We start from the raw sequence: 55,944 nt of genomic DNA on the forward strand, positions 1-55,944 counted from the left end.
GAAGTACGCGAGGCCGTCTGCGGCCGGCTGGGCCTGCTCGGCATCGAGCCTCCCGTCATGGGCAACCGCCACGACGACGGCCCGGTCAGCGCGTACGGCGCGGCCGTCCCCGTCATGGTGGTCCAGGTCCGGGAGGAGCTGCAGCTGGCCCGCGAATGCCTGCGGATGCTCGCGGAGGAGGACGAATGACGGTTCTCGACGAGGTACGCCGGTCGGCCCTGCCGCTGACCGGCCCGGGGGACCTCGACCCGCTGCTGGAGCGCGTGGGCGAGGCCAGATTCGTGCTGATCGGCGAGGCCAGCCACGGCACGCACGACTTCTACGCCTGGCGGGCCGAGCTGACCCGCCGCCTGATCGCCGAGAAGGGATTCGGTTTCGTCGGGGTCGAGGGCGACTGGCCCGACTGCGAACGGGTGCATCGGGCCGTGACCGGCGACACCGATCCCTTCGAGGCGCTCTACGCCTTCCAGCGCTGGCCCACGTTCATGTGGGCCAACCACGAGGTCGTGGAGTTCTGCCGGTGGCTGCGGCGCTGGAACGCCGGCTTCCCGCCGGACCAGCGCTGCGGCTTCCACGGCCTGGACGTCTACAGCCTGTGGGAGTCGCTGCGCTCCGTGCGCCGCTACGCCGCCGCCCACCTGCCGGACGAGATGGACTCGGTCATGGGCGCGCTCTACTGCTTCGAGGCCTACGGCCACGACCCGCAGCAGTACGGCCTGGCCACCCGCCTGATCCCGGAGACCTGCGAGGACGAGGTGGTGAGCCTGCTCAAGTCCGTGATCCGCGCGGCTCCCGAGGACGAGCGGGGCTTCAGCGCCCGGCAGAACGCCGAGACCGTGGCCGGGGCCGAGCGCTACTACCGGGCCATGGTGGGAGGCGGCCCCGAGTCCTGGAACATCAGGGACGTCCACATGGCCGACACCATGGACCGGCTCACGGATTTCCACGGCACCAAGGGCGTGGTGTGGGCGCACAACACGCACATCGGCGACGCCCGCGCCACCGACATGGCCGCCGCGGGCATGACCAACCTCGGGCAGCTCGCCCGGGAGCGGCACGGCGGGGAGGCCGTGCTGGTGGGGTTCGGCAGCCATCACGGGTCCGTGGTGGCCGCCGACCGGTGGGGCGCCCAGCACCACGTCATGCGGGTGCCGCCCGCGCGGCCCGCGTCCCTGGAGGCGCTGCTGCACGAGGCCGTCGCCGGGCCGGAGGCCCTGTTCGTGGTCCCGCCCGAGGGCTCCGGGGCGGGCTCCAGGGCGGCCTTCTACGACGAGCCGATGGGGCACCGGGCGATCGGCGTCGTGTACCACCCGGAGCGGGAGCGCTGGGGCAACTACGTGCCCACGGTCATGGGGCGCCGCTACGACGCGTTCATCTGGCTGGACGCGACCAAGGCGCTGCATCCCCTGCACGGCGAGCCGTGGCACGACGCCGAGCCGGAGGCCTACGGTGGGGCGCGTCCAGCGGCCCATCGCATGTAGCGGGAACCGCACCTACGGTGGGGCGCGTCCAGCGGCCCATCGCATGTAGCGGGAACCGCACATACCCGACTGCCAGGTGACCGTTTGTCGGTGGCGGGTGGTTGGATCTCTCGTGTGGAGGCGTCGGTCGAGCAGCTCGTCTACGTCCGGGAGGACGAATACACCGTCGCGCGCATGAGCGCCGACGGCGAGCCCGACTTCGTGGCCACCGGGCGGGCGCTGGCGGGGGTGCAGCCGGGCGAGACGCTGCGGCTGTTCGGCGAGTGGGGCAGGCATCCGCGGCACGGCCGCCGGTTCTCGGTGAGCGGATGCGAGCGGGTCTCGCCCTCGTCGGTGCGGGCCATCCGGATCTACCTGGGGTCGGGGCTGATCAGGGGAATCGGGCCGCGGCTGGCGTACGCGATCGTCGACCACTTCGGCGAGGCCACGCTCAAGGTGATCGACAGCGAGCCCGAGCGGCTCACCGAGGTCGTCAACATCGGGCCGCAGCGGCAGGGCCAGATCGTCCAGGCGTGGCAGGAGCAGAAGGCGATCGCCGCGCTGATGGTGACGCTCCAGGGGCTCGGGGTCAGCCCGTTGCTGGCGGCCAAGATCTACCAGGTGTTCGGCCAGGACGCCGACGAGGTCCTGGCCACCGACCCCTACCGGCTGATCGGGCGGGTGCGCGGCATCGCCTTCCGCATCGCCGACAAGATCGCGCTGCAGTCGGGGGTGCCCGAGCGAAGCCCGCAGCGGATCAAGGCGGCGCTGCTCGACCGGCTGGAGGCGGCCGGCAGCCGCGACGGCCACTGCTACCTGCCGGTGGCCGCGCTCGTGAGAGAGACGGCGGAGCTGATCGAGCAGGACCAGACCCTGGTGAGCCCCGTGATCGACGCGCTGATCGCCGACCGGAGGGTGGTCGTGGAGGCCGGCCCCGACGAGCGGGGCACGCCGGTGGCGTACGCCAAGCACGTGCACAGCCGTGAGGTGGCGCTGACCGAGCAGATCACCCGGCTCATGCGGGCCCGCTCCACCCTGCCGCTGCGCTCCTTCCGCGACGACCCCGAGCTCCACGACGACCAGCGCGCCGCCGTCAACATGGCGCTGACCAGCACCGTCTCCGTCATCACCGGCGGCCCCGGGTGCGGCAAGAGCCACACGGTCAAGGCCATCGCGACCACGGTCAGGGCCGCGGGCGGCACGGTCACGCTCACGGCGCCCACGGGCAAGGCGGCCAAGCGCCTGTCCGAGCTGACCGGCCTGCCCGCGATGACCATCCACCGGATGCTCGCCCAGCAGCCCGATCCCGACCCCGAGACGCTCTTCGACGAGCGGCCGTCGCAGGCCGACCTGATCGTGGTCGACGAGGCCTCCATGCTCGACCTGCACCTGGCCACCCGGCTGGCCGCGGCCGTGCCGTCCGGGAGCCACCTGCTGCTCATCGGCGACAGCGACCAGCTGCCGAGCATCGGGCCCGGCGACGTGCTCGCCGACCTGCTGCGGGCCGAGGCGATCCCGCGGGTGCGGCTCACCCACGTCTTCCGGCAGGCGGGCGGCAGCGGCATCATCGACGCCGCCCACCGCATCCGCGCCGGACGACTGCCGGTCCGCACGGCCGGCGGCGGCTTCTGGTTCGAGGAGCTCGACGATCCCGCGCAGGTCGCGCGGCGCGTGGCCCACCTGGCGATGGTGGCGATCCCGCGCAAGCAGAACGTCGACCCCGACCAGGTGCAGGTGCTGTGCCCGATGCGCAAGGGCGAGACGGGCGCCACGGCCCTCGGCCGCCTGATCCAGGACCAGCTCAACCCGGCGGCCGACGGCAAGCCGGAGCACTGGTCGGGCTCGACGGTCTTCCGGGTCGGCGACCGCGTCATGCCGATCCGCAACAACTACGACAAAGGCGTCTTCAACGGAGAGACCGCGACGGTCACGGCCGTCGTCCAGGAAGAGCGCACGATCGAGATCCTGACGGACGACGGCGAGCGCGTGCGCTACGGCTTCGACGAGCTCGACGACCTGACCCACGCCTACGCGATCAGCGTGCACCGGTCGCAGGGCAGCGAATACCCGTTCGTGGTGGCGCCGATCGTCGCCGAGTCGGGCGGGATCATGCTGCGCCGCAAGCTCCTTTACACGCTGGTGACCCGGGCCAAGGCGTGGGTGGTGCTGGTGGGCCAGCGGGAGGCGCTGGAGATGGCGGTCCACCGGCTGGGCCACCGCAGGAACACCGGCCTGTCCCGCCGCCTCACCCTGGCGCTCGACGACTGACCCGCCGGACATTCAAGAGCCGGTCGGGACCCGGCAAAGCCCGGGTCAGCCGGAAAGCCGCCTGGACACCTCGTCGGCCAGCCGGTCGAGGGAGCGGTCGAGCAGCTCGCGCACCTCGTCGGCGTGGGCCCCCGAGTCGGGCTCGTCGAGCAGGGAGATGTGCACGGTCACCTCGCTGGCGCCGGCGGCCGCGTCGGACACCTGGAGCCAGCCGGCGTAGCCGGGGTGGTCGCGGCCGCCCCACTCCACGCGCAACTGCTCCTCCGAGGCACGGAAGAGCCCCTCGTGCGGTGCCGGCCCGGGCACCAGGTCGCCGTCGGCCTCCAGCTTGCCGGGGCCGGCCTCCGCGACCGACAGGCCCTGCGGGAGCCATCTGTCCATGATGTCCACATCGGACGCGACACCGTACACGATCGTGCTGGTCGCGGGCATGCTCCGCGTCGCCTCGAACTCCGCCATCCCGGTCCTCCTTACCAATGCGACCGCCGTACCCGTGTGATCTGCTCGCAAACCGCGGCCGTCGCGCGGGGGCTTCCCGCTACGGTTGCGCGCGTGGGAAACGCGCGGGGAGGGGAGTGGGGCGATGGCTGAGCAGCCACGGGTGCCGCCGGAGATGTTCCGGTTCGCCACCACCGAGCGGGCCGACCTGCACATGGCGGTCCTCCACGCTTTCGGCGAGGCCGCCGAGCGGCTGGAGACGGCGCTCACGGTGGAGGAGGTGCGGGACGGGCTGCGGGCGGCCGGATGGGCGGCCGCGCCGGTCGGCGATCAGGAGCTGGCCGGGGCACTCAGGCAGCTCGCGGGGTGGGGGCTGCTCGACGTCGTCTTCAACCACGCCGGGAGTTTCGCCACCGCCGAGGAGTACGAGCGCAAGAACCTGCAGTACGCGCTGACCAGGCGGGGCGAGGCGGCCCTCGCCGGGGCACGCCACGCGATGGCGGTGCTGAACTCGGCCGGAGCGCTGCAGAGCGGCGTGCTCGACGCGATCGCCGAGCGGCTGGGAGAGCTGGAACGGCTGCTACGCGACCCCGATCCCCGGTGCGACCGGCGCATCTTCGCCGCGCTGCAGGAGCTGGAGTGCCACTTCGACGGGCTGCGTGACGACATCAGGCGGTTCAACGGCGAGCTGCAGCGGCTGCTGCGCGTCGAGGCGACGGAGCTGAGCGCGTACCACGAGGTCAAGGGCGCCACGGTGGCCTACCTGCAGGAGTTCGCCAGCACTCTGGAGCAGCGCGGCGACACCGTCGCCGCCGCCCTGCGCGCGGTGGCCGGGCACGGCGTCGACGTGCTGCACGCGCGGGCGCTCAACGGGGCCGATCTGCCGGAGGGGCCCGGGACGGACCGGGCCGCGGCGTGGCTGGCGGCCAGGGCGGCCGGGTGGGAGGCGCTGCGGCTGTGGTTCGCGCCCGGCGACGGCGAGGTCGCGCGGGTGCGGCTGCTCCACGACGTGGCGCGGCGGGCGATCGTCTCGCTGCTGGAGGTGCTCGACCGGCTCACCGACTCCCGCCGCCGCTCCTCCAGCGCCGCGGCCGACTTCCGTACGCTGGCCCGCTGGTTCGCGGGCGCGCCGAGCGAGGACGACGCGCATCGGCTGTGGGACGCGGCCTTCGGGCTGGGCTCCGCCCGGCACGCGCACCTGGGTCACGCGGACGCCGAGCTGATCCCGGCCGGGGTGCCGTGGTCGGAGGCCGAACCCGTGGAGGTGTCGGCGCTGCTGCGCTCGCGCGGGCGCAACGAGCGGATGGGGCGTACGGGGCGAGTGCGCGACGTCGACCGCCTGCGAGCCGAGCGCAGGGCGCGGGCCGAGAAGGAGCGGGCGGAGCTGGAGGCCGCCTGGTCGGCGCTGGCCACCACCGGGGCCATGCGGCTGTCGCAGATGGGGGAGCTCGACCACGACACGTTCGGCCGGCTGCTCGATCTGCTCGGGAGGGCCCTGGCCGAACGGCCCGACTCGACCGGGTTCCGGCGGGCCGTGACCTCCGACGGGCGGGTGGAGATCGTGCTGCGGGCGCCCGACGACGGGCCCGATGACGGCGCGGTGGCGGTGCTGCGTACCCCGGCGGGCTGGTTCCGGGGGCCCGACTACCTGATCGACGTGCGCTCGATCGACGCGCCGCACAGCCGGGCCTTGCTGGCGGGCGCATGAGCAGCCTGGCCAACCAGCTCGTCAGCGCCGAGAAGGAGGAGATCGCGCGGGCGATCAGGACTCTGCTCCGCCGCCCCCTAGTCTCCCAGCACGACGACCCCACTGCCTTCGACCTGATCAGGAAGCGGCGGCAGCCGCTGATCCAGTGGTTCGACTACTTCTGCGGCTGGCGGCTGGTCGTGGAGCCGCGCCAGGGGTACGCCCGCCTGATCAAGGTGAGCACGGAGCCGAGCGCCACCCGGCCCGCCCGCCGCCGCCGCGCCACCAGGGCCCCGTTCGACCGCCGCCGCTACACGCTGCTCTGCCTGTGCGCGGCCGAGCTGCTCACCTCGCCGGTCACCACGATCGGCATGCTGGCCCGGCGCGTCGTCCACGCGGCCGCGGTGGAGGCGGAGGTGCCCGCGTTCGACCCGGTCAGGGGCGAGGAACGGGCCGCGTTCGTGGACGCGCTCACACTGCTCGAACACCACGGCGCGATCATCGCCATGGACGGCGCCACCGACGCCTACCTCGACGACGAAGAGGCCAAGGTGCTCTACCGCGTCGACACCACCCGCGTGATCAGGCTGCTCGCGGCCCCGGTGCCCCCTTCGCGGATCGCGTCCGGCTCATGGGACGAGCTCACCACCGAGGCACGGTACGGCGGCGACGAGCCGACCGAGACCCAGCGCAACCTGTGGGTCAGGCACTCGCTCATCCGCCGCCTGCTCGACGAGCCCGTCGTCTACCGCGACGAAATGGCCCCCGACCAGTGGGCCTACGCGGCCTCGCTCCCCGGCCGCCGGCTCATCAGGCGCGCCGCGGAGGAGGCCGGTTTCGTGCTGGAGGAGCGCGCCGAGGGCTTCCTGCTCGTCGACACCGACACCGACGCCACCGCCACGGACACCAGGTTCCCCGACGACGGCAGCCCCGCCAAGGTGGCCGCCCTGCTCATGCTCGACCTGCTCGCCTCCTCCGGCCCCGTCACCGCCGCCCGGCTCGACGCCGAGGCCACGCAGCTGCTGCGCCGCTTCCCGCTGTGGGCCAGGGCGTACCAGTCCGACGAGGGCGGGCCGCGGCTGGCCGCCGACGCGCTGGAGGTGCTCACGATGTTCGGGCTGGCCCGCCGTACGGGTGACCGGGTCGCCGCCCTGCCCGCCGCGGCCCGCTACCGGGTCGACCCGGCCGTTCAGGAGGATTCATGACAGTCACCGAGCTCACCGCCGCCGCCCGCGCCGCGCGCGGGATGGACGCCCGCTGGGTCCCCGTACGCGCGGGAGTGCTCAACGTGTGGCGCTACTACGACGAGGTGTTCGAGTTCCACCGGGGCAGGCTGCTGCTGCGCGGGCCCAACGGCAGCGGCAAGTCCAAGGTGCTCGAGCTGCTCTTCCCGTACGTGCTGGACGCCAGCCTCAAGCCGAGCCGGCTGTCCACGTTCGGCGGCACCGAGCGCACCATGCACTGGAACCTGATGGGCGACGGCGCCGGCGGCAGCACCCGCGTCGGCTACGTGTGGCTGGAGTTCCGGCACGCCGACGGCCGCTGGTTCACCTGCGGCGCCCGGCTGCAGGCCACCATCCACACCAGGAACGTCAGCGCCGTCTACTTCACGACCGAGGCCCGCGTCGACGCCCCCGACGGCATCCGCCTCACCGGCGAGGGCGGCCAGCCTCTGACCAAGGCCCAGCTCATCGAGGAGCTCGGCACGTCGGGCCAGGTCCACGACTCCGCCGACGCCTACCGCGCCGTCGTGCGCCGGACGCTCTACCCGGGACTCAACGAGGAGCGCTACGACTCGCTCCTGACCGCGCTGCGCCAGCTGCGCACCCCCAAGCTCTCCGAACGCCTCGACCCCGGCCTGCTGTCCGACCTGCTGTCGAGCGCCCTGCCGCCGCTCGGCGAGGGGGAGATCCACGAGATCGCCGACGGGTTCGAACGGCTCGACCGGCAGCGCGAGGAGCTGCGGCTGCTCGACCGCGACGTGGAGGAGGCCGAGCGGCTGGCCGCCCGGCAGCGCGACTACGCCCAGCGGGTGCTGCGGGCCGCCGCCGCTGAGGCGATGTCCGCGGGACATGCCCTGGACGCGCTGGCCGCCGAGACCGAGGCCAAGCGGGCTGCGCTCAAGGAGGCCGAGGACGAGCTGGCCGCCACGACCGCGCGGCTCGGCGAGGAGGAGGCGCAGGAGCTGGCGCTGGCCGCGCAGATCGACGGGCTCAAGGAGAGCGAGGCGTACCGGGCTGGCTCCGAGCTGCACCGGCTCCGCACGGAGGCGCAGGACGCGCACGAGACGGCCGCCCGCCTCCGCGACCAGGCGGGCGCGGCCGCCCGGACCGCCGCCGCCAAGCAGGAGCTGGCCGCCGCGGCCGCCGCCACGGCCCGCTCCGCCGCCGCGCTCGCCGACCGCGCCAGGACGGAGGCCCGCCACGCCGCCGAACGCGCCGGCCTCCTCGCCGCGCACGAGGAGGCCGAGCGAGCGGCATCCACCTGGGAGGCCGGCGACCTCGACGGCGGCACCACGCTGATGGGCGGACGCGCCTTCGATGCCGACACCGCACAGGCGTCCCAGGGCGGCCTCGCGCCCGAGGGTGGCCGTGGGTTGGCGGGCGGCCCTGCACCTGACAATGGCGCTGCGCCCGACGGCGGTCGTGGGTTGGCGGGCGGCCCTGCATCTGTCGGTGGCGCCGCGTCCGACGGCGGCCGTGCGTCTGATGGCGGGCGGGCGTTCGGAGGCGGGCCTACCTCGGGCAAGGGGCGCGTCCCCGAGGGCGGGCGCGCTTTCGACGGCGAGGACGCCGTGCACCGGGCGCGGGAGTTGTCGCGGGCCGCCGTCACCAGCCGGATCGCCCAGATCCGCGAGGTACGCGCCGGAGCCGTCGAGCACCAGGAGGCGATCAACGGCCGCACCACCGCCGAGCAGGACCGCGACCGCGCCCGGGACGCCCTGGCCGCCGCCCGCACGGCACACGACCAGGCGGAACGCCTGCGCGACGAGCGAGCCCGCGACCTGGCCGCCGCCCTCGCCGACTGGGCGGAGGGCTGCACCCAGCTCAAGCTCGACCCGGAAGAGACGGCGGGCGCGGCCGAACAAGGGGAGCAGGCCGACGAACTGGTCGCCGCCGCGCGTACGGCGGCGGCGGTCAGGCTGGCCGCCCGCGAGCAGCACCTGACGGGCCTGCGGGACAAGCTGCTGGCCGAGCGCGCCGAGCTGACCCGCGAACGCGAACGGCTCAACGACCAGGCCGTCATCGAGCCGCCGACCTCGCACGCCCGGGACACCGCCGCCAGGGACGGCCGCCCCGGCGCCCCGCTGTGGCGGGCCGTGGCGTTCAGGTCGGGCCTCGACCCGGTCGCGCAGGCGGGCGTGGAGGCGGCGCTGGAAGCGGCGGGGCTGCTGGACCTGTGGCTGCGCCCGGACGGGGGGTTCGACCAGGGCGAGCACGACGCCTTCGCCGTGGCGTCGCTGGCCAGGCCCGCGCCCGGCTACAGCCTGGCCCACGTGCTGCTCACCGAGGCGGACTCGCCGGTGCGGGCCGACACGGTGCTGGCGGGCATCGCGTTCGCGCCCAGCGCGATCGGCGTCGACCATCCCGCGGTGGTCGGCGCCGACGGCACCTGGCGGCTCGGCCCGGCGGCAGGCCGCTGGGTCAAGCCCGAGCCCTCCTACATCGGTGCCGCCGCCCGCGAGCGCGCCAGGCGCCGCCGCATCGCGGAGCTGGACGACCGGCTCGGCGAGCTCGCGGGCACGATCGCCGAGTGCGACCACCTGCTCGCCGTGGTCGACGCCGACCGCGACACGCTCTCCGCCGAGTTGCGGCGCAGGCCCGACAGGCAGCCGTACGTCCAGGCGGTCGAGGCTCTCGACGGCGCGCTGAAGAAGGTCGCGCTGCTGGAGGACCAGCTCAGGGCGTACGAGCAGCGCCTGCGCGAGTGCGAGAAGGAGGCCGGCCGGTCGCTGCGGCGGCTCACCGAACTGGCGGCGGGCCACGCCCTGCCCACCGCGGCACCCGCGCTCGACCACCTGGAAGAGGCCCTGCGTGCCGCCGAGGCGGCCGGCGCCGCCTGGCACGACCGGCGGGCCGACGCCCGCGCCGCGAGGGAACGCGCCCGGCACGCCGCCGAGAGCGCGGCCGACTACCAGGAGGTCGCCGTCAGGGCCGTCGAGCGCGCCGAGACGGCCGCGGCCGCCGCCGTGGTGCTGGCGGAGAAGCTCGCGGCCGTCGAGTCCGCGGTCGATGCCGAGCCGGGGCGGGTGCTGGACCTGCTCCAGGAGACGCAGCTCGCGTACCAGGCCTGCCGCCGCGTCATCCGCTCGATCACCGGCGACCTGACCCGGCTCAACACCCGGCTCGGCCGGCTCAGAGGCGAGCTCGGCACGGCCGAGGGGAGGCACGCCGAGGCGGGCCGCGCGCGGGCGGAGGCGTCGGAACGGTTCCGCCGCCTGATGGCCGGGCACCTGCCGGCGGACGCGCGGGTGACGGCCGGGGCGGTGCGCGACACGGAGGTGCGGGCCGTGCTGGAGTCGGCGGGGCCGGTGCGTGACACCGGGGTGCGGGCGGTGCTGGAGGCGGCCGTGGCCGTGGCCGAGCAGCTCGCGGCGGTGCCGTACGAGCAGCGGCACGTCAAGGAGGCCGAGGCGCGGCTGCAGGACGCCTTCCACCACGCCAGGGAGATCCTCGCCGGCCGGGCGGAGCTGGAGCTGGCGGCCGACGAGGACGTTCAGGTGCTGACCGCCACCGTCGGCGGAGTCCGGGCCGGGGCGGCGGCGCTCAGCGAGACGCTGCGCGAGGAGCGCGACGAGCGGCGCTCGCACATCACGGTGGCCGAGCGGGACCTGTTCGACCGGACGCTGGCGGGTGACACGCGGCGGCATCTCGCCGACCGGATCAGGCAGGCGTCGGCTCTGGTGGAGAGCATGAACCAGCGCCTGGAACGCGTCCGCACCGCCTCCCGGGTGGCCGTCCGGCTGGTCTGGCAGGTCGATCCCACCCAGCCGCCCGGCACGCGGGCGGCCCGCGACCTGCTGCTGCGCGACCCGGCGGGGCTGAGCGAGTCCGACAAGGAGGCGCTCTACGCCTTCTTCAGGGAGCGCGTGGAGGAGGCCCGCGCCGGCAACTGGTCGGCCGGCTGGGAGGACCAGCTCATGAAGGTGCTCGACTACACGGCCTGGCACCGCTTCGTGGTCAAGCTGGACCGCGGCGACGGGCAGGGCTGGCAGGAGCTCACCAGGAAGCTGCACGGGGCGCTGTCCGGCGGCGAGAAGGCGATCGCGCTGCACCTGCCGCTGTTCGCCGCCGTGGCCGCGCACTACCAGACCGATCCCGGGTGCCCGCGGTTCATCCTGCTGGACGAGGTGTTCGTGGGGGTGGACAAGGCGAACCGCGGGCAGGTGTTCGACCTGCTGGTGGACCTGGGGCTGGATCTCGTGCTCACGTCCGACCACGAATGGTGCGAGTACCGGGAGCTGGACGGGATCGCGATCCACCAGCTCATCACGGGCGACGGGGACGACGCGGTGACGACCGCCCGTTTCGTCTGGAACGGCTACGGAACGTCGTCGATGGTGAGCGGTTCGGTCTCATAGATCACACCGCGGGTCCGCCCCGCGTCGTGGTGGCCGAGGATGGCCAGTGCGCCCCGACAGGTCAGGCTCGGCTCGCGGTGCATGCCACGTCCACTGCTGCGCGCATGGGCCAAGTCTGGCCGATCTTGGGCCGCTCCGCGCCCCGGGAGACCCGAAGAGTCAGAGCGCGGCGGCCCAGGGCGGGTTGGCTCCCGCGACCGAGCACGTGAGGGCCGCCACCCTGGCCGCGAACTCCGCCGCCTCCGCCGCCGTCGCCAGGTCCAGACCGTCCAGGCGCCCGCCCAGGAACCCCTTGGCGGACAGGCTGTGCAGGAGGCCGGCGGTGAAGGAGTCGCCCGCGCCGACCGTGTCCACGACGGTCACCTTCGGCGCCCGTACCTCGGCTCTCTCCCCGTCCAGGGACACGAGCGCGCCCGCCGCGCCCCTGGTGACGACGATCAGGCGGGCGCCTGCGGCGTGCCAGGTGTCGCAGGCGCGTTCCATCGGCACGCCCGGCAGCAGGAAGCCCAGGTCGTCGTCGCTGAGCTTGAGGATGTCGGTCCACTCGCACCAGCGGGACACGGGGTAGTCCTCAAGAGTGGCGAGGGTGGGGCGGACGTTCGGGTCGACGGAGATGGTGGCGTGCTCGGCGGCCTCCCTCGCGAACGCCTCCACCGCCGTCCGGCCCGGCTCCCTGACCAGCGCGAGCGAGCCGGTGTGCAGGCAGGCGGCCGGGCCGAGCCGCTTCAGGTCCAGCTCGTACGGACTCCACTGCCAGTCGGCGGTGCCGTCGGCGTAGAAGGTGTACTCGGCCTGCCCGCCGGGATCCAGGGCGGCGACGGCGAGCGTGCTCGGCTCCCTGGCCTCGACGGCTGCCGAGAGGTCCACGCCGGACGAGGTGAGGTGCCGCCGGAACAGCTCGCCGAACACGTCGCCGGAGATGCGGCCGAGGAAGCGCGTGGGGGTGCCGAGCCGTGCCAGTGCCACTGCCGTGTTCGCCGGCCCGCCCCCGGGCAGCACCTGCAACGCCAGCCCCGCCGCGGCACCGCCACTGCCGGTGTCCGGCCGCGCGCCGCGCTCGGTGGTGACGGGGGGAGGCGAGGAGGTGGGGCGGGGGGTGAGGGGGTGGTCGCCGGGGGAGCGGGTGGTGAAGCCGTCGGCGACGCACTCGCCCAGGACAGCGATCATCGAGCCTGCCTTTCAGGCACGTTGCCGATTTGTTACGGCATGAGGGCATTGACGTTTCTCGGATCGGAGTCCATCATCGCAGCACAGCGGATGTCAACGTTGACATATGTCAACGATGACATCGGGTCCCCCCTGATAGGAACCGCTCATGAATGCAAAGCTCTCGGCCGGACTCCTGGTCGCCGCCCTTCTCGTCACCGGCTGCGGCAGCGGCAACGGAGGCAGCGGCCAGAACTCCTCCTCCACCCCCAAGGTCGGGCTCATCACCAAGACCGAAACCAACCCGTTCTTCGTCAAGATGAAGGAAGGCGCCCAGAAGTCCGCCCAGGCCAACGGCATGGAGCTGATGAGCGCCGCGGGCAAGTTCGACGGCGACAACGCCTCCCAGATCACGGCCATCGAGAACATGGTCGCCGCCGGTGTGAAGGGCATCCTCATCACCCCCAGCGACACCAAGGCGATCGTCCCCGCGATCAAGAAGGCCCGTGACGCCGGCGTGCTCGTCATCGCCCTCGACACCCCGACGGACCCCCAGGACGCCACGGACGCCCTGTTCGCCACCGACAACCTCAAGGCGGGCGAGCTGATCGGCCAGTACGCCAAGGCCGCCATGGCCGGCAAGCCCGCCAAGATCGCCACCCTGGACCTCGCCCCCGGAGTCACGGTCGGCCAGCTCAGGCACGACGGCTTCCTGAAGGGGTTCGGGATCAAGGAGGGCGACCCGTCCGTCGTCTGCTCCCAGGACACCAGGGGCGACCAGGCCAAGGGCCAGACCGCCATGGAGAACTGCCTGCAGAAGGCCCCCGACATCAACGTCGTCTACACGATCAACGAGCCCGCCGCGCTGGGCGCGTACACGGCGCTGAAGGCCAAGGGCCGCGAGAAGGACGTGCTGATCGTCTCCGTGGACGGCGGCTGCACCGGCACGAAGGCCGTGAAGTCCGGCGAGATCGCCGCCACGAGCCAGCAGTACCCGCTCAAGATGGCCGAGGACGGCGTCAAGGCGGTGGCCGACTTCGCCAAGTCCGGCAAGAAGGTCTCCGGCTACACCGACACCGGCGTGACCCTGATCACCGACAAGCCCGCCTCCGGCGTCGACGCCAAGGACACCACCTTCGGCCTCGCGAACTGCTGGGGCTGACATGGCTGTCATGGAAGCGACGCTGCCGCGCCGCCTGATCACCACGCCCGTCGCCGGCCCGCTGGTCGCGCTCCTGCTGGCCTGCGTGTTCTTCGGGCTCAGGACCGACCAGTTCCTCACCGGCCCGAACTTCTCCCTGATCATCCAGCAGGTCATGGTGGTCGGCACCCTGGCCATCGGGCAGACCCTGATCATCCTCACCGCGGGCATCGACCTGTCGAACGGCGCCATCATGGCGTTCGGCGGCATCGTGATGACCAAGCTGGCCGTCGACAGCGGCCTGCCGCCGGTGTTGGCGCTCGTCGCCGGGCTCGCGATCTGCTCGCTGTTCGGGCTGGTCAACGGGTTGCTGGTGACGCGGATCTCGCTGCCGCCGTTCATCGTGACGCTCGGCATGCTGAACGTAGTCTTCGCCCTGACCCACATCTACTCCAACGAGCAGACGGTCACCGACCTGCCGCCGCTGCTGACGTTCCTGGGGCAGACGTTCCAGGTCGGCCAGACGAACGTCACCTACGGCTCGCTGCTGACGATCCTGCTCTTCCTGCTCTTCGCGTACCTGCTGGGCTCCACGGCCTGGGGCAAGCACGTGTACGCGCTCGGCAACAGCCCCGAGGTGGCCCGCCTGACCGGCATCAGGACGGCCCGCCTGACCGTCGGCGTCTACACCCTGGCCGGCTTCGTGTACGGCATCGCCGCCCTGCTGCTGGTCTCGCGTACCGGGGTGGGCGACCCGCAGGCCGGCCAGACCGACAATCTGGACAGCATCACCGCGGTCGTGCTCGGCGGGACGAGCCTGTTCGGCGGGCGCGGCCTGGTGATCGGCACGCTGGTCGGCGCCCTCATCGTGGGGGTCTTCCGCAACGGCCTGCAGCTGATGGGCGTACCGTCGATCTATCAGACGCTCATCACCGGCGTCCTGGTGATCCTCGCCGTCGCCGTGGACCAGCTCTCGCGCAGGAGGAACCGATGACGACCCCCGTCCTCCAGGCCCGCGGCCTGGTCAAGAAGTACGGCCACGTGACGGCGCTCGACGGCGCCGACTTCGACCTGATGCCCGGCGAGGTGCTCGCCGTCATCGGCGACAACGGCGCCGGCAAGACCAGCCTCATCAAGGCGCTGACCGGCGCGCTCCAGCCCGACTCCGGCGAGATCCTGCTTGACGGCGAGCCGGTGCGCTTCCGGTCGCCGATCGACGCGCGCAAGCACGGCATCGAGACCGTCTACCAGGACCTCGCGGTCGCGGCCTCGCTCGACATCGCGACCAACATGTTCCTCGGCCGCGAGCTCCGCAAGCCCGGCATCCTCGGCAGCGTCTTCCGCCTGCTCGACAAGAAGCGCATGCGTGAGGAGTCGGCCAGGCACATGGACGCGCTCAAGATCGGGCTGCGCTCGCTCACCCAGCCGGTCGAGTCGCTCTCCGGCGGCCAGCGCCAGGGTGTGGCCGTGGCCAGGGCGGTGGCGTGGGCCACGAACGTCGTGGTCATGGACGAGCCCACGGCCGCGCTCGGCGTCAAGGAGTCCGGCCAGGTGCTCGACATGATCAGGCGGGTCCGCGACCAGGGCACCCCGGTGGTGCTGATCAGCCACAACATGCCGCACGTGTTCGAGATCGCCGACCGCATCCACATCCAGCGCCTCGGCCGCCGGGTCGCCCAGATCAAGCCGGGCGACCACAGCATGGCCGAGGTCGTGGCCATCATGACCGGCGCCCTCCAGGTCTCGGAGGGCAAGGCGGTGGTGGCGGACCAGGGCGCGGCGGAGGCCATCGGACTGTCCTGATGGGCGGTCACTAACATGGGCGCAATGCGGCGTCCGACGATGACAGATGTGGCGCGTGAGGTCGGCGTCACGGCGAAGACGGTCTCGCGGGTGCTCAACGACGACGGCCCGGTCGCCGTCGAGACCCGCGAGCGCGTCATGGCGGCCGTCAGGAAGCTCGGCTACCAGCCCAACCTGATGGCCCGCAACATGCGGGTCGGCGCGCGGGACGCGGCCATCGGCCTGGTCATCCCCGAGATGGGCAACCCGTTCTTCGGCACGGTCGCGGGCGGCATCGAGAGCGCGGTCCGCGCCCGCGGGCTCACCCTCATCGTGGGCAACTCCAGCGAGACGGCGGAGCTCGAGCAGTCGCTGATCACGACGTTCCTGGCCCGGCGGGTCAGCGCGCTCATGGTCGTCCCCTCGGCCACGAGCGACCACCGTGAGCTGCGCAACGAGCGCGTGGCCGGCCTGCCGATCGTCTTCCTCGACCGCCCGGCCGTCGGCCTGACCGCCGACAGCGTGGTCAGCGCCAACCGCGAGGGCGCCAGGGCCGGGGTCGCCCACCTGATCGCCCACGGCCACCGCAGGATCGGCTTCGTCGGCGACGTCCCCGCCGCCCTCTACACCCGCCGCGAGCGGTTCCAGGGCTACCGCGACGCGCTCGAGGCGGCCGGCCTGCCGTTCGAGCGCGCCCTGGTGGAGACGGGACACGACCAGGAGGCCGCGGCCCGTGCCACCATGCGTCTGTTAGCGCTATCAGACCCGCCGACGGCGCTCTTCGCGGCCAACAACTTCGCGTCGATGGGCGCGGTGGTGGCGCTGTCACGAGCCGGCCGCAAGGACGTGGCGCTGGTGGGTTTCGACGACCTGCCCCTGGCCGAGTGCCTGGACCCACCGCTGACGGTGGTGGCCCAGGACCCGGCGCGGATGGGGGCGGAGGCCGCGGAGCTGGTGCTGTCGCGGCTGGACGGCGACAGGTCGAAGGCGCGCAGGGCGCTGGTGCCCACCCGGCTGATCGTCCGGGGCTCGGGCGAGCTGCCCGCGCCCCGATGATCCACGGCCTCCAAGAGGGCCAGGGTCCCGGTTCGTGGCGCTCCTGAAGTCGCAGGAAGATGACATCCACGAACCCGACACGGCGCCGAGGGAGCGGGATGCTGGAAGCCATCAGAACCACCCGAGGGGACCGGCGGCTTCAGCCGTCGGGGGAATCGGGAGCGGGAGGGCCGCCAAGGCCCGAGCGTGCCCTGACCTGCCAGGTCTGCGCATCACAGATGTCCTTTCCGGGTTTGTCGGTGCCGGCCGATACCGTGGTCGTCTCGTTACCGAACGTGGGAGGTGGGAGTGCGCAGGTCGTTCACGTTCCTGCTGCGCCCCACCAGCAAGCAGGCCGCCACGCTCATGCAGTGCCTGGAGGATCACCGGCAGCTCTACAACGCCGCGCTGGAGCACCGCCGCACCGCCTACGCCAAGGCCGGTGTCACGATCCGCTACGGCGACCAGTCGGCCGAGCTGAAGCACATCCGCGCCGACGACCCCGACAGTCAGGGCCGGTGGTCGTTCTCCTCCCAGCAAGCCACGCTCCGCCGCCTGGACAAGTCGTTCGCGGCGTTCTTCAAGCGCGTCCGCGAAGGCCGCACGCCGGGCTTCCCCCGGTTCAAGGGCCGCGGCTGGTTCGACACCGTCGAGTGGCCCAAGGACGGCGACGGCTGCCGGTGGGACTCCCAGCCTGAGCATCCCACCGCCGCCTACGTCCGGCTGCAGGGCATCGCCACATCCGCGTCCACCAGCACCGGGCCGTGAAGGGCCGGGTGAAGACGATCAGCGTCACGCGGGAGGGCTCCCGCTGGTACGTGATCCTGTCGTGCGACGACGTGCCCGCCGTTCCCCTGCCCGCGACCGGAGCGGTCGCCGGGATCGACATGGGTGTCGCGTCGCTGGTCACCACGAGCGACGGCGAGCACGTGGCCAACCCGCGTCACTTGGCAGCGACCGCCGGCCGTCTCGCCGCTGCGCAGCAAGACCTGGCCCGCAAGAAGCGGGGCAGCAAGCGTCGCCGTAAGGCCGTCGCCCGCGTGGCCGCGCTGCACGCCACGGTGCGACGGCAGCGCCTGGACGGCGCGCACAAGACCGCCCTGCGCCTGGTTCGCGAGTATGACGTGATCGTGCACGAGGCGCTGAACGTCGCGGGCATGACCAGGCGCGCCACGCCCAAGCCGGACGGCGACGGCGGCTACCTGCCTAACTGCGGGTCCGCGAAATCCGGGCTCAACCGTTCGATTCTCGACGCGGGTTGGGGGGTGTTCCTGACGGTCCTCGCGCACAAGGCTGAGAGCGCCGGTCGAGAGCTGATCGCAGTGAACCCCGCCGACACCTCTCGCGCCTGTGCCCGATGCGGGCACTGTGCGAAGGAGAACCGCCTCACTCAAGCCGAGTTCCGATGCACGGCGTGCGCGCACACCGCGCACGCCGACGTGAACGCGGCGATCAACATCTTGCGGCGACGGTGGCAAAGATCACCCATGACTGCCACCGGCCCCGTCACGGAGCGCGAAATCGACGCTACGAGCCGCGTCATCCCGTGGCCTGGCCCATCGGGTGAACCAGCGCAGCACATACTCGACCGGGCCGTACCGGTGGCCGCGCAGCCACCACGCGCTGAGGGCGAGCAGCACCGCGTAGATCATCACCGCGACGCCCAGCACAGCGAGCGGCGACAGCCGGCCCGCCAGCGCCAGCCCGTAGCCGGTGAACACCAGGCAGCACAGCACCGACTGCCCGATGTAGTTCGAGGCGGCCGCGCGTCCCGCCGGAGCCAGCGCGCGGCCGACGGCGGGCACGCGCCTGATCACCTGAAGGAAGGTGACCACGTAGGCGGCGGTCAGCAGCACCGAGGTCACGTTGTTCACGGCCAGCGAGACCAGTTCGAGCGCGTCCCCCTGGGCCTGCGTCCATGTGAACAAGCCCGCGGCGGGCAGCCCGGCACCGAAGCCGACCCACTGGATCCGCGGCACGAGGTGGGCCCAGCGCTCCGGATTCTCGAACACCCGCGTCCTGCCCGCTGCCATGCCGAACAGAAACAGCGCCATCGCCATCGGCCCCTGCCCGATCCACACCATCGCGGCCAGCCAGGGATACGTTTGGGCCTGGAACGTCAGCACGCCCAGCGGTCCGCTCCTGACCAGCTCCTCCGCCCGCGCCCCGGCCGCCGCGTCCACCATCGGCGCCGTGCCGCCCGCCGGGTCCAGCAGGCTGAGTCCGGCCAGCACCAGCCAGAGCACCGACATGACCCCGATGATCCAGCAGCCGACGGCAAAGGCCCTCCTCGGTGAGGTGCCGCGCATGGCCAGCAGGATCAGCCCCAGCGCGGCATACAGGGTGAGAATGTCGCCGATCCACAGCAGAAACCCGTGCGCCACCCCGATCGCGAACAGCCCCAGGCACCGCCGCGCCATCCTGGCCTTCACGCTCACGCCGTCACGCGACATGAGCGTGAAGGAGTAGCCGAACAGGAACGAGAACAGGATGTAGAACTTCGTCAGTACCAGCGTGCTGACCAACCAGGCGACCGGCCCGTCCGTGATGGGCATCGTGCCGATGCTCACGGCGTAACGCGGGTCGGCGAAGAACCCGATGTTGGCCACCAGAATGCCCGCCAGCGCGAGCCCGCGGACCGCGTCGATCTCGTGCACTCGCCTGGATCCCGGCTGCTGCGTCATGGTCACGACGCTAGAGACGCCTTGCCTGGTGTGCATCCGTCGAAGGCAGGTCCTGGGAGCGACCAAAGTCGCCATGTCGCGCAGACGGCCACCGCGACCGTGGCCACCAGCTCGACCGATCCCAGACCGGTCAGCGGGAGCGGCCGGACCTAACGGGGGTAGGCGCCGCCGTCGAGGCTGAGGACCTGGCTGGTGAGGTAGCCGTTGCGCAGGACGGCCAGGGCCAGGTCGGCGACCTCCTCCGGGCGGCCGAACCGGCCGACGGGCAGGAGGTGCGGGTCCGCCGTGGCGGGGAGCATGGCGGCGTCCTGGATCAGCGCGGGCGCCAGCGCGTTGACCGTCACGCCGTGCGCGGCGACGTGCGAGGCCAGGAAGTGCAGCATGCCGTGCAGGCCCGCCTTGGAGGCCGCGTAGTGCGGGCCGACGATGCCGCCGGTGAAGGCCGCGATCGACGACATGAACAGCACCCGCCCGAACCCGCGCTGCGCCATCCCCGGCAGCGCCCGCTGCGCCAGCAGGAACGGGGCGCGCAGGTTGACGGCGATCGTGCGCTCCCACGTCACCGCGTCCACCGCGGTGTAGTCCTGCTGGATGGCGTAGCCGGCGTTGGAGATCAGCAGCTCGACGGGGCCGAGCGCGTCGGTCGCGGCGCGGAGCAGGGCGGCGGGGACCTGGGGGTCGGCCAGGTCGCCTGCCAGCGCGATCGCGTCCACGCCGGCCTCCCGCGCCTGCGCGACGAGGTCGTCGGCGTGCCCGGAGCGGGTGCCGTACGTGAAGGCCGTCCTGACCCCCGCGGCGATGAGCCGGCGTCCGATGGCCTGCCCGATGCCGCCCGACGCGCCGGTCAGCAGGGCCACGCGCCCGTTGAGATCCGTCATGGTCACCTATCTTCCACGTGACGGATGCGTCGAGGGGCGGTTGAAAAGGGGCGTTTCCGTACGTCTTCCACTGTGTGCTCACGCGTAACTCGCGGTCCACCTGCGTGGTTTACGTTGCGCCCATGACCATGCTGACGATGCGCAGGTGGATGGCGGGCGTGCTGGCCGGTGTCCTCGCCGGCGGTACTGTCGCCGTCGTGCTGACCCAGACGACTCCCGCCACGGCAGAGCGCCGCGGCCACGCTCCCATCGTGATCGGCCACCGGGGCGCGAGCGCCCACCGGCCCGAGCACACCCTCCTGTCGTACGAGACCGCCATCGCGATGGGCGCCGACTACATCGAGCCGGACCTCGTCTCCACCAAGGACCACGTGCTGGTCGCCAGGCACGAGAACGAGATCTCCGGCACGACCGACGTGGCCGCGCACCCGGAGTTCGCCGACCGGCGCGCCACCAAGACCGTGGACGGGCGGGCGGTCACCGGCTGGTTCACCGAGGACTTCACGCTGGCCGAGCTGAAGACGCTGCGCGCCAAGGAGCGCGTGCCGGACCTGCGGCCGGACAACACCGCCTTCGACGGGCTGCCGGAGATCCCGACGTTCGAGGAGGTCGTGAAGCTCGCGCTGGAGCACGGCGTCGGCGTCTACCCCGAGACCAAGCACCCGACGTACTTCGACTCCATCGGCCTGTCACTGGAGGAGCCGCTGCTGGACGTGCTGAACCGCTACCACGTCCGCAAGGCGTACATCCAGTCGTTCGAGACCGCGAACCTGCGCGAGCTGCGCTCCAGGACGAGGCTGCCGCTGATCCAGCTGATCACGTTCGGGGGCGCGCCGTACGACTGGATCGCCTCCGGGAGCACCCGCACCTATGACGACATGGTGACGCCGGACGGGCTGCGCGAGGTGGCCGCGTACGCGAACGGGATCGGGGTGGACACGCGGCGCGTGGTGCCCCAGGACGCCTCCGGCAAGACTCTCGAGCCCACCACGCTGATCGCCGACGCGCACCGGCGGCGGCTCGCCGTGCACGTGTGGACCGTACGGAACGAGAACTCGCAGCTCCCGGCGGACTACCGGCTCGGCAACCCGGCCAGCCCCGTCTACCCGCGGGCCACCGGGAACGTGATGGGCTGGCTGTCGAGGCTGGTCGAGCTGGGCATCGACGGGGCGTTCTGCGACGATCCGGCCATGGGGCGGGCCGTGGTGACCGGCCGGTCGGCGTAGGGAGAGCCCGATCGCCGCGCCAGGGGTCCGGCGCGGCGATCGAAGGTCTCCGGACCTATTCCCCACCGGATCGGTAGGTACATTGGTCCGGTGACGAACGACCAGCACGGCCTGGCGGTGACCGTGGCCGGTGCCGCCGCGGTACGGCACTACGACCGGGCGATCGACGAGCTGCTGCACCTCCGGGTGGAGGTCGACGCCGAGACCGAGGCGGCGCTGGCCGAGTCGCCCGACTTCCCGATGGGCCACGTCCTGGCGGCCTACCTGGGGCTGCTCACCACCGACGTGGAGGACGCGCGCGCGGCGCGGGCGCGCTTCTCCGCGTTCCAGCGCCGGGTCGACGAGGCGTCGCTGCTGCCGCGGGAGCGTGCGCACGTGGCGGCGGTGCGGGCGCTGCTCGACGGCGACTGGCTGACCTGCGGGCGGCTCCTCGGCGAGATCACCGTGGAGCACCCGCGTGACGCCCTCGCGCTGGCCGCCGGGCACCAGGTCGACTTCTTCACCGGCGACGCGCGCTCGCTGCGCGACCGGATCGGCGGGGCGCTGAACGCCTGGCGGGAAGAGGACCGGCATTTCGGTCATGTGCTGGGCATGTACGCCTTCGGCCTGGAGGAGGCGGGGCACTACGACAGGTCGGAGGAGGTCGGCCTGCGAGCGGTCGAGCTGAACCCGCGCGACGTGTGGGGCATCCACGCGGTGGTGCACACGTACGAGATGCAGGGGCGGTTCGGGGAGGGCGTGCGCTACCTCGACGCGCGGCTGCCCGACTGGTCGACCGGCACGTTCTTCAACGTGCACAACTGGTGGCACTACTGCCTCTACGCGCTGGAGTCCGGCGACGAGGCGCGGGCGCTGGCCGTCTACGACGCGGTGCTCGCCGACGGGCAGTCCTGCATGGAGCTGCTGGACGCCGCCGCCCTGCTCTGGCGGCTCTACCTGGAGGGCTCGGAGCAGGACGAGCGGTGGCGCGCCCTGGCCGACGCGTGGCCGGCCAAGGTGGGCGAGCCGTTCTACGCGTTCAACGACATGCACGCGGTCATGTCGTACGTGGGCGCCGGGCGGATCGGGGACGCGGAGAAGCTGATCGCCTCGCGGGAGGCGTACGTGCTGGCGCCGCGCCCCGGCCGCACCAACCAGGACATGACCCGGCGGGTGGGCCTGCCGGTGTGCCGTTCCCTGGTGGCCTTCGGCAGGGGAGAGCACGACGCGGTGGTGGACGCGCTCTACCCGATCCGGCACCGGGTCAACGAGTTCGGCGGCAGCCACGCGCAGCGGGACGCCGTACAGCGGACCCTGCTGGAGTCGGCCCTGCGGGCGGGACGGCGTGATGTGGCCCGGGTGCTGGTGAGCGAGCGCGTCAACGTCCGCCCGTGCAGCCCGTACAACTGGCTCAAGCAGGCCGCCCTTGCTGACACCCTGGGCGACCGGGGCGCGGCGGCGGCCGCCCGCCTGCGCGCCGGCGAGCTGGCCCGCCAGGGCGGGCAGGCGTAGCAGGCAGGTGCGGAGCGCCGAACTGTCGGGGCCGGCCGGTAGTGTTGCGGCCCATGGATCGCCAACTCACCCTCATGGTCGTACACGCCCACCCCGACGACGAGTGCCTCAGCACCGGGGGCATCCTGGCCCGATACACCGACGAAGGCATCCGCACGGTCCTCGTCACCTGCACCAATGGCGAGCAGGGCGACGACCAGGGCGGCGTGAAGCCGGGCGAGCCCGGTCACGACGACGCGGCGGTGGCCGAGCGGCGGCTGGCCGAGCTGCGCGAGTCGGTCTCCCACCTGGGCATCGACCACCTGGAGCTGCTCGGCTACCGCGACTCCGGCATGGACGGCTGGGACGCCAACGCCCACCCCGACGCGTTCGCCAACGTGCCCGTCGAGACGGCCGCCGCCAAGCTGGCCGCGCTGATGGAGCACTACCGGCCTCAGGTCGTGGTGACGTACGACGAGACGGGCGGCGGCGGTTACGGCCACCCTGACCACGTCCAGACCCACCGCATCACGGTGGCGGCCACCGAGTCGACCGGCATTCCCGACAAGCTCTACTACACGGCCATTCCTCGCGCCGCCATCAAGCGGATGTTCGAGCTGATGCGCGACAGCGGGGTCGATCTCGGTGGCTTCGAGCCGTCCGACGACTTCGGCACCCCTGACGAGCGCGTCACCAGCCTCGTCGACGTCACGCCCTTCGTCGAGCGCAAGCTCAAGGCGCTCAAGGCGCACGAAAGCCAGGGGGAGAACATCTTCCTGCTCCGCATGCCCGAGGAGGCGCAGCACCAGGCGTTCGCGCACGAGGCGTTCGAGCGGAAGCTGTGCAAGGTGGACGCGCCCGACCAGGAGGACGACCTGTTCGCGGGCCTGCGCGACACCTGAGCCCACATCCATGGTGATGGTTCCTCGGCCCGGCACCTGCAACGGGCCGAGGACTTAAGGCTTCGGGATTTTGCTCGAGCTCGTGGCGGTGAACATTTCATCGGCCGCGGTGCCTGCCTGACGACGCTGCCGCAGTTTAGGACCGACATCGGCGCGTAGACGCGCAACAGAGGGATGCTCGCATCTTGACCTGACCCGCCGCATCGCGTCACATGGCGCTTACCCGTCGGCGATGCGCACGCTCGCGGTGGCCAAAGCCGATTGAGGTCGCTCGACTCGCCGCCGGAAAGGAGCACACATGCCCCCGCTCGAGAAGCGCCGGACCATGGTGGTCGGCGGCGCCACAGCCGTCGCGGTCTTGTCCCTGGCCGCCGTCGCGCTGACCACCCCAGCGCGCGCCGCCGCCACCATCACCGTAGCGGCTGACGGCTCCGGAAATTACACCACCATCCAGGCCGCGCTCGGGGCGGCCTCGCCCGACACGGTCATCAACATCAAGCCGGGCACCTACCACGGCCAGGTGTCCATCTCGTCGAGCAAGTCCGGCATCACCCTGCAGGGTACGACCGGGAACGCGACGGACGTCGTGATCACCGGCAACACTCCCGCCTCCACGGCCGGCACCGCGGGCAGCGCGACCGTGCTCAACATGGCCAGGAACACCACGGTCAAGGGAGTGACCATCGCCAACACCTACGCCGCGCACGACAGTCAGGCACTGGCCCTGTACGCCGGCGGCGACCGGCAGGTCTACCGCAACGTACGCCTGCTGGGCTACCAGGACACGTTCCTGTCCTGGGGCGGCACCGGAAGCTCACAGGTCCGCCAGTACGTCTACAAGAGCTACATCGAAGGCGCCGTCGACTTCATCTACGGCAACGGCGCCCTGGTCATCGACTCCACGACCATCCGCTCGCTGGACCGCGGCAGCACCAACAACGGCTACATCACCGCCGCGGCCACCAACTCCGGCAACCCGTACGGCATCCTGATCACCAGATCGACGCTGGTGAGTTCGGCGGCGGCGCGGACCGTCGCCCTGGGCCGCTGCTGGCACGCCGGTGGCGCGGCCGACGCGATCGGTCAGGTGCTGATCCGCGACTCGACGCTGGGCGCGCACATCCGCCAAGCCGGAGCCTGGCAGGACATGGGCGGCTTCTCCTGGAAGACGTGCCGGTTCAGCGAATACGACAACAGCGGCGCCGGAGTCAGCACCGGCACCAGTGACCGCCCGCAGCTGAGCGGCGGAACCGCGGCGAACTACACCCCACAGAAATACCTGGCCGGCAGCGACGGCTGGAACCCGGTCCAGTAGCCCGTCGGCGTTCACCCGGGCCGCTCATCCTCGCGCTGACAGGATGCGACGTGCGGCATCGGCCGAGCGCGCCCACCCTCATGTCGCTGTTCGTGACCGTACTGTGTCGGCGGTCACACGTTCATAACGTCCTATCTACTCGTGTTGCACCTGCGGAAACCTTGGCCGGATACTGCATCAACACGAGTAGATGGGACTTGCGTAGTGGTCACACGCCGCGATGTGGCGCGGCTGGCCGGCACCTCAGATGCCGTCGTCAGTTACGTGCTCAACAACGGGCCGAGGAACGTCGCCCCGCACACCCGCGAACGGGTGCTGCGCGCGATCGAGGAGCTCGGCTACCGGCCGAACGCCGTCGCCCGCTCGCTGCGGACCAGCCGCACGCACACGATCGGGCTCGTCGTCCCCGACAACGCCAACCCCTTCTTCGCCGAGCTGGCCCGCGAGATCGAGGACGTCGCCTTCGAGCACGGCCTGACGCTGCTGCTCGGCAACGCGATGGACGACGACGATCGCGAGGCCGCTTATGTGCGGACCCTGATCGACCGCCAGGTGGACGGGCTGATCCTGATTCCCGCCCACGGCCCGCGCGCCTGGCGGTCCCAGCTGGCCGCCTCCGGGGTGCCGTGCATCGTGCTCGACCGCAAGCTCGACGACATCCCAGCCAGCCACCTGCTTCTCGACAACGAGGGCGGCGCGTACGAGGCGACCGGTCACCTGCTCGCGCATGGGCAGCGGCGCATCGGCTGCGTGGCGGGGCCGGACAACATCCACCCGACCGTCGACCGTGTCGCCGGCTGGTCGCGGGCGCTGACCGAAGCCGGTCTCGACCCGGCCTCGATGCCCGTGGCCCACGGCCCGTTCGGGCGGCGGCAGGGTTACCTCAGCGGCCGCCGGCTCCTGTCGCAGGAGAACCGGCCCACGGCGCTCTTCGTGACGAGCGACGAGCAGGCGATCGGCGTCATGCGCGCCGCGGCCGAGCTGGGGCTGAGCGTGCCCGGCGACGTCGCGCTCTGCTCGTTCGACGGCATCGCCGCCTCCTCCTACACCGTGCCCGCGCTCACCACCATGCGCCAGCCGATCGAGGAACTGGGCAGGCGCGCGGTGGAGCTGCTGGCGGCACAGATCGGTGACTCACCGGCAGGCGAGCGGGTCGTCCTGTCCGCCACGCTGATCAGGCGCGGTTCCTGCGGCTGTCCCGACCCGGTCGGCGGGGCCGACGATGCGTGAGCTGGAGCTGGTCGTCGTCGGCAGCCTCAACATGGATCTCACGGTCCCGGTCGCGCGCCTGCCCGGCAGGGGCGAGACGGTCGCGGGCGCCGCCGCGGTGTGGGCCGCCGGAGGCAAGGGCGCCAACCAGGCGGTGGCCGCCGCCCGGCTGGGCGCCCGGGTCCGCCTGGTGGGCCAGGTCGGCGATGACGCTCAAGGGCGCGACCTGCTCACCGCCGTGGCGCGCGAGGGCGTGGACGTCTCAGGCGTACGCCGGGCTGCCGCCGCCACCGGGCTGGCGATGATCGTGGTCGAGGAGGGCGGCGAGAACATGATCACCGTCGCCAGGGGCGCCAACGGGCTGCTCCGCCTCCCCGACCTCGACCTCACCGGCGCCGACGCGCTCCTGCTGCAGCTGGAGATCCCGGTGGCCGCCTGCTTAGCCGCCGCCCGGCAGGCCAGGGCGCACGGCGTACCGGTGATCCTCAACGCCGCCCCGTGCACGCCAGGCCTCGACGAGCTGCTCGCCCAGGTGGACCTGCTGATCGTCAACGAGAGCGAGGCCGCCGCCCTGTGCGGCGACGCCGACCCCGCCGCGCTGCTCGCCCTCGGGCCGCGTGCCGCGGTGGTGACGCTGGGCGAGCGCGGGGCGCGCGGCCAGGACGCGTCCGGCGCCTGCCAGGTGTCCTCCTTCCCGGTGCCCGCGGTGGACGCGGTCGGCGCGGGGGACACCTTCTGCGCGCAGCTCGCGCTCGCCCACGCCGCCGGCCTCCCCCTGGCCCAGGCGGTACGGCGGGCCTGCGCGGCCGGCGCGCTGGCCACCACCGGCCACGGCGCCCAGACCGCCATGCCCACCGGCGACCAGGTGGAAAGGCTGCTCGCCCATGCGTCATGACGGCCTCTGGCATCCCCGCCTGCTGCAGATCCTGTCGGCGGCGGGCCACACCGACCTCATCGTGGTGGCCGACCCCGGCCTGCCTGTCCCGCCCGGCGTCGAGACGGTCGACCTCGTCTGGCGGCGGGGCGAACCTGCCTTTCTGCCCGTACTGGAAGCGGTGCTCGGCGAACTCGTCGTCGAGACCGCCTACGTCGCCGAGGAGTCGCCCCCCGGCTTCCTCGACGGCCTGCTGACAAGAACAGAACGTATCCCCCATACCCGGCTCAAGGAACTCACCGGCCGGGCCCGCGTGGTAGTGCGCACCGGCGAGGCGACGCCGTACGCGAACGTCATCCTCCAAGCGGGCGTCCCCTTCTGAAGGAGAAGCACCAAATGAACAAGAAGATCCTCGCCGTGGCCGGTCTGGCCCTCGCGCTGACCGCCTGCGGCAAGGAGGGCGGCACCACCGCCCAGCCCGCCGCCGCCCCCAAGGCGGGTGAGAAGCCGAGCGTCTGCCTGGTGATGAAGTCGCTGGCGAACGAGTTCTTCCAGCAGATGCAGAAGGGCGCCGAGGAGCACGCCGCCAAGCGCGGCGATCTCACCCTCAGCGTCGTCGGCATCCAGAACGAGACCGACATCGACAACCAGGTCGCCGCCGTCGAGAAGTGCGTCACCCAGCAGGCCAAGGCGGTCGTGATCGCCCCCGCCGACTCCCGCGCGCTGATCGCGCCGATCAAGCGCGCCGTCGACGCGGGCGTGAAGGTGGTCAACATCGACGTCCAGCTCGACGAGGGCGCGATGAAGGCGGCCGGCATCGGCGACAAGGTGCCCTTCGTCGGCCCCGACAACCGGGAGGGCGCCAAGCAGTCGGGCATGGAGCTGGTCAAGGCCATCGGCAAGGGCGCCGAGGTCGTCATCCTGGAAGGCAACCCCGGCGCGGCCAACGCCGCCCAGCGCAAGGCCGGCTTCGAGGACGCGATCAAGGAGGGCGGGCTCAAGCTCGTCGACTCCAAGACCGCGCACTGGGAGACCGACGAGGCGCACACCGTCTTCGGCAACATGCTCAGCGCGCACCCGAACATCAAGGGCGTGCTGGCCGGCAACGACAACATGGCACTCGGCGCGCTGAAGGCGATCGAGGAGCAGGGCAAGAAGGACCAGATCAAGGTCGCCGCGTTCGACAACATCCCGGCCATCGCCCAGTACGTCAAGGACGGCTCCGTCGTGGCGACCCTCGACCAGTACGGCGCGCAGCAGGCCGCCAACGGCATCGACTACGCCATGAAGATGATCGCCGGCGAGAACATCAGCGGCTGGCAGAAGACCGAGATCAAGCTCATCACCAAGGACAACGTCGGATGATGACGGTTACCGGCCTCGTCAAGCGCTTCCCCGGTGTGGTGGCGCTTGACGGGGTCGACCTCGACATCCGCGCGGGCGAGATCCACGCCCTCGTGGGCGAGAACGGCGCGGGCAAGTCCACGCTGGTCAAGGCCCTGGCCGGGATCCACGCGCCGGACGGCGGAACCATGACCATCGACGGCGCGCCGTACGCCCCGGCCGGCGCGGCCGACGGTCTGGCCGCCGGGATCTCGGTGGTCCACCAGGAGCTGGCGCTGCTGCCGTACCTCACCGTGGCGGAGAACCTGTTCCTGCGCGCGCTGCCGCGCACGGCGGGCGTCGTCGACAGGAAACGGCTGCGCGCGGACGCCGCGCGGCTGCTGGCCGAGATCGGTCTGGACGTCTCGCCCGACACGCTGGTCGAGCGGCTCGGCATCGCGCAGATGCAGCTGGTGGAGATCGCGAAGGCGATCTCCACCGACTGCAAGCTGCTGATCATGGACGAGCCGACGGCCACGCTCACCTCGCGCGAGGCGGGACGCCTGTTCGGCATCCTCCGGGCGTTGCGCGAGCGCGGCGTGGCCATCGTCTACATCTCCCACCACCTGCAGGAGGTGCTGGAGCTGGCCGACAGGGTCACCGTGCTGCGCAACGGGCGCAGCGTCGAGACCCGCGAGATGGCCGGCGTGACCGCGCCCGACCTGGTCAGGTTGATGGTGGGGCGCGACCTCGCACAGGAGTTCCCGGTCAAGCCGCCGACGACGCCGGGTGAGGTGGCGCTGAAGGTGCGCGATCTCAAGGTCGCCGGCTTCGAGGGGCCGCTCTCCTTCTCGGTACGGCGCGGCGAGGTCGTGGGGCTCGCCGGGCTGGTCGGCTCCGGCCGTACGGAGGCGATGCGCGCGATCTTCGGCGCCGACCCCGCCTCATCCGGAAATATCGAGCTTTACGGCAAGAAGGTGCACATCCGGCACCCCCAGGACGCGGTACGGCACGGCATCAGCCTGCTCACCGAGGACCGCAAGTCGCAGGGCCTCGTCCTCGACCTGCCGATCAGCGCCAACGTCACGCTCGCGAAGCTGCGCGGATTCCTGGTGCGCTTCGGCCAGGAACGCTCGCTCGCCGAGGACCTCGGGCGGCGACTGCACCTGCGCTCCGCGGGCGTCGGCCAGCACGTGCGCACCCTGTCGGGCGGCAACCAGCAGAAGGTCGTGCTGGCCAAGTGGCTCAACGCCGGATCCGACATCCTGATCGTGGACGAGCCCACCCGCGGCATCGATGTCGGCGCCAAGTACGAGATCCACGAGCTGCTGCTCGGCCTGGCCGCCGAGGGCAAGGCCCTGCTCGTCGTCTCCTCGGACCTGCCGGAGCTGATGGGCATCTGCGACCGCATCCTGGTCTTCTCCCGCGGCAGGATCGCCGGCGAGGTCACCCGGGCGGACTTCGACGCCGAGCACATCCTCACGCTGGCCTACTCGGGCTATCTCAAGAATGGTGAAACACAATGATCAAAAGGCTCGTGCTCGGCGAGGCCGGCATCGGCGTCGCCCTGGTGGTGCTCGCGGGCTTCTTCGTCATCGCCGCGCCGAACTTCGCGACCGAGCAGAACATGCGCAACATCATGACCCAGATCACCTTGAACACCGTGCTCGCCGTGGGCATGACGTTCGTGATCCTGGTCGGCGGCATCGACCTGTCGGTCGGCTCGTCGATGGCACTGTGCGCGGTCGTGTCGGGCACCATGATGGCCGGATCCGGCTCCGCCGTGACGCTGGTCGGCGCGATCCTGGTGAGCGTGCTCGTCGGCGGCGCGGTCGGCTGGATCAACGGGTTCGTGTCAGAACAGTGGCGGGTGCCCTCGTTCATCGTCACCCTGGCCATGCTCAACGTTGCGCGCGGGGCCGCCGAGCGGTACACCGACGCGGCCACCATCTACGACCTGCCCGCCGCGCTCAACGACTTCGGCACCATCACCCTGGCGGGCGTCCCCGCGGTGTTCTGGGTGGCGCTGCTGCTGGCCGGGGCCGGTTGGTTCGTGCTGTCGCGGACCGTCTTCGGGCGGCTGATCTACGCCACCGGCAACAACGAGGAAGCCGTCCGCCTGTCCGGCCACAAGACCTCCCGCATCAAGATCGCCGCCTTCATGATCGCCGGATTGACCGTGGGTATCGCGGCCATCCTGTACATGGCCCGGCTCAACATCGCCAGCCCGATCCTGGGCCAGGGCTACGAGCTGAACGCGATCGCCGCCGTGGTCATCGGCGGAGCCAGCCTGATGGGCGGGCGCGGCTCCATGGTCGGCACGTTCCTCGGGGCATGTCTGCTCGGCGTGCTCACCAACGGGCTGCTGCTCATGGGCGTCTCCGACTTCGAGCGGCAGATCATCACCGGGCTGGTGATCCTGGTCGCCGTGGTGCTGGACGCGTACCGGCTGCGGCTGGCCCGCAAGCTGGCCGTCACCCAACCCGCGCAGGCACTCACCCCGGCACCGGTCTCCTCCTGACCGTCTGACCAGCTGAGGGGCGCTGCTCGGCCGGTCAGAGAGGAGCGGACGAGGACATCCTCGCGCGGGCTTCCGACGCCTCCTCGCCCGACCGCTGAGTGAGATGCACGACCATGGTCGCGTCTGACACCACCACGACGGAGTAAGGGGTGTCGGGGGTCAGGGCGTCGGAGTCGACCAGGTCGTCCAGGCTCAGGGCCCGCGTGCGCTGCGCGGGCACCATCGAGCGGAACGGGCCGAGCGGCGTCTCGCCCTCGGCGCAGAGGGTGAGCTCGACGTGGGCGGTTGTGGGGCTGACATTGTCCAGGTGGAGTAGGTCGCCCGGAACGCACCCATCGGTGACGGACATCTTCCGGGTCCCAACCACTGTGCTCATGCGCGACTCCCGGGTTCTTCTGCGACAGTCCTGGCTCTACCCGGATAAGCCGCCCTCTATCCGACACCACCGCCACGTGGCACCGGCGGCTCTAAGGTCGGAACGGTGGTGTTGTTGATCATCCGTGACTCGAAAGCGACTTGTTGACATCCACAGCTCCGTTGCCACCGCCGAGCACGCGACCAAGGAGGGGACGGGATCGCCTGGCGGTCGTCGGTTACATCGAGGGCGGTATCCGTCGCGCGTTATTCGGTCGACGGCCGGGCCCCTAGTTGTCATCATGCTCGCCATGACGATCGAGTCGCGGGAACGGGTACGGCGGTACTTCGACGAGTTCGGGGACGCCGAGTGGGACCGGCTCACTGGCGACGGCGGGGCCGGGTCAGCCTGGAGGTCCATCGCCGTTTCCTGGCGCGTTTCGTCCAGCCGGGCGACCGGGTGCTGGAGGTGGGGGCGGGGCCCGGCCGGTTCACCGTCGAACTGGCCGCTCTCGGCGCGACCGTCGTGGTCACCGACCTCTCCCCGGTTCAGCTGGCGCTCAATGCCGAGCACCTGCGGGGCACCGTGAGCGAGGCCGCCGTGGAGCGCCGGGAGGTGCTCGACGTCTGCGACACCAGCCGGTACGCCGACGGCGAGTTCGACCTGGTGCTCGCGTACGGCGGGCCGCTCTCGTACACCTTCGAGCACGCCGAGCAGGCGATGCGTGGCCTGCTGCGGATCACCCGGCCGGGCGGGCCGGTCGTCGGCTCGGTCATGTCGCTGCTCGGCGCCTGGCGGCACTTCCTCCCCGGGGTGGTCAAGGTGGCCGAGAGGATCGGCGAGGACGCCAACGACCGGATCCTGCGCACCGGCGATCTGCGCCACGAAGGCGGCCAGGGCATGGATGTGCACGTGTGCCAGATGTTCCGGCACCGCGACCTGGCGGCCCTGACGCGTGCCGCGGGTGGCGAGATCGTGGCGGCGAGCGCCAGTAACTGGGCCTCCCTGGGAGACCTGGACGTGCTGGCCGCGTTGGAGGCCGACCCTTCCCGGTGGGCCCGGTTCCTGGAGCACGAGGTGGCCGCCTGCCAGGAGCCCGGAGCCCTGGACGGCGGCACCCACATCCTGTTCGCAGCGCGCCACTCACATGGGTGACGCGTCCTGCCAGGGGCGGGAGGGCGGAGTCAGTCGTACGGGTCGTAGTCCCGGCGCTGGTGCCGGCGCTGCTCGTAATCACGGGACTGCTGGTGATCACGAGACTGCTCGTACCTGGGCTGCTCGTACCGGGACTGGGGCTGCTCGTATCCCCGCTGTTCGTATCCCCGCTGTTCGTATCCCCGCGACTCGTACCCGTGGGGCTCCTCATACGGATACGGCACCTGTTCGACGGCCGTGCGCCCGATGGTCGCCAGCAGCGACAGGACGGCGATGCCGATGATCAAGTTGATGGCGGCCGTGGCGATCTGCGGGACGATGTCCGCCGACTGCATGAACGGCAGGAACGTGATGATGACTGTGCAGAGCCCGCCGATCCAGCTGAAGAACTTGGCCGGCTCCGGCGTCGAGAGCATGAGGATGTAGAGCAGCAGCGTCGCGATGAGCGCGGCGGCGGCGGCCGAGATCGCGTATCCCGTGGTCGCCGCGCTGCCGTAGGCGGGCGCCCCGTCGGGGGTGAGCACGTGGATGCCGAGGAGCCTCTTGCTGATCATGACTCCGACGACCACGATCAGTGCGGCCACCACGGCCGCGGCCACGCCTCCTCCCCACACTTTCGCCGGGTTCACCCTCGGCCGGGTCGCCCCCTGGCGGGGGTCATAGCGATCATGGGAGGGGTATGACATGCGAATCACCCTTGTCGCGGATGCTGATCAGGCGCTTCGAGCACCTTACACGCACAGTCAAGAGGCGCGGACCGCCTGTGGCGTACGCATGTCAGCGCGAGACGGACGGCGTCAGGTACCCGTTGTGCACCAGCCAGACGGCCCGCTCCAGGTCAGGGCTCTGGTAGCGGTCCTCGCCCAGAGGTGCGACGTACCGCCTGATCTCTGTCAGGACGTTTCGCGTCACGGCGCCGAGCGGCAGGCCGGACATCTGCCGCGCGATGAGGTCGATGCCCTGGGCAGCCATGAGGTACTGGACCGCGAGGACGACCTCCAGCCGGTCGAGGTTCTCGTGCAGGTGCCGGGCGGAGGCCATGGCCATCGTGTTGTGGTCCTCCTGGCCGTCCTTGACCGGCCGGGACAGCGTTCCCGCCGGCGTGGCCCTGGCCTGCATCTCGGGGATCAGCGCCGCGGCGACCGTCTGGACCTGCACCATCCCGGAGTTCAGCCCGACCGTCCCGCCGGCGAGGTTCGCCGGCAGGCCGTAGCTCCAGCGGGGGGAGAGCAGCCGCCCCGACAGCTCCTGCGACAGAACCCCGATGTCGGTGATCTCCGCGTTCAAGGTGTCGGCGAGATGCCCCATGACGGAGCCGTCCCAGTTGCCGCCCATCACGAACTCGTACCCCGGGCCCTTTTCGCTCTTGAAGATCAGCGGGTTGGAGGTCGAGGAGTTGAACTCGCGTACGAGTGCCCGGCGCGCGTCGGCGAGCACGTGCCGCAGCCCGGCCATGATGTGCGGCGCCGCCCGCACCGACACCGCGTCCTGGACCCGCGGGTGGTAGTTCGCCGGGTCGAGGCGCTTGCGGCCCTCTTCCGTCATCCAGCCCGAGCCCGCCACCATCGCGCGCAGCCGCGCGGCGACCGCGTTCTCCTCGGGGATGTGGCGCTCCTTGTGGGTACGCGCGTCGAGCGATCCCCGTTCGGCCCTGGTCGCCTCCATGAACAGGGCGAACGCGGCCTCCGCCTGGTCGGCGAGCACGGTGGCCCGGTGCACGGCGTCCATCAGCGTGGCGGCCAGGACGGTGCTGCCGCTGATGATCGGCAGCGCCTCTCCTGCCTCGAACGTGAAGTCCCTGGGCAGACCGGCCTTCGGCAGCAGCTCGGAGGCGGGTCCCTCTTCGCCCCGGTAACGGACCGGCGCGTCCTCGCCGAGCGCCGCCAGCCCGGCCGCCGCCTGCGGCTGCAGGTCCCCGGTGCCCAGCGAGCCGACCTGCGGCATCCGCGGCACGACCCCGGCGTTGACCATGTCCAGCAGGCGCTGGGGCACCTCGGGCCGCACCCCGACGGTTCCTCTGGCCATCTGGTTCGCCTTGAGGATCAGGGCCAGCCTGACCACGTTGTCGGGCAGCGGCTCCCCGACGCCCGCGGCGTGGGAGCGCAGGACATTGCGCTGGAACTGCTCCGCCTGCTCCGGCGAGAGCGGCCGGTCCTTCAGCGGTCCGAGCGCCTGGTTCCAGCCGTAGACCCGCTGGTTGCCGAGGGCCGCCAGCGCTCCCGCCCGCGTCCTGCTCATGTTCGCCTGCGCCGCCGGTGCGAGCCGCGCGGTCACGGGACGGCCTTCGAGGATCGCGAAGGCGTCCTGGAGCGAGAACGACTCCCCGTCCAGCACCAGCTCCGCGACCGGTGCCGGCTCGACGAGGGACGGCTCGGGATCGGCGACGGCCTGGCCAGGGGGCACGCACAGGGCGGCGAACAGGCCCACGCCGGCGGCTGCATGTCCAATTCTGCTCATCGACTCAGTCCCACGGCTTCCATGACGAAGATCAATGTCGGTGCCATCCAGCCACGGGACGGGAGAGCGCCGGAGACGGCACGACACCGGCGGGACGAGTGCTGACGTGATCTCTACCGGGTTTTAGGACGGGCGCTTACCCGGCCGTCGGGCTGCGGCGAGTTTGCCGTCTTTGTCGGGGAATCTCCCTGGATTAGCGGCGAACGCGGGGAATATGGTCCCCTGATTGCCGGGGGAAGGCGCGTGAGCACACTGTTGCGCCGGTCGCTGCGGATACGGCTGGCACTGTTGGCCAGCATCGCCATGTTGCTGCTGAACGTCGTCGTCAGCGGCTTCGTGCTGTTCGGCCTCCGCAACGAGGTCGTCGACGCCCGGGCGCAGGAGGTCTCCAGCAAGGCGCTGCGGGTGCTGCTCATGGTCAAGCGCAACCAGCTTCCCCCGCAGGTGATCGTCCAGGACCTCGACGGCATCCAGGTGGTCGATCCGGTCGGGCGGGTGGTCTCCTCGACGCCGAACCTGTCCGGCCTGCCCCCGTTGACCAGGGCGATCCCGGACCGGAACCAGGCCAACGACGTCGCGGAGCTCTGCGACCTGCGCGCGTTCCCCGGCCGGTGCGAGGTCGCGGTCGCCATGCACGCGTACCAGCCGGACGGCCCATGGATCATCTACGCCTTCGACGCGGCGGTGCCCTGGTACGTCAGCCCGCAAGTGATCATCTTCCAGATCTGCGTGACGGCGCTGCTGACGGCGCTGACCTGGTTCGGCGTGTCGCGCGTCGTGGCCAGGACGCTCGCGCCCGTCCACAGCATCACGAAGAACCTGGCGAGGATCACCGCCGGCGGCGGCGGGATGCGCGTCCCCGTCCCGGAGAACGACGACGAGCTCAGGGCGCTGGCCGAGACCGCCAACCACACGCTGGAGCAGCTGGAGACGGCGATGCAACGGCAGGAGGCCGCGATAGAGCAGCAGCGCAGGTTCGCCGGCGACGCCTCGCACGACCTGCGCAGCCCGATCACCGCGATGCGCGCCCAGGTCGAGGAGGCCCTGCTCTATCCCGAGGACACCGACTGGCGCGAGACCGGCAACGAGGTGCTCGCCAGCCTGAACCGGCTCCAGGCCATCGTCACCAACCTGCTCACGCTGACCAAGCTGGACGCCGGCGCCCCCGACCGCCGCGAGCCCGTGGACCTCGGCGAGCTGGCCGCCGAGGAGATCGCCAGGCCGCGTGCCAAGCGGGTGGTCCCCAACCTGCAGTCGGGCGTGGTCGTCACGGCGGACCGGCTGCAGCTGGCCCGCCTGCTGACGAACCTGCTGGACAACGCCGAGCGGCACGCCGAGACGCACATCATCGTGACGGTGCGGCAGCAGGACGGCGAGGCGGTGCTGGAGGTCCTCGACGACGGCGCGGGCATCGCGCACGACAAGCGCGAGGTCGTCTTCCAGCGCTTCACCCGCCTGGACGACTCGCGCAGCCGGGACGCCGGCGGCTCCGGACTCGGCCTGCCCATCGCCCGCGAGATCGCCAAGGCCCACTCCGGGACCCTCACCATCGAGGACTCCCACACCGGCGCCCGGTTCGTCCTCCGCATCCCGGCCAGTGCCGGCTGAGCCTCGAGCCCTGAGCCTCGAGTCCTGAGCCTCGAGTCCCGTGCCGACCGAGTCCCGTGCCGACCGAGTCCCGTGCCGGCTGAGTCCCGTGCCGGCTGAGCCGTGGGGCGTCAGGCGGGGGTTCTCGCCAGCCGGTACTGGGTGGGCGTGACGCCGTACGAGCGGGTGAACCAGCGGGTGAGGTGGGCCTGGTCGGTGAACCCGGCCTCGCCGGCGACCTGGGCGGCGGGGTGCCCCTGGGCGAGCAGGCGGCGCGCGGCGCGCAGCCGCAGCTGGCGCTGGTACTCGCTCGGCGCCAGCCCGTAGACGGTCCGGAACGCCCGGTAGACGGCGTACCTGCTGGAACCGGTCCAGGCCGCGAGGTCGTCGGCGCCGATCGGGTCGGCGTAGCGGTCGTGGATCAGCTCGCGCGCCTTCGCGGCCAGGTGCGTGACGGCGGGTGCGCCGAGGGCGGCGGGCGGCCGGGGCGGCGTACGCGCGGCGAGGCTCACCAGAGCGGCGACGGTGGAGGAGAGCAGCTCGTCGCGCTCGAGAGGGCCGGCGCCGTGCAGCAGTGCGGTGTGCAGCCCGCGAAGCCGCGTCGCGAGCACGGGGGAGCGGAGGACCGGGGCGGCGAACAGGGGCAGCCCGGCGGGACGGCCGCCCATGTCCGCGAGCACGTCGGCGACCAGCTCCTGGCCGATGTGGACGATCCGATACGTGAAGCCGAACTCGTCGACCGCGTGTCCGTCGTGCACCTCATCCGGGTTGAACGCCATCACCATCCCGGCCGCGCTCGTGTGCCCGGCCCCCCGGCAGGTGAAGGTCTGCGCGCCGAGCTCGGTGACACCGAAGGAGTAGGTCTCGTGGCTGTGCCGGTGGTAGCGGTGGCGCAGGAACCGCGCGTACATGGCCTCCAGCGGCATCTCGGCCGAGCGCCAGTAGCTGGCCCACTCCTGCGCGGTCCTGCCGGTCATGCCGTCACCCCGCCCCGGCCTTCGGCGGCGCACGAGCGTACAAGACCGTGATGCCGGCTCGGGCGCAGGATGAACGCTGCCCCGGCGGCCGCCTGCGCGGCCGCCGGGGGCGGGATGTCGTGTTGCGGAGGGAACCCCATGTCAAGCACTGTAACGAGTGGCCCGGTAGGGAGCCGGCCGTACCTCCTGCTGGCCACGACGATGCTGCTGTGGGGGAGTGGGTTCAGCAGTTCCAAGGTGATCGTCGACCAGCTGCCCCCTTCCGTGGTCGCGGCGTTGCGGTTCGGCGGTGGCGCGCTGGCGCTCCTGGTCGCCCTGCGGCTCTCCCGCCAGGCCGGCGGCCGTCCGCGGCCGTCGCCGCGTGACTGGGCGAGGGCGGCGGGGGCGGGCGTGCTCGGCGTCTTCGTGTACAACCTGCTCTTCTTCTGGGGGCTGTCGCTGGCCCCGGCGATCGACGGGAGCACCATCGTCCCGGTCATGAGTCCCGTGCTGACCACGTCCTTCCTGCTGATCGCGGGCCAGGAGAAGGCGTCGGCGGCGCGGGTGGCGGGGCTGGCGACCGGGGCGGCCGGCGCCGTTATCTTCTTCGTGGGGTCGGGCGGGGAGGCGGGCGCGGGCCAGGGCCGGCTCGTGGGGGATCTGCTCTTCCTGCTCAGCGCCTGCTGCTGGGCGGCGTTCACGCTGTCCGGGCGCCGGGTGCTGGCCGGCATCGACCCGCTCAAGGCGACGACGTACGCGACGTTGAGCGGGGCGGTCCTGCTGGCGATTTACAGCGCGCCGTCGGCCGCCGAGGTCGCCTGGCAGGACGTGCCCGCCTACGTCTGGCTGAACGTCGCCTTCGTGGCGCTCGGCCCGACCGCGGTGGCGAACCTGCTCTACTACCGGGGCATCGGCGCCGTGGGCCCGGCCTCGGCGTCCATCATGATGTTCGTCGTCCCCGTCGTCGGGACCACTTGCTCCGCCGTCTTCCTGGGCGAATCGTTCGGTACGGTGCAGGCGGCGGGAGCGGCCGTCCTCCTGGTCGGAGCCGTCCTCGCCGTCACCCAGGGTCGGCTTCCGGTGCGGCGCCGCGCCGCCACGCCGGAACCCGCGCACACCACACAGGGCACAAACGACGCTTGAAGCTCACGTTTCACCACAAACGCGATGATCACCTTGAAACTCGCAAACAACACAAGAGCGGGTGATTGGCAACAAAGGGTCCCAACACTTACCTCCAGCAAACTTGGAGGTAAGTGTTGGGGCACAGCAGACGCGATTTCCTGTCCGCCGTCGGTGTTTCCGGCGGGGCAGGAGCGCTCTTCGCAACCATGGGCGCGCTCGGGCTCGCGCCGTCCGCCGAGGCGGCCACGAAGAAGATCTTCGGCCCGCCGCAGCCGTCCGACTTCTCGCTCACCGGGCGGTCCGCGAAGAAGGTGGTGATCCTCGGCGCGGGGATAGCCGGCCTCGCCACGGCGTACGAGCTGGGCAAGGCGGGCTACGACTGCACGATCCTGGAGGCGCTCGACCGGGTCGGCGGCCGGAACTGGACCGTCCGTGGCGGCGACCGCGTGACCGAGCTCGACGGCACCACACAGGTCGCGCGGTTCAGTGACGGCCTCTACCTCAACGCGGGCCCGGCCCGGCTGGCGCAGTGGATGGTCACCATGGACTACTGCCGCGAGCTCGGCGTGGACCTGGAGGTCTTCACCAATTCCAACGCCCAGGCCTACATCTACCACCAGAACATGTCCGCCCCCGTCCGCTGGCGTACCGCCAAGGCCGACGTGTACGGGTACGTCTCGGAGCTGCTGTCGCGGGCGACCGACGCGGGGGCGCTGGACGCGGCCCTCACCGCACAGGACAAAGAGCGGCTGATCGCCTTTCTGTCGAGCTTCGGGGAGGTCGGCGACAAGGCGAGCGGATTCAAGTACTCCGGAACCTCCCGCCGCGGCCACGGCGTGAACCCCGGGGCGGGCGAGCAGGAGGGTACGGCTCTCGGGCCGGTGCCGTCGCTGTCGGAGGTGCTGGCGAGCGGCGTCGGGCAGCGGTTCGCGTTCGAGTTCGGCTACGAACAGGCGATGCTGATGTTCCAGCCGGTGGGCGGCATGGACGCGATCCCCCGGGCCTTCGCCGACAAGATCGGGCGGCAGCGGATCCGGCTGCGGGCCAAGGTCACCAAGATCATCGATCTGCAGGACGGCGTGGAGGTGGAATATCAGGACCGCCACGGCCGTACCCAGAAGATCAAGGCGGACCTGTGCGTTGCGGCGATGCCCCCGCACATCCTCGCCAAGACCGCGCACAACCTCGGCGCGCAGGTCCAGGCCGCTCTCGCCACCCCGACCGTCGCGAACGCCGGCAAGATCGGTCTGGAGTACCGCCGTCGCTGGTGGGAGACGGACGAGCGCATCTACGGCGGCATCACCGCCACCGACCTCGATCTGGCCACGATCTGGTACCCCTCCTACGGGTACGGGGCGGCGCGCGGCATGGTCGTCGGCTACTACAACTTCGGCGCCCAGGCCGACGCGTACGCCGCGCTGAAGCCCGCCGAGCGCCAGCGCCGTGCGATCGAGCAAGGCATGAAGATCCATGGCGCGAAATATCGCGACGAACTGGCGTCGTCGGTGTCCATCGCCTGGAAGCTCCAGCCGCACATCGAGGGCGCGTGGGTGGGCTGGCCGTCCCGGCAGGGCGCGTACCAGCTCCTCGGCCAGCCCGCCGGGCACGTGTACTTCGCGGGGGACTGGCTGAGCTACCTGATCGCCTGGCAGGCGGGAGCCCTGGAGTCCGCCCGCAAGGTCGTCACCGAGCTGCACCAGCGTGTCATGAGCACCTCCTGAGAGGACACCACCGCATGAAGATCCGCGCCATCGCTCTCCCCGCGGCCGTCGTCCTCGCCCTCGGCACGAGCACGGCTGCCGCCACCCCCACCTGGTCGCCCCGGCCGCAGGAGGTCAAGCCGTTCCTCCCCGCGGGCAGCACCAACCCCGCGATCGCCGACGGAGTGGCGCTCGGAAAGCAGGTGGCCATGTACACCGCCAGCGGCCTTGGGCCGGGCGCGGCGAATCCCGCGGCCCCCGCCGACTCTCCCGAACGCTACGTCGATCTCCCCGGCGGAACCCTGCCCCCAGGCGTCACCGTCACCGAGGCCCAGGCCCTCAACGTGCTCAAGCGCATCAAGGCCAACCTCGCCGCCGCGGGGCTGGGCCTCACCGACGTCGTCTCCATGCGCGCGTACCTGGAGAAGCCTCCGGGCGCCGAGGCGGCCGACTTCGCCGGCTGGAACCGCGCCTACCGTCAGTTCTTCGCCAACACGGACCTGGCCACCGGACAGGCCGTTCCCGTCCCGCTCGGCACAGCGCCGCCCGCCCCGCCCATGGAGGTCAACCCGGCCCGCCCGGCCCGCGTGACGATCGAGATCGCCAACCTGCCGGTAGCGGGCTGGCTCGTGGAGGTGGAGGTCGTCGCCGCGTACAAGCACTGACCGCCCACTGGACCGGGCCGTCGAGCCTCAGCTCCGACGGCCCGGTAACGCCTCTTCAGTCGTGGAGGACGACCACGCGGGGAGCCTGGCATTCGCCGCCGATCTGCTGTCCGGGCTCGCGCTCTCCCTGCTCCAGAACGCGTCCGGTCCGCGGATCGACGATGCGGTAACGCGCCGGCAGCCCTTCCTCGCGCACCGGGCGGAGCGGGACGCCGTTCTCCTGGTAGATCAGGTGCAGGCGGCCGGGCACCCCCAAGGCGCGGGCCGTGTTGAAGGTCTCCCAGTCGGGCTCCATGTCGGTCGTGGGCAGCCCGTCCAGGATCTTGCCGAGGAGCCCGACGTACGTGGAGCCCTCGAAGTCGAGCGAGTCGCGCCAGCCGCCGGACGGCGCGAGGAAATACGCCGGGTGGCCGGGCTCGTCCTCGTGCAGTCGCCACTGCCAGATGTTGGCGGCGCCGTACACCACGCCCATGGTGCCTCCGGCGCACAGGTTGCTCCACGCCTCGTGGCCCTGCCACCAGCCGGCGGCGTTGTCAGTGGAGCGGGTCTGCTCGTAGGTCGGCTCGCCGTTCGCGACGGCTCTGACCGGGGTGTTGCGCCGCATGTCGGCGACCCGTTCGGGGACGTGCTCGCCGCGGTGGCCGGTCTGGCACCACTGGAAGTCCAGCCACTCGGCGTCCTGCCAGGCCCGGTTGTCGGCGTGCGGGCGGTAGTGGATGCCGGTCGGCTGGGCGTAGCAGTCCCAGGCGTGCACCTCGGCGCCGCCGGCCGGGACCTGCGGCTCGCGGCCTGAGCCGTCGGCTCCCACCAGGTACATCGCCGGGCGGGCGCCGTAGCGGGCCACGAGGTAGCGGCAGTAGCGGGCGTACTCGGCCGCCGGTACGACGGTGCCGGCCGCGTCGAGGCCCTTCCAGCCGAAGCCCTGGAAGACCGGCTGCAGGACGGGAACGATCTCGTGCTCCACCAGGATGTCCAGGAGCCGGTCCAGGTACTGGAAGTAGGCGGGGTCGAGCTCGTTGATGTGGCCGGTGGGCAGGTCCTCGAAGGCGACGCCGAAGCCCTCGTCGGCCGCACGGTCGCGCGGGCCCACGGCGCTCATGTCCGGTTGGACGGACATGAGCAGGACCGCGTTGAAGCCCTTGGCGTGCCGGTCGGCCGCGTAGACGCGTACCTGCCCCTCGGTGGCCCGCCAGGGCAGGGCCCAGGCGGTGTCGGCGACGAGGATCGCGGGGGTGCCGTCGGCGTGGACGAGGCTGCGCCCGCCCGGCGACATCCGCCAGAAGCCGTGCCGCCGGAACCGGTGTGCTCCCGGCTCGGCCTGCTCGACCTCGACGACCCCGCTCACGCCGCGCAGGCCGGGGTCGTCGAGTGACGCGCCGGCGCTCCAGTGCCACCGGCCGTGCGGGAGCGGCGAGCTGAAGCGGACGCGCCAGGTACGGCCGCCGTCGTAGAACGCGGGCCGGCGCAGGGTGAGCCCGCTGTCGTGGGTGAAGTCGGCCCAGACGTCGACGGCGGTGTAGGCGTCGGGGATGTCGGCCGAGGCGGTGAGGGTGATCTCCGCCTCCCGCCAGGCGCCCGCGACCCGCGTGACGTCTCCCATCAGCCGTCCACCTGCGCCGTGAGCAGCGCCTTGCGGGCGATGCGCTGCGCGGCTTCGATCGCCTCCAGCGTGGAGACGGGCGGGCCGTACCCGTCGGTGGCGTACCGGTCGCGGAACTGCCCGAAGTGCCACAGACCGGCGCCGGCGAGAGGTTCTGCCGTCATGCGGGTCTTTCTTCTATCCCTTGATCGCACAAATCGTGAATTCTATTCACTTCCGCCTGGCTATGCAGGCGGAATGTACATCGGGCGGCTGCGGCGGCTCGGGCGGCCGCCGCCGGTCAGCCGCGTTTCGCGGCCGGCCAGCCGTATCCCCAGCCGCCCTGGACCATGGTCTGGAAGGCCCAGCCGTCCTCGGTGCGGACCAGCAGATCGGCGTAGTGCATGCTCTCCTTCCGGTCCGCGATCGTCATCGTCGCCTCGGTCTCCACGACCACGAGGTTCGGGCTGATGAAGTGCGGCGTCCTCGTCGACTCCAGATCCAGCCCCGCCGTGCCCCCGCCCATGGCCTCCTTCATCGCCTCGATGTACTCCGCCCGCGTCCACTGCCGGACGGCCGCGTAGCCGTCGGGCACGTCGGTGGCCAGGTTCATCGGGAAGACGGCCAGGTCGGCCAGCTCCTCGATCGCGCCCTGCTCGGCCAGCGCGTCGTACTCGGCGAACCACGCCTCGACGCTCTTCAGTTCCTCGCCGCTCGGCTGATACATGCCTGCCCCTCTCTCTAACCGTACGATGTACCGTACAGCATACGGTAACGGCGGGCAAGGTCGTCCCCGGTCGCGTCGAACGAGGGGGATTCAGGCGCCCGCGGGCGTCCGGAGGGTGCTCAGGTCGCGGATCACCGCCGACAACCGTGGCACGATCGCCGCGCCGAGGCCGTGGCCGACCATCGACATGACCACACCGGCAGCCTCGGTCGCATGAAAGTGATGCGTGCTGAGCGGCGCGGCGGTCCCGAGGCGCTGACCCGCGCGGGCCTGGCGGCCCGCCGTACCGTCGGCAAGATCGTCCTGCGGAGCACCTGAGCCGGTCCGGCGCAGGTTTTGGCGGCTGCCTGAGGGAACGGGAGAGGCCAGAGTCCGCCGGGGCCGCTCGTGCCACGCCGGCGGGCCATGACCGCTGACGGCGCAACGAGGGGAGTCCGTGTGGACACGCAGCAGGATGTGATCGCGATCCTGGTCACCGACCACCGCGAGGTCGAGCAGATGTTCGCCAAGCTCGAGCACATGAAGGGCGGCATCAGCGACGAGGCCAAGACGCTGGCCGAGCAAGTGGTCATCGAGCTGGTACGGCACTCGGTCGCCGAGGAGGAGCACCTGTATCCGGCCGTACGCGAGCACGTGCCCGGCGGGGACGAGATCGCCGACCACGAGATCGCCGAGCACTCCGAGGCCGAGGAGACGATGAAGCGGCTGGAGGCACTGGAGCCGCGCGACGACGACTTCTGGCCCACCGCCGAACTCCTGATGCGCCAGATCCGCCACCACCTCCAGGAGGAGGAGGGCGAGCTCTTCCCGAAGCTGCGCGCCGCCTGCCCGCCCGAGCAACTGGTCGAGCTGGGGGAGAAGGTGCAGCGCGCCAAGAAGCTGGCCCCCACCAGGCCGCACCCGTCGGCGCCGGACACCCCGCCGGCGAACAAGCTGCTGGCGCCGGGGGCCGGCCTGGTGGATCGCGTCCGCGACGTCCTCAGCGGCCGGGGACGTTCCTAGCGGCCGAACGGACCGATGCGCGGATCCCGCCTCTCGAGCAGGCGGGATCCGCGCATGCGGTCGGTCACTTGTGAGGGGGGCGACCGCGTCAGGAAATGCGCTCCGAGTACAGATCGGACACGTGGGCCAGGTCGCGCTTGGGCACGCGCAGCAGGATGTCGGCGCCGTCGATCCGGTCGACCTGCTCCCACGGCACGTAGCGCGTGTTGTGGTGCAGCGCCCGTACCAGGACCTTGACCAGCCAGGGGCCCTTGATGGCCGGGCCGCGCTCGTAGCCGAACAGGCGTCCCGTGTGCCGGGCGACGACGATCAGGCCGGCGACGCGGAAGGCGTGCTGGACCTGCCGGAGCAGCGGGCCGTCCTGCACCAGCCGCACGTCGGCGACCTGTCCGACGACCTCGCCCGAGCTGTCGCGGACCGGGCTGCCGAGAAGGTCACTCAGCCTCATGCCGGGCTCCTGGGATGGGTTCGATCAGACGGGTGCGGACCCAGCGTTCGAGCGCGGGGCGTTCCAGATCGCCGCCGACGTGCACGGCGCTGGCGACGCGGCTGACGTCCGCCATGGGGATGCGGGGCGGGGCCTGTGCGCCGAGCAGGCGGGCTGCGCCCTCCATGAGCCTGCCGAGCACCCCTCCCATGCGCGGGCCGAGCGCGAGCGGCCCCATCAGGATGGCGGTGACGTACGGGCGGCCCTGGTCGTCGAAGTCCAGCTCCAGGTCGTCGACCTTGCACACCAGGCGGCCGTCGCGGTCGTGCACGACCTGGCGGTCGAGCAGGTGCAGCTGCGCGTGGAGCACGCGGGCCCTGGTCATTGGCCCGCCTTCGTGGCCAGCATGAGCGGGATGGCGGCGATCGACACCGCGACAAGAAGGATCATGAATATCGTGCCCAGGGTGTTGGAGAAGATGCCGTTCACCTTGTCCTGCATGTAGTCGCGATCGTTGGCGATCATCAGGACCGGCAGGTACGTCAGCGGCAGCGCCGCCGCCGAGAACACCAGCGAGTACTCGGTCACCATGATCGGGTCGATGGTGGTCAGGATCAGCGCCGTCGCCACGACCATCACCACGAGGATGGTGGCGTGGAAGCGGGCCGCCTCCCGGGGCCGGACGAACTTGCCCCACTGCCAGCCGAAGTACTGGCTCAGGGAGTACCCGGACGACAGCGCCACCTCGAGCGTCGCGCCGAACGTGGCCGCGAACACGCCGAGGATCACCAGCCCGAGCCCCACCTGGCCGGCCCCGAGGGCGACCGGCAGCACCATCTGGTCGAGGGAGTCCACCTGCACGTGCGCGGGCAGCAGCACCGTGGCCGCGCACGCCGCGATGGCCAGCGACAGCAGCCCGCCGAGCGGGAACCCGATCAGCACGTTCGCCCGCGAGACCGACAGGTCGCGGCGGGTCCACTTCTCCTCCACCCCGCCGGAGGAGAAGAAGAACACCTCGTACGGCGTCATCGCCCCGCCCAGCAGCGCGATCGCGTAGTAGAGGTAGGTGGGCACCCCCTCGTCCTGCGGCGGGGCGGGGTGGCTGGCCTGGTGCCACAGCTGCCCCCAGTCGGGCCCGAGCTGCCACAGCGCGACGACGAAGATCACCAGCGCCAGCCCGGCCAGCCCGAAGACCCGCTCCAGCGTCTCGAACCGCACCCGCCACATCACCAGCCACGCCGCGAACGCCACGGCCGGCACACACAGCAGGTAGTTGAGGCCGGTCGCCAGCTCCAGGGCCAGCGCCGCGCCGCCGATCTCCGCCGCGACCGTCATCACCAGGATGAAGAACGACGCGCCCAGGTTCGCCAGCCCCGCCCTCGGGCCGAGCCGCTCGCGTACCAGGTCGAACACCGCGCGCCCCGAGACGGCCGCGATCCGGCCGGACATCTCGGCGAAGACGCAGATGCCCACGACGCCCAGCAGCACCACCCACGCCAGCGACATGCCGAAGCGGGAGCCCACCAGGGCGTTGGCGACCAGGTCGCCGATGTCCACGAAACCGCCGATCGCGGTGAGGATGCCCAGCGTGATGCCCAGGAACTTTTTCATTCGTGATCGTCCTGGAAACGCCGCAGGCTCTCGCCCAGCTGTGCCAGCTCCCGTACCGCGCCGGACGGATCTTTCACGCGATCGCGCCTGACCTCCATCAGCAGGCCCGAGACGACCTTCTCGGCCTGCTCGGTGACCTTCAGCAACTGCTCGCCCAGCTGCTCGGCCCGCTCGGTCGGCGGCTGTACGCCGCCGAACTGGTCGTTGACCCCCTGCACCTGCTCGGCCGCGTTCGTCAGCAGCACCTTCAGGTACGGCCGGGTCAGCCGCCCGTCGCCGCCGACGGCCAGCCGCACCACCTCGACCGTCGAGCCGACCGCCTCCGCCGACGAGGCCGCCTTCAGTTCGTAGTCACGATCGTTCCACGCCGGGCTCGAACAGCCCGCCACCACCAGTACACCTGCCAGCACCGCCGGCCACGCCTTCCTCATGCACGCCGCCGCAGCACCACGTACGCGAGCACGCCCAGCAGAGCCAGGTACTGCCCCCACGCAGCCAGCAGGACAAGACCCTCGTCCATCATGGGAAGCCACTGCCCTGGTCAAGAACGTTTAGGCATACGGGCAGGTCCGGGCAGGTGCCGGTAAAGCCCCGGGCGATTCAGGGGCGGTGGGCGCGGACGATGAGGTCGGCCGCGTCGGCGGCGATGGCGTGGCGCCGTTCGGGCCGCAGCGGCAGCATCCCGTACGCGGTCTCGACCCGCCCCTCGGTGATCACCAGATACGCGAACTGGCGTGCCGCCCTGATCGGATCGGGGACCCGCAGCCGGCCGTCGCCGTCGCATGCGCGCAGGTAGCCGAGCACGTCGTGGTCCGCTGACGCCGAGCTCTCCCGCCACGTGCGCTGCAGCTCCGGATGGTGCGCCACCTCCGCGATGGTCAGCCGGTGCATCGCGGACACGCGGGGGGAGAGCGCGATGTCGAGGATCCGCTCGCCGAGCACGACGAGGTCTTCGCGGGGGTCGCCACTGAAGGCGATCGGAGGTTCGGCCGGCGTGACGCCCACCGACGACCTGGCCTCCTGGATCGCGGCGAGGAACAGCTGCTCCTTGTCGCCGAAATGGCTGTACACCGTCTGCTTGCCCACCCCTGCCACGGCGGCGATCGCGTCCACGCTCGTCCGGGCGTACCCCTGATCCGTGAACACCTTGATCGCGGCGTCGAGGATGGCCCGGCGCTTGACGGGGGAGCGCCGCGGGCGGTGCTCGGCCATGGTCTGTACCCACTTTCTACGGTTGTGGCCTAGTCTACGAGACGAGACGGTCTAGTCTAGTTTTGAGGAGCGACAATGGACGCCGACGTCATCGTGGTCGGGGCCGGGCCGGTGGGGCTGCTGCTCGCCGCCGAGTTACGGCTCGCCGGAGCCAGGCCGCTGGTGCTGGAGCGGCTCGCCCGGCCGAGCACCGAGCCCAAGGCCCGTGGGATCGGAGCGCTCGCCACCGAGGCGCTGCGCCGCCGCGGGCTGGGCGGGGCTCTGGCCGCGCACCAGGAGCAGGGGCTCGCCGACAAGGCACGCGACCACGGCAGCGAGAAGGGCCACTTCGCCCAGATCTTCAAGATCGACCCTGCCCTGCAGGAGGAGCCGGAGCGGGTCGGCACGCTGATCTGGCAGCCGGATCTCGAACGCCTCCTCGCCGAGCACCTCACCTCGCTGACCAGCGAGCCGTCCATCCTGCGTGCGCACGAGGTGATCGCGCTGACCCAGGACGACTCCGGCGTCACGGTCACCGCCGGCACCCCGGCCGGAGAGCGGCGCTTCTCCGCGCGGTACCTGGTCGGCTGCGACGGGGGGCGTTCGGCCGTACGCAAGCTGGCCGGGTTCGACTTCCCCGGCACGGAGCCCACGAGCGTCGTACGGCGGGTCCTGACCGACGCCCCCGGCCTCGACAAGCTCCCCGAATCGGGCTGGACCCCCACGGGCAGGCTGATGCGGGCGCCCGGCATGGTGGCGACGGTCGAGTTCGACGGGTTTCCCGAGGACCGCGGGCTGCCGCTGACCGCCGAGGAGATGCGCGCGAGCCTGCAGCGGGTGACGGGCGTGGACGTCGAGCTCCCGGAGGTGCGCGGCGGGCTGCGGTTCACCGATGGCGCGCGCCAGGCGGCCACCTACCGGCTCGGCCGGGTGCTGCTGGCGGGCGACGCCGCGCACGTCCACTCGCCGAACGGCGGCCAGGGGCTCAACCTCGGCCTCATGGACGCCGTCAACCTGGGCTGGAAGCTCGCCGCCACGGTCACCGGGTGGGCGCCGGAGGGCCTGCTCGACACGTACACCGCGGAACGCCACCCCGTGGGCGCGGCCGTCCTGCACAACACGCGCGCCCAGTCCGCGCTGCTGCTGCCGGGGGCGCACGCGGCGGCCATGCGTGACATCGTGTCGGACCTGCTCGACTTCCCGGAGGTCAACCGCTACTTCGGCCGGATGCTGAGCGGGCTCGGCACCCGGTACGAGCTCCCGTACCCGGCCACCCACCCGCTGGCCGGTCGCGCCTGCCCGGACCTGCGGCTGGTGACGGCCACGGGGGAGACCCGCACGCTCTCGGAGCTCTGCGGGTCCGGGCGGACGCTCCTCGTTCACGCGCCGTCGCAGCCCGAGGCCGCCGAGGCGGCGGGGCCGTGGCGCGGGGCGCTGGACGTGGCGGAGGCGACCGTACGGGATCGCGACGACCTGGCGTCCGCGCTGATCCGGCCGGACGGGACGGTCGCGTGGGCGTCCGGCCCCGGCCCCGCCGACACGGTCACCCTGACGGCCGCCCTCCGCGCCTGGCTGCCGCCCGCCTGAGGACGGCGTGCCTCACCCGCGCACCGTGGCCCTGGTCAGCTTCGGGTCGGCGGCGATCTCGGCCTCGGTGAAGCGCTCGGTGACCCACCGGCCGCGCGAGAACAGGGCCGTCTGGTCGGTGTGGTGGGGCGAGCGCGGGTCGGTGGAGAGCGAATAGGTGAGGACGGTGCGCGTACGGGGACCGTCCGGCGTGAGCTCGACGGCCATCATGAAGCTCGAACCGGTGTCCACCTCCGGGTAACGGCCGTCGGCGCCGAGCCGGCCGCGCATGCGCACCCTGTCGAAGCAGCCCTCGCCTTCGGTGCATCCGGGAATCGGGATCGAGGAGTAGTGCTGCGCCTGGCCGGGGGTGAGGGTCAGGGGAATGCGGTTGGTCCGGAAGTAGCGCACGGCCTCCGCCAGGGCCTGCCGCACCACCGGGTCGTCGTGCTTGAGGCCCCGCGGGGTGGCCAGCGGACGCGCGGGATCGAACGGCACCCGCCACGGGCTGTAGACCGGCTCTCCCGGCCTGGCCGGACGCTCGAGCCGGGCGAAGAACTCACGCCACAGGACGGCCCCCTTCCCGTCCAGAGTGGCCCGCCCGTCCCAGGCGGCCAGCATCCGGCACGCCTCGCCCACGTCGACCCGCTCTCCGTCGGAGGTGGTCGGCTCGGAGCCGGTACGGCAGAGCTTCAGCAGGTCCGGGCGCATGAGCTCGAAGGTGTGGTTGCGCTTGCCCTGCGAGGCGGCCTGCAACGTCTCCAAGGTGAAGCCGGGAGCGCCGAGCCCGTCGGTCCCGGAGAGCCGCTGGGCGATCATGTCCAGGCTGACGCGGGGGCGCGGCTCCAGGTCGGTGCGCGCCTTGCCCCACACGCGCGGGTAGCCGGTCAGCGGCGCCGCCGGGTTCGTCATCCAGGAGGTGTTGTTGGAGTTGGCCACGTAGTCGGCGCGGGTCAGCCTCGGCTGGCCGGCCGGCCCGAAGATGCCGGGTACGACGGCGTCGCGGTCCCTGCCCCACAGGCACGCGGAGGTCGAGCCGTCCAGGACGTACTCCTCCAGGCCCGGGATGGGCGACGGCTTGGCGCAGCGCTCCGCCTGGGCGTCGGTGACATGGGGGACCACCGAGGCGTCGGCGAAGTAGGCGCTCCCGCCGACGTCGGTGGCGAGCGTGTGGACGAACGGCATGCCCTGGTACGCGGCCTGGGCGGCCCGGAGCTCGGCGAGGTTCCGCGACTTCGCCATCGCCAGCCACTCGTCGGCCGCGCGCAGGTTGGCGGCGTTGGCGTCGGCCAGCGCGTAGGCGACCTTGTCGGTGTGGCCGGCGGCCAGCACCGGGCCGTAGCGTGAGGTGAGGAGCGTGTGCTCCACGACGGTGCCGTCCTGCAGGGTGACCTGCACCTGCTGGCGGCCCATCGGCTCGGTCCGGCCGTCCACGCGGTAGCTCGTGGGGTCCGCGAGGTCGAGCCGGTAGAGGGTGAAGCGCTGGGCGTGGGAGACGGTGTGGGTCCAGGCCGTGGTCGCGTTGTGACCGATCTGGACGACCGGCATGCCGTACAGGCTGCCGCCGGAGACGTCGAGCACGCCGGGGATGGTCAGCTGCACCTGGTAGAAGCGGCGGATGCCGTTCCAAGGGAAGTGCGGGTCGGCCAGCAGCATGCCGTGGCCGTCACGGGTCGCGCGGCGGCCGAGCGCCCAGCCGTTGCTGCCCGGGGCCGGCCCCGGCCGCGCCTCCTCGGCCTCGGCCTCTCCGACGATGTACTCCTTGAGCTGGGAGCTGCTCGCCATGCGGTCGAGGTCGAGGATGTTGTTCCAGATGTCGGTGGCGGTGATGGGGCCGACCCAGCTCTTGCCCCTGCAGGTGGGGTCCGGCAGGTTCGCGGCGCCGGTCTGCTCCAGGTAGCGGTTGTACCCGGCGACGTAGCCGTCGACGAGCCGGCGCAGCTCGTCGCTCGGGCCCACCGGCGGTGGCTGGCTCAGCAGCCGGCGCACGACGCCGGAGTCGGCGACGCTCTTGTGGTAGACGTCGCTGACCAGGTTGGCGACCGGCCTGACCGGGTCGTCGGAGTCCGCCTCGGGGCCGAAGTACCTGGACCGCTCGCCCCGCAGGGTCACCACCCAGGAGGCCAGCACGCAGAGGTTGTCCTGCGCGAAGGCGTAGCCGTACCCGAATCCGAGCCAGCCGTAGTCCTTGGCGGACACGTGGGGGAGGCCGTACTCGGTGCGGCGGATCTCGGCGGAGTAGTGGCCGTCGGCCGCCAGGGCGGGCGCGCCGGGGCGTAACGCCACCACGGCGGCGGCGACCAGGGCCAGTGCGACGAGCACGGCCGGTCTCAGCTTGAGTCTCATCTGGACTGTGGCGCAGATACCCGGTCCTTCAGGACCGGGAGGAAGCGCCACCCCTCCTTTCGAAAACAATATGGAAAAAGTCAGTAACAGTCAGTAACATATGCGGTGGGTGATGCTGCAGTGACAGGAGGTGTGCGATGGCGATCCGCCGCTCGGCCGCCAAACGACAGGGCCTGCCCACGGTCGTGCAGCTGCGCCTCGCCCCCACCTCCGCCCAGGCCGACGCCCTGGCCACCGCCGTGCAGGTGTGCAACCAGGCAGCCGCCTACATCTCCCGCCTGGCCTGGCAGCAGCGCACCTTCCCCGTCCTCGACCTGCACCGGCTCGCGTACCACCAAGCGCGGGCCCACGTCGGCGGGTTGGGTGCCCAGGCAGCCGTGCGCGCCATCGCCCGGGTCGCCGGCGCTTACGCCAACCGCCGCGCCAGCAGGAAACGCGCCCACATCTTCCGCCCGCACGGCGCCGTCCCCTACGACGCGCGCCTGATGAGCTGGAACCGGGATGCCCGGACCGTGTCGCTGTGGACCCCTGCAGGCCGCATGCACGTCTCCTACACCGGTCGCGAGGAAGACCTCAAAGCGCTCGATACGCTCCCGATCGGGGAGGCCGACCTGATCTGCCGCAAAGGCGTGTGGCTGCTGCAGGTGACCGTCACCGTGCCCAAGCCGGCGGTGCGCGAGCCGGTTAGCGGCTTTCTGGGAGTCGATCAAGGGGTGGTGAACCTGGCGGTCACCTCTGATGGAGCGGTGCTGCCCGGCCCCGCTCTGCCTGGGCCTATCCACGGTAATGGCCACGTCGGCGCCCTGCGCGAGCGGCGGTATCGGCAGCGCCGGCGGTTGCAGAAGAAGGGCACTTCTGCGGCGCGGCGGGTGTTGCGCCGTCTGTCCGGGCGTGAGCACCGGATGATGACCGATGTCAACCACCAGATCAGCAAGTATGCGGTGCGCGAAGCCGAACGCACCGGCCGCGGCGTCGCCCTGGAGGACCTCCAGGGCATCCGCTCCCGGGTAAGGGCTCACCGGCTCCAGCGGCGCACCCTGCACTCCTGGGCGTTCGCCCAGCAGATCGCGTTCACCCGCTACAAGGCCGCCCGGGCCGGGATCGCCTTCACCCTCGTCGATCCCGCCTACACCAGCCAAGCCTGCCCCGAATGCGGATGGACCAGCAGGGCGAACCGGCCGGCACGGGGCCGCTTCGCCTGCATCCGGTGTGGCCTCGCTGGGCACGCCGACCACACCGCGGCCCGCAACATCGCCCAACGCGGCGTCGCGGGCTGGGCTGCCGTCAACCAGCCACACGCTACCGGCCTCCCTTCAGCCAGACGGGCCCGTGAGAGCAAGCCACCGGCTTCAGCCGGTGGCAGTTGACGTGGCTCCTATTCGAAACGCGCGTTGTCGGGCGCGGTCATGCGCCGGAGCAGCGGCAGGGCCGTGAGGATCACCAGGAGGGAGGCGGCCAGGCCGCCGCCGAGGGAGGCGAAGTAGACAGGTCCGGGCATCGCCAGGGAGGCGCCCTTCATCGCCAGCTGGCCGATGAGCGGCTCGGCCACGCCGAAGCCGGCGCCGGCGGCGAGCGCGGCGGCCAGCACGAGCGGCAGCGCCGACTCCAGCAGCACCACCGTGGCCAGGGTGCGGATGGGCGTGCCGGTCAGCCGCAGCAGGGTGAACGGCTGCCGGCGCTCCACCAGGCCGCCGCCGACCGCCACCACGAGGCTGCACGCGCCGGCGACCAGGGTGAGCGCCACCATGGCCAGCGCGATGTTCTCCGCCCGGGTGTACAGGTCCGCTCTGACCTGGGCGACCTCGGCGAAGGTCATCGGGGCTTCCGCGGCGTGGCCGGCCAGCAGCGTACGCAGCCGCTCCAGCGTCGCCGTGTCGCCCGCGCGGACCATGACGGCTCTCAGCTCGAGCCCCGTGGCGGAGGTGGCCTCGCTGGCGGGGCCCGCCAGGGGGAGGAGCCGGTCGATGGTGAGGGGGTTGTCGGCGCCGACGATCCGGTCGAAACGCCCCATCACGGCCCGCGCGCCCGCGGGGCACCGGCCGAGCACGGGGAAGAGGGCCAGGCCCGAGCACTCGACGACGGAGGTCGCGGGCGGCGGGCCGTCAGGCGTCGGGCGGACGCTCTCCAGGTCCGCCCTGGCGTAGATCGGCAGCACGTCCACGCCGGGGTGGGCGCGCAGCCGGGCCAGCAGGTCCGCGCCCGCCCGCGGTGCCAGGCCCTCGATGCCCGGCCGGTAGAGCGTGGCGCCCAGCACGCCGTTGAGCGTGCCGCCGGCCACGGCCTGCTGGCCCTTGACCACGGCTGGGACGAGGGCCGCGATCGTCGTGCCGATGAACACCGCCAGCACCAGCCCGCTCACCGACCTGAAGGCGGTCTTCGGGTCGGCGGCCAGGCGCTGCGCGGCCAGCAGCGTCGCCGCCCCGCGGGTCAGCCGGGCGGTCAGGCGCGCGGCCAGCATCGTCAGCCATGGGCCGGCCAGCACGAGCCCGACCATGATAAGCGCGATCCCGGCGTCGGCCGGCAGGGCGTCGGGTTTGCCCTCCTTGAACGCCGGGCCCGCGAACAGCCCCAGCCCGGCCAGCAGCGGGAGCACCCGCCACGCCCTCGGTGGCGGCGGGGCGGCCTTCCTGGCCACGCCGAGCGGTGAGACCCGCACCCGGCGCAGCGACCACAGGGCGGCGCCGGCCGAGACGAGCGGCACGCAGGCGAGCACGGCCGCGTACTGCCAGGGGCTCGGGACGGCCAGCTCGGGGAAGAAGCGCGAACCGGTGATCCGCACCTCGGCCACGGCCGGGCGTACCAGCTGGAAGAGCGCGACGCCGGCCAGCGCGCCGAGCAGCGCGCCCAGCGCGGCGTCCACCGCGGCGAGGACGTTGATCTGCCGGGAGGTGGCGCCGACCAGCCTGATCGCGGCGAAGCGACCTTCGCGGCGGGCGGCGGCCAGGCGGGTGGCGGTGCCCACCAGCACCAGCAGCGGGACGATCAGCCCGATCGCGGCGATGCCGAACCCGAACTGATAGATCTGCGCACTGTCGTCGGCCTCGGGCTCGGTGGCGACCGTGTCGACCTGCCGGGTGCCGATCATGGCGGCGACCTCCTGCGGCGTCCGTCCCACCACGACGGCCAGCTCGTCGGGCCCGGCCAGCGCCGCCCGGCCGATCAGGCCCGCCCGCTCTCCCGGGAAGCGGTCGGCGAGCTGCTCGCGCGGCGCCGAGTCCAGCAGCCTGGCCAGCGCGGGCGAGGCGTAGTACCGGCCGGGGGCGGGCATGCTCGGCAGGCCGGGGATGACCGGCGCCCGGGGGCCCAGCGCGGCGGCGTCGAGCCGCTTGATCGTCCGGCCCGCGTAGTAGTCCTCGCGGAGGTTCCACAGCGCGCCGTCGGCGGTGGCGTCCAGGGCCCAGCCGCTGGGCGCCGTGCCCTGCGTGCACTCCCAGCAGGGGCGGTCGTAGGTGGCCTGGAAGGCGTTGAACAGCGACAGCGTGGCCAGCAGCACCGCGACGCCGACCGCCACCCCGGCCACGATCAGCGCCAGCCGGGCCGCCGTCTCCCTGCCGCTGTGCAGCGACAACCGCAGGCCCAGGAGGATCATCGGACGACCCTGCCCGCGTACGGGTCGGTCACCTTGCCGTCGCGCACGACGACCTCCCGGTCGGCGCAGGCGGCGACCCGGGCGTCGTGCGTCACCACGATCACGGCGGCGCCCTCCTCGCGGGCCAGGCCCACCAGCAGGTCCATCACGTGCTCGCCGGTGAGCGAGTCGAGCGCGCCGGTCGGCTCGTCGGCGAAGACCACCCGCGGCCGCGTCACCAGCGCTCTGGCGATGGCCACCCGCTGCGCCTGCCCGCCGGACAGCTCCGCGGTACGCCGGCCGCCCAGTCCGGCCAGCTCCAGCCGCTCCAGCCAGGAGGCGGCCCGCGCGTAGGCGTCCTTGCGCCTGGCGCGGCCGAGCAGCAGCGGCAGCGCCACGTTGTCGGTCACGGTCAGCTCGGGCACGAGCTGGCCGAACTGGAAGACGAAGCCGAAGGCGGTGCGCCGCAGCTCGCTGCGGCGGCCGTCGTCGAGCGTGTCCAGCCGCCGCCCGTCGAACCAGACCTCGCCGCTGTCCGGGGTGAAGATCCCGGCCAGGCAGTGCAGCAGCGTCGACTTGCCGGAGCCGCTCGGCCCCATGATGGCCAGCACCTCGCCCGCCGTCACCGACAGGCTGGCCTCCCGCAGCGCGGGCGTGCTGCCGAAGGAGCGGCTGATCCCCTCGGCCCGTAGCAGCGCGTTGACGATCACCGGTTGCGCACCGTCTCCGCCAGCGCCTCCAGCCGGGCCTGGGTGACGTCGATCCACCGCAGGTCGGCCTCGAGGCGGAACAGGGCATGGTCGGCGAGGAGCGTGTCGACCAGCGTCCCTTCGCGCCTGATCTCGGTCAGCTCCCGCATGCGCCGCAGATGCGTCGCGCGCTGGGCGTCGAGGTAGCCCGCCGCGTCGCGGCCCAGCATCAGCGCCAGCACGACCTTGGTGAAGAACACCGTCTGCAGGTACGGCTCGGCCGCGACCGGCTCGGCCA

49 protein-coding genes and 1 pseudogene (2 of these 50 cut by a window edge) are annotated in these 55,944 nt (G+C 71.9%); 30 read left to right on the plus strand and 20 right to left on the minus strand.

The window, feature by feature from the left end; translation table 11 throughout:
* From AB0H84_RS20875 to AB0H84_RS20885, 3 genes are all read left to right on the plus strand, one after another.
* Nucleotides 1-189: the final stretch of an acetate/propionate family kinase gene (locus tag AB0H84_RS20875; protein WP_357606285.1), read on the plus strand. The gene continues 957 nt to the left of window position 1, outside the view; the window shows 189 of its 1,146 coding nt (coding positions 958-1,146); its start codon lies beyond the left edge, outside the window; the stop codon is at nucleotides 187-189.
* Entirely contained in the window at nucleotides 186-1,481 is a 1,296-nt protein-coding gene (locus AB0H84_RS20880) for an erythromycin esterase family protein (RefSeq protein ID WP_357606288.1), read from the plus strand. Before AB0H84_RS20875 ends, AB0H84_RS20880 begins: the two co-directional genes overlap by 4 nt.
* A 114-nt stretch (nucleotides 1,482-1,595) precedes the next feature.
* Nucleotides 1,596-3,728 (plus strand): ATP-dependent RecD-like DNA helicase, encoded by a 2,133-nt coding sequence (locus AB0H84_RS20885; protein ID WP_357606291.1) that lies wholly within the window; start codon nucleotides 1,596-1,598, stop codon nucleotides 3,726-3,728.
* A gap of 45 nt (nucleotides 3,729-3,773) precedes the next feature.
* On the opposite strand, the gene AB0H84_RS20890 is transcribed toward AB0H84_RS20885, so the two are convergent.
* Complete coding sequence (locus AB0H84_RS20890) at nucleotides 3,774-4,187, minus strand: SRPBCC family protein (RefSeq protein WP_357606294.1); 414 nt, start codon at nucleotides 4,185-4,187, stop codon at nucleotides 3,774-3,776.
* Between the two features lie 124 nt (nucleotides 4,188-4,311).
* On the opposite strand from AB0H84_RS20890, the gene AB0H84_RS20895 reads away from it, so the two are divergent.
* From AB0H84_RS20895 to AB0H84_RS20905, 3 genes are read left to right on the plus strand one after another with little or no spacing between them, the layout of a single operon-like run.
* Complete coding sequence (locus AB0H84_RS20895; protein ID WP_357606297.1) at nucleotides 4,312-5,874, plus strand: TIGR02677 family protein; 1,563 nt, start codon at nucleotides 4,312-4,314, stop codon at nucleotides 5,872-5,874.
* Nucleotides 5,871-7,058, plus strand: coding sequence for a TIGR02678 family protein (locus AB0H84_RS20900; RefSeq protein WP_357606300.1), 1,188 nt, complete (start codon nucleotides 5,871-5,873; stop codon nucleotides 7,056-7,058). Before AB0H84_RS20895 ends, AB0H84_RS20900 begins: the two co-directional genes overlap by 4 nt.
* Entirely contained in the window at nucleotides 7,055-11,434 is a 4,380-nt protein-coding gene (locus AB0H84_RS20905) for a TIGR02680 family protein (RefSeq protein ID WP_357606302.1), read from the plus strand. Before AB0H84_RS20900 ends, AB0H84_RS20905 begins: the two co-directional genes overlap by 4 nt.
* A 159-nt stretch (nucleotides 11,435-11,593) precedes the next feature.
* Here AB0H84_RS20905 and AB0H84_RS20910 read toward each other — a convergent pair whose 3' ends face one another.
* Complete coding sequence (locus tag AB0H84_RS20910; RefSeq protein WP_357606305.1) at nucleotides 11,594-12,601, minus strand: carbohydrate kinase; 1,008 nt, start codon at nucleotides 12,599-12,601, stop codon at nucleotides 11,594-11,596.
* 148 nt (nucleotides 12,602-12,749) lie between these two features.
* On the opposite strand from AB0H84_RS20910, the gene AB0H84_RS20915 reads away from it, so the two are divergent.
* From AB0H84_RS20915 to AB0H84_RS20940, 6 genes and pseudogenes are all read left to right on the plus strand, one after another.
* Nucleotides 12,750-13,742: a sugar ABC transporter substrate-binding protein gene (locus AB0H84_RS20915; RefSeq protein ID WP_357606308.1), complete on the plus strand. Its 993-nt coding sequence runs from the start codon at nucleotides 12,750-12,752 to the stop codon at nucleotides 13,740-13,742.
* A gap of 10 nt (nucleotides 13,743-13,752) precedes the next feature.
* The gene (locus AB0H84_RS20920; RefSeq protein ID WP_357606311.1) at nucleotides 13,753-14,715 is read left to right on the plus strand and encodes an ABC transporter permease; all 963 of its coding nucleotides are present in this window, start codon (nucleotides 13,753-13,755) and stop codon (nucleotides 14,713-14,715) included.
* Nucleotides 14,712-15,524 carry an ATP-binding cassette domain-containing protein gene (locus AB0H84_RS20925; protein ID WP_357606314.1) on the plus strand — a complete coding sequence of 271 codons (813 nt, stop codon included), beginning with the start codon at nucleotides 14,712-14,714 and terminating at the stop codon, nucleotides 15,522-15,524. Before AB0H84_RS20920 ends, AB0H84_RS20925 begins: the two co-directional genes overlap by 4 nt.
* 24 nt (nucleotides 15,525-15,548) lie before the next feature.
* Nucleotides 15,549-16,559, plus strand: coding sequence for a LacI family DNA-binding transcriptional regulator (locus AB0H84_RS20930; protein ID WP_357606317.1), 1,011 nt, complete (start codon nucleotides 15,549-15,551; stop codon nucleotides 16,557-16,559).
* A gap of 288 nt (nucleotides 16,560-16,847) precedes the next feature.
* The gene (locus AB0H84_RS20935; RefSeq protein WP_357606320.1) at nucleotides 16,848-17,306 is read left to right on the plus strand and encodes a helix-turn-helix domain-containing protein; all 459 of its coding nucleotides are present in this window, start codon (nucleotides 16,848-16,850) and stop codon (nucleotides 17,304-17,306) included.
* Nucleotides 17,307-17,314: 8 nt separating this feature from the next.
* A pseudogene (locus AB0H84_RS20940) lies at nucleotides 17,315-17,947 on the plus strand (transposase); the annotation flags it as partial.
* Between the two features lie 72 nt (nucleotides 17,948-18,019).
* On the opposite strand, the gene AB0H84_RS20945 reads toward AB0H84_RS20940, so the two are convergent.
* Nucleotides 18,020-19,222 (minus strand): DUF418 domain-containing protein, encoded by a 1,203-nt coding sequence (locus tag AB0H84_RS20945; RefSeq protein ID WP_357606323.1) that lies wholly within the window; start codon nucleotides 19,220-19,222, stop codon nucleotides 18,020-18,022.
* A gap of 149 nt (nucleotides 19,223-19,371) precedes the next feature.
* Entirely contained in the window at nucleotides 19,372-20,100 is a 729-nt protein-coding gene (locus AB0H84_RS20950) for an SDR family NAD(P)-dependent oxidoreductase (protein ID WP_357606326.1), read from the minus strand.
* 122 nt (nucleotides 20,101-20,222) lie between these two features.
* On the opposite strand from AB0H84_RS20950, the gene AB0H84_RS20955 reads away from it, so the two are divergent.
* From AB0H84_RS20955 to AB0H84_RS21000, 10 genes are all read left to right on the plus strand, one after another.
* Complete coding sequence (locus AB0H84_RS20955; RefSeq protein ID WP_357606329.1) at nucleotides 20,223-21,326, plus strand: glycerophosphodiester phosphodiesterase; 1,104 nt, start codon at nucleotides 20,223-20,225, stop codon at nucleotides 21,324-21,326.
* A 90-nt stretch (nucleotides 21,327-21,416) separates the two neighbouring features.
* Nucleotides 21,417-22,817, plus strand: a complete 1,401-nt coding sequence (locus tag AB0H84_RS20960; protein ID WP_357606332.1) for a tetratricopeptide repeat protein — start codon at nucleotides 21,417-21,419, stop codon at nucleotides 22,815-22,817.
* A gap of 53 nt (nucleotides 22,818-22,870) precedes the next feature.
* Nucleotides 22,871-23,698: a PIG-L family deacetylase gene (locus AB0H84_RS20965; protein WP_357606335.1), complete on the plus strand. Its 828-nt coding sequence runs from the start codon at nucleotides 22,871-22,873 to the stop codon at nucleotides 23,696-23,698.
* Between the two features lie 298 nt (nucleotides 23,699-23,996).
* Nucleotides 23,997-25,013, plus strand: coding sequence for a pectinesterase family protein (locus tag AB0H84_RS20970; protein ID WP_357606337.1), 1,017 nt, complete (start codon nucleotides 23,997-23,999; stop codon nucleotides 25,011-25,013).
* Nucleotides 25,014-25,217: 204 nt separating this feature from the next.
* Nucleotides 25,218-26,243 carry a LacI family DNA-binding transcriptional regulator gene (locus AB0H84_RS20975; protein ID WP_357606340.1) on the plus strand — a complete coding sequence of 342 codons (1,026 nt, stop codon included), beginning with the start codon at nucleotides 25,218-25,220 and terminating at the stop codon, nucleotides 26,241-26,243.
* Complete coding sequence (locus AB0H84_RS20980) at nucleotides 26,236-27,117, plus strand: ribokinase (RefSeq protein WP_357606343.1); 882 nt, start codon at nucleotides 26,236-26,238, stop codon at nucleotides 27,115-27,117. Before AB0H84_RS20975 ends, AB0H84_RS20980 begins: the two co-directional genes overlap by 8 nt.
* Entirely contained in the window at nucleotides 27,107-27,478 is a 372-nt protein-coding gene (locus AB0H84_RS20985) for an RbsD/FucU domain-containing protein (RefSeq protein WP_357606346.1), read from the plus strand. Before AB0H84_RS20980 ends, AB0H84_RS20985 begins: the two co-directional genes overlap by 11 nt.
* 14 nt (nucleotides 27,479-27,492) lie before the next feature.
* Nucleotides 27,493-28,461, plus strand: coding sequence for a sugar ABC transporter substrate-binding protein (locus AB0H84_RS20990; protein ID WP_357606349.1), 969 nt, complete (start codon nucleotides 27,493-27,495; stop codon nucleotides 28,459-28,461).
* Nucleotides 28,458-29,945, plus strand: coding sequence for a sugar ABC transporter ATP-binding protein (locus AB0H84_RS20995; protein WP_357606352.1), 1,488 nt, complete (start codon nucleotides 28,458-28,460; stop codon nucleotides 29,943-29,945). The genes AB0H84_RS20990 and AB0H84_RS20995 overlap by 4 nt, the downstream gene beginning before the upstream one ends.
* Entirely contained in the window at nucleotides 29,942-30,940 is a 999-nt protein-coding gene (locus AB0H84_RS21000) for an ABC transporter permease (protein ID WP_357606355.1), read from the plus strand. The genes AB0H84_RS20995 and AB0H84_RS21000 overlap by 4 nt, the downstream gene beginning before the upstream one ends.
* A 34-nt stretch (nucleotides 30,941-30,974) precedes the next feature.
* Here the strand turns inward: AB0H84_RS21000 and AB0H84_RS21005 are convergent, their stop codons facing one another.
* Nucleotides 30,975-31,316, minus strand: a complete 342-nt coding sequence (locus AB0H84_RS21005) for a sensory rhodopsin transducer (protein WP_357606359.1) — start codon at nucleotides 31,314-31,316, stop codon at nucleotides 30,975-30,977.
* Between the two features lie 348 nt (nucleotides 31,317-31,664).
* Between AB0H84_RS21005 and AB0H84_RS21010 the strand changes: the two genes are divergently transcribed.
* A complete protein-coding gene (locus AB0H84_RS21010; protein ID WP_357606362.1) occupies nucleotides 31,665-32,450 on the plus strand; it encodes a class I SAM-dependent methyltransferase in 786 nt (261 codons plus the stop codon).
* A 29-nt stretch (nucleotides 32,451-32,479) separates the two neighbouring features.
* Here AB0H84_RS21010 and AB0H84_RS21015 read toward each other — a convergent pair whose 3' ends face one another.
* Both AB0H84_RS21015 and AB0H84_RS21020 read right to left on the minus strand, forming a co-directional pair.
* A complete protein-coding gene (locus tag AB0H84_RS21015) occupies nucleotides 32,480-33,136 on the minus strand; it encodes a DUF6069 family protein (RefSeq protein WP_357606365.1) in 657 nt (218 codons plus the stop codon).
* A 91-nt stretch (nucleotides 33,137-33,227) separates the two neighbouring features.
* Nucleotides 33,228-34,907 (minus strand): aromatic amino acid ammonia-lyase, encoded by a 1,680-nt coding sequence (locus AB0H84_RS21020; protein ID WP_357606370.1) that lies wholly within the window; start codon nucleotides 34,905-34,907, stop codon nucleotides 33,228-33,230.
* 243 nt (nucleotides 34,908-35,150) lie between these two features.
* Between AB0H84_RS21020 and AB0H84_RS21025 the strand changes: the two genes are divergently transcribed.
* Nucleotides 35,151-36,515, plus strand: coding sequence for a HAMP domain-containing sensor histidine kinase (locus AB0H84_RS21025; RefSeq protein ID WP_357606373.1), 1,365 nt, complete (start codon nucleotides 35,151-35,153; stop codon nucleotides 36,513-36,515).
* 110 nt (nucleotides 36,516-36,625) lie between these two features.
* On the opposite strand, the gene AB0H84_RS21030 is transcribed toward AB0H84_RS21025, so the two are convergent.
* Nucleotides 36,626-37,471 (minus strand): AraC family transcriptional regulator, encoded by an 846-nt coding sequence (locus tag AB0H84_RS21030; RefSeq protein WP_357606376.1) that lies wholly within the window; start codon nucleotides 37,469-37,471, stop codon nucleotides 36,626-36,628.
* Nucleotides 37,472-37,609: 138 nt separating this feature from the next.
* Here AB0H84_RS21030 and AB0H84_RS21035 point away from each other — a divergent pair, with 138 nt between their 5' ends.
* The 3 genes from AB0H84_RS21035 to AB0H84_RS21045 all read left to right on the plus strand — a co-directional run bounded on the left by AB0H84_RS21035 (nucleotide 37,610) and on the right by AB0H84_RS21045 (nucleotide 40,940).
* Complete coding sequence (locus AB0H84_RS21035; RefSeq protein ID WP_357606379.1) at nucleotides 37,610-38,593, plus strand: DMT family transporter; 984 nt, start codon at nucleotides 37,610-37,612, stop codon at nucleotides 38,591-38,593.
* Nucleotides 38,594-38,709: 116 nt separating this feature from the next.
* Nucleotides 38,710-40,296: a flavin monoamine oxidase family protein gene (locus AB0H84_RS21040; protein ID WP_357606382.1), complete on the plus strand. Its 1,587-nt coding sequence runs from the start codon at nucleotides 38,710-38,712 to the stop codon at nucleotides 40,294-40,296.
* A 14-nt stretch (nucleotides 40,297-40,310) separates the two neighbouring features.
* Nucleotides 40,311-40,940 carry a Rid family hydrolase gene (locus tag AB0H84_RS21045; protein WP_357606385.1) on the plus strand — a complete coding sequence of 210 codons (630 nt, stop codon included), beginning with the start codon at nucleotides 40,311-40,313 and terminating at the stop codon, nucleotides 40,938-40,940.
* A gap of 55 nt (nucleotides 40,941-40,995) precedes the next feature.
* On the opposite strand, the gene AB0H84_RS21050 is transcribed toward AB0H84_RS21045, so the two are convergent.
* From AB0H84_RS21050 to AB0H84_RS21060, 3 genes are all read right to left on the minus strand, one after another.
* Entirely contained in the window at nucleotides 40,996-42,540 is a 1,545-nt protein-coding gene (locus AB0H84_RS21050; RefSeq protein WP_357606388.1) for a DUF4038 domain-containing protein, read from the minus strand.
* Nucleotides 42,540-42,704, minus strand: a complete 165-nt coding sequence (locus AB0H84_RS21055) for a hypothetical protein (protein ID WP_357606391.1) — start codon at nucleotides 42,702-42,704, stop codon at nucleotides 42,540-42,542. The genes AB0H84_RS21050 and AB0H84_RS21055 overlap by 1 nt, the downstream gene beginning before the upstream one ends.
* Nucleotides 42,705-42,820: 116 nt before the next feature.
* Nucleotides 42,821-43,246, minus strand: coding sequence for a nuclear transport factor 2 family protein (locus tag AB0H84_RS21060; RefSeq protein ID WP_357606394.1), 426 nt, complete (start codon nucleotides 43,244-43,246; stop codon nucleotides 42,821-42,823).
* 438 nt (nucleotides 43,247-43,684) lie between these two features.
* Between AB0H84_RS21060 and AB0H84_RS21065 the strand changes: the two genes are divergently transcribed.
* Nucleotides 43,685-44,248, plus strand: coding sequence for a hemerythrin domain-containing protein (locus tag AB0H84_RS21065; protein WP_357606397.1), 564 nt, complete (start codon nucleotides 43,685-43,687; stop codon nucleotides 44,246-44,248).
* A gap of 88 nt (nucleotides 44,249-44,336) precedes the next feature.
* Here AB0H84_RS21065 and AB0H84_RS21070 read toward each other — a convergent pair whose 3' ends face one another.
* The 5 genes from AB0H84_RS21070 to AB0H84_RS21090 form a co-directional block, all read right to left on the minus strand.
* Nucleotides 44,337-44,696, minus strand: coding sequence for a hypothetical protein (locus AB0H84_RS21070; protein ID WP_357606399.1), 360 nt, complete (start codon nucleotides 44,694-44,696; stop codon nucleotides 44,337-44,339).
* A complete protein-coding gene (locus AB0H84_RS21075) occupies nucleotides 44,683-45,060 on the minus strand; it encodes a hypothetical protein (protein WP_357606402.1) in 378 nt (125 codons plus the stop codon). Before AB0H84_RS21075 ends, AB0H84_RS21070 begins: the two co-directional genes overlap by 14 nt.
* A complete protein-coding gene (locus AB0H84_RS21080; RefSeq protein WP_357606405.1) occupies nucleotides 45,057-46,286 on the minus strand; it encodes a divalent metal cation transporter in 1,230 nt (409 codons plus the stop codon). The genes AB0H84_RS21075 and AB0H84_RS21080 overlap by 4 nt, the downstream gene beginning before the upstream one ends.
* Nucleotides 46,283-46,717 (minus strand): hypothetical protein, encoded by a 435-nt coding sequence (locus tag AB0H84_RS21085; RefSeq protein ID WP_357606408.1) that lies wholly within the window; start codon nucleotides 46,715-46,717, stop codon nucleotides 46,283-46,285. Before AB0H84_RS21085 ends, AB0H84_RS21080 begins: the two co-directional genes overlap by 4 nt.
* Nucleotides 46,718-46,886: 169 nt before the next feature.
* On the minus strand, nucleotides 46,887-47,498 hold the full coding sequence (locus AB0H84_RS21090; protein WP_357606410.1) for a TetR/AcrR family transcriptional regulator: 612 nt from the start codon (nucleotides 47,496-47,498) through the stop codon (nucleotides 46,887-46,889).
* 75 nt (nucleotides 47,499-47,573) lie between these two features.
* Between AB0H84_RS21090 and AB0H84_RS21095 the strand changes: the two genes are divergently transcribed.
* Nucleotides 47,574-49,064, plus strand: coding sequence for an FAD-dependent monooxygenase (locus AB0H84_RS21095; protein ID WP_357606413.1), 1,491 nt, complete (start codon nucleotides 47,574-47,576; stop codon nucleotides 49,062-49,064).
* Nucleotides 49,065-49,076: 12 nt separating this feature from the next.
* Here AB0H84_RS21095 and AB0H84_RS21100 read toward each other — a convergent pair whose 3' ends face one another.
* A complete protein-coding gene (locus AB0H84_RS21100) occupies nucleotides 49,077-51,389 on the minus strand; it encodes a penicillin acylase family protein (protein ID WP_357606416.1) in 2,313 nt (770 codons plus the stop codon).
* 137 nt (nucleotides 51,390-51,526) lie between these two features.
* Between AB0H84_RS21100 and AB0H84_RS21105 the strand changes: the two genes are divergently transcribed.
* Nucleotides 51,527-52,756 (plus strand): transposase, encoded by a 1,230-nt coding sequence (locus AB0H84_RS21105; protein WP_357606419.1) that lies wholly within the window; start codon nucleotides 51,527-51,529, stop codon nucleotides 52,754-52,756.
* A gap of 8 nt (nucleotides 52,757-52,764) precedes the next feature.
* Here AB0H84_RS21105 and AB0H84_RS21110 read toward each other — a convergent pair whose 3' ends face one another.
* The 3 genes in view from AB0H84_RS21110 to AB0H84_RS21120 are tightly spaced (each overlapping or abutting the next) and all read right to left on the minus strand, a layout consistent with a single transcriptional unit that may run on beyond the window.
* A complete protein-coding gene (locus tag AB0H84_RS21110; RefSeq protein WP_357606422.1) occupies nucleotides 52,765-54,978 on the minus strand; it encodes an FtsX-like permease family protein in 2,214 nt (737 codons plus the stop codon).
* Nucleotides 54,975-55,667, minus strand: coding sequence for an ABC transporter ATP-binding protein (locus AB0H84_RS21115; RefSeq protein ID WP_357606425.1), 693 nt, complete (start codon nucleotides 55,665-55,667; stop codon nucleotides 54,975-54,977). The genes AB0H84_RS21110 and AB0H84_RS21115 overlap by 4 nt, the downstream gene beginning before the upstream one ends.
* Nucleotides 55,664-55,944: the 3' portion of a PadR family transcriptional regulator gene (locus AB0H84_RS21120; protein WP_357606428.1), read on the minus strand. It continues 247 nt past the right edge of the window; only the last 281 of its 528 coding nucleotides appear in the window; the start codon falls outside the window, past its right edge — the gene reads right to left on this strand; the stop codon is at nucleotides 55,664-55,666. The genes AB0H84_RS21115 and AB0H84_RS21120 overlap by 4 nt, the downstream gene beginning before the upstream one ends.

The organism is Nonomuraea sp. NPDC050786 (assembly GCF_040654115.1).
In the GTDB taxonomy this organism is placed as follows: domain Bacteria; phylum Actinomycetota; class Actinomycetes; order Streptosporangiales; family Streptosporangiaceae; genus Nonomuraea.

Excerpts from the sequence above, each read along its gene's own strand:
- AB0H84_RS21080 (WP_357606405.1), bottom strand. The coding sequence starts at position 46,286 with ATGAAAAAGTTCCTGGGCATCACGCTGGGCATCCTCACCGCGATCGGC.
- AB0H84_RS20955 (WP_357606329.1), top strand. The coding sequence starts at position 20,223 with ATGACCATGCTGACGATGCGCAGGTGGATGGCGGGCGTGCTGGCCGGT.
- AB0H84_RS20880 (WP_357606288.1), top strand. The coding sequence starts at position 186 with ATGACGGTTCTCGACGAGGTACGCCGGTCGGCCCTGCCGCTGACCGGC.
- AB0H84_RS20890 (WP_357606294.1), bottom strand. The coding sequence starts at position 4,187 with ATGGCGGAGTTCGAGGCGACGCGGAGCATGCCCGCGACCAGCACGATC.
- AB0H84_RS21060 (WP_357606394.1), bottom strand. The coding sequence starts at position 43,246 with ATGTATCAGCCGAGCGGCGAGGAACTGAAGAGCGTCGAGGCGTGGTTC.
- AB0H84_RS21035 (WP_357606379.1), top strand. The coding sequence starts at position 37,610 with ATGTCAAGCACTGTAACGAGTGGCCCGGTAGGGAGCCGGCCGTACCTC.
- AB0H84_RS21050 (WP_357606388.1), bottom strand. The coding sequence starts at position 42,540 with ATGGGAGACGTCACGCGGGTCGCGGGCGCCTGGCGGGAGGCGGAGATC.
- AB0H84_RS21070 (WP_357606399.1), bottom strand. The coding sequence starts at position 44,696 with ATGAGGCTGAGTGACCTTCTCGGCAGCCCGGTCCGCGACAGCTCGGGC.
- AB0H84_RS20995 (WP_357606352.1), top strand. The coding sequence starts at position 28,458 with ATGATGACGGTTACCGGCCTCGTCAAGCGCTTCCCCGGTGTGGTGGCG.
- AB0H84_RS21075 (WP_357606402.1), bottom strand. The coding sequence starts at position 45,060 with ATGACCAGGGCCCGCGTGCTCCACGCGCAGCTGCACCTGCTCGACCGC.
- AB0H84_RS20950 (WP_357606326.1), bottom strand. The coding sequence starts at position 20,100 with ATGACGGATCTCAACGGGCGCGTGGCCCTGCTGACCGGCGCGTCGGGC.
- AB0H84_RS21055 (WP_357606391.1), bottom strand. The coding sequence starts at position 42,704 with ATGACGGCAGAACCTCTCGCCGGCGCCGGTCTGTGGCACTTCGGGCAG.
- AB0H84_RS20980 (WP_357606343.1), top strand. The coding sequence starts at position 26,236 with ATGCGTGAGCTGGAGCTGGTCGTCGTCGGCAGCCTCAACATGGATCTC.
- AB0H84_RS21020 (WP_357606370.1), bottom strand. The coding sequence starts at position 34,907 with ATGAGCAGAATTGGACATGCAGCCGCCGGCGTGGGCCTGTTCGCCGCC.
- AB0H84_RS20990 (WP_357606349.1), top strand. The coding sequence starts at position 27,493 with ATGAACAAGAAGATCCTCGCCGTGGCCGGTCTGGCCCTCGCGCTGACC.
- AB0H84_RS21095 (WP_357606413.1), top strand. The coding sequence starts at position 47,574 with ATGGACGCCGACGTCATCGTGGTCGGGGCCGGGCCGGTGGGGCTGCTG.
- AB0H84_RS20920 (WP_357606311.1), top strand. The coding sequence starts at position 13,753 with ATGGAAGCGACGCTGCCGCGCCGCCTGATCACCACGCCCGTCGCCGGC.
- AB0H84_RS21105 (WP_357606419.1), top strand. The coding sequence starts at position 51,527 with ATGGCGATCCGCCGCTCGGCCGCCAAACGACAGGGCCTGCCCACGGTC.
- AB0H84_RS20930 (WP_357606317.1), top strand. The coding sequence starts at position 15,549 with ATGCGGCGTCCGACGATGACAGATGTGGCGCGTGAGGTCGGCGTCACG.
- AB0H84_RS20910 (WP_357606305.1), bottom strand. The coding sequence starts at position 12,601 with ATGATCGCTGTCCTGGGCGAGTGCGTCGCCGACGGCTTCACCACCCGC.
- AB0H84_RS21005 (WP_357606359.1), bottom strand. The coding sequence starts at position 31,316 with ATGAGCACAGTGGTTGGGACCCGGAAGATGTCCGTCACCGATGGGTGC.
- AB0H84_RS21015 (WP_357606365.1), bottom strand. The coding sequence starts at position 33,136 with ATGTCATACCCCTCCCATGATCGCTATGACCCCCGCCAGGGGGCGACC.
- AB0H84_RS20915 (WP_357606308.1), top strand. The coding sequence starts at position 12,750 with ATGAATGCAAAGCTCTCGGCCGGACTCCTGGTCGCCGCCCTTCTCGTC.
- AB0H84_RS21110 (WP_357606422.1), bottom strand. The coding sequence starts at position 54,978 with ATGATCCTCCTGGGCCTGCGGTTGTCGCTGCACAGCGGCAGGGAGACG.
- AB0H84_RS20905 (WP_357606302.1), top strand. The coding sequence starts at position 7,055 with ATGACAGTCACCGAGCTCACCGCCGCCGCCCGCGCCGCGCGCGGGATG.
- AB0H84_RS21100 (WP_357606416.1), bottom strand. The coding sequence starts at position 51,389 with ATGAGACTCAAGCTGAGACCGGCCGTGCTCGTCGCACTGGCCCTGGTC.
- AB0H84_RS20895 (WP_357606297.1), top strand. The coding sequence starts at position 4,312 with ATGGCTGAGCAGCCACGGGTGCCGCCGGAGATGTTCCGGTTCGCCACC.
- AB0H84_RS20925 (WP_357606314.1), top strand. The coding sequence starts at position 14,712 with ATGACGACCCCCGTCCTCCAGGCCCGCGGCCTGGTCAAGAAGTACGGC.
- AB0H84_RS21030 (WP_357606376.1), bottom strand. The coding sequence starts at position 37,471 with ATGACCGGCAGGACCGCGCAGGAGTGGGCCAGCTACTGGCGCTCGGCC.
- AB0H84_RS20970 (WP_357606337.1), top strand. The coding sequence starts at position 23,997 with ATGCCCCCGCTCGAGAAGCGCCGGACCATGGTGGTCGGCGGCGCCACA.
- AB0H84_RS21090 (WP_357606410.1), bottom strand. The coding sequence starts at position 47,498 with ATGGCCGAGCACCGCCCGCGGCGCTCCCCCGTCAAGCGCCGGGCCATC.
- AB0H84_RS21045 (WP_357606385.1), top strand. The coding sequence starts at position 40,311 with ATGAAGATCCGCGCCATCGCTCTCCCCGCGGCCGTCGTCCTCGCCCTC.
- AB0H84_RS21000 (WP_357606355.1), top strand. The coding sequence starts at position 29,942 with ATGATCAAAAGGCTCGTGCTCGGCGAGGCCGGCATCGGCGTCGCCCTG.
- AB0H84_RS20965 (WP_357606335.1), top strand. The coding sequence starts at position 22,871 with ATGGATCGCCAACTCACCCTCATGGTCGTACACGCCCACCCCGACGAC.
- AB0H84_RS20945 (WP_357606323.1), bottom strand. The coding sequence starts at position 19,222 with ATGACGCAGCAGCCGGGATCCAGGCGAGTGCACGAGATCGACGCGGTC.
- AB0H84_RS20900 (WP_357606300.1), top strand. The coding sequence starts at position 5,871 with ATGAGCAGCCTGGCCAACCAGCTCGTCAGCGCCGAGAAGGAGGAGATC.
- AB0H84_RS20985 (WP_357606346.1), top strand. The coding sequence starts at position 27,107 with ATGCGTCATGACGGCCTCTGGCATCCCCGCCTGCTGCAGATCCTGTCG.
- AB0H84_RS21085 (WP_357606408.1), bottom strand. The coding sequence starts at position 46,717 with ATGAGGAAGGCGTGGCCGGCGGTGCTGGCAGGTGTACTGGTGGTGGCG.